Consider the following 57,671-nt stretch of genomic DNA (forward strand, 5'->3'; position numbering starts at 1 on the left):
CTGATCGAGAACGCCACCAAATATGCCGAGGGCGGGCACCGCATCACCGTGCGCGCTGCGCGCGAGGGTGGCGAGATCGCGCTGTCGGTCGCCGATGACGGGCCCGGTATCCCGGAGGCGCGCCGCGAGGAAGCGATGCGACGGTTCGGCCGGCTCGATCCGGCGCGGCACGTCGCGGGATCGGGGCTGGGGCTGTCGCTGGTCGAAGCGGTGGCGCGGCTGCACCAGGGGCGGTTCCTGCTGGAGGATGCGGCGCCTGGGTTGCGGGCTGTGATCAGGTTCTAAGTCCCTCTCTCGCAAAGCGGCAGAGGGAAAAGAAGCTACACCGCCAGCGCGTAGGTCATCACAAGGGCGACCAGCGTCATCAGCGACATCGCGGTGATGAAGGTCACGTCGGCGATGCGCTCCAGCGTGTGGAGGCGCTTGCCGGGGCCGTTGCGCAGGGCGAAGTACGACGTCAGGGTCGCGATCAGGAACAGCACCGCGTCCAGCGCCAGCATGTCGTCGGCCAGCGTGTTCGCCTTCCGCACCGCGATCACCACGCGCAGGATGCCGATCGCGGTGAGGCAGACGCCGACCATCGCCGCCGCGATCGGGCAGATCATCCGGCAGGCGCGCTCGTCCAGCGTGTACTGGCTGTGATGCGCCTGCGGTGGTCCCTTCACTCGGCGGGTACCGGTGCCCGCACTTTCGCCGGGGCCGGGGTCTCCGCCGGCGCCTGGGCATCGACGCGCCCGCTGCGCTCGAGCTTGCCCCAGCCGACCCAGGGCCCGCGCAGCGCATTGGCGACGGCACGAAGCACCACCCAGTACATCAGCTGGCGATAGACGAAGCGCTGGGCGAGCAGCAGCAGCCCGGGATAGCGCTTCTCGCGCTTCTCAAGGGCATAGGCCACCCAGCCGCACAGGAAGTCGATGCTGGTGAAGGCGATCCAGTAGATGCCCATCCGGATCACGTCGCTCTCGGTCTGCGCCCAGCCATGCTGGTAGACGCGCAGCGCGGTGCCGAGGATCGAGAGGACCAGCGCGAGGTCGATCAGCGGCGAGATCATCGCGAAGCCGATCTGGAACACCCAGGCCTGGGGCACGCCGACCAGCGCGAGGCCGCCGGGCTTGCGCGTGCGCATGATCTCGCGGTGCTTCCACAGGCACTGCAGCGTGCCGAATGCCCAGCGGAAGCGCTGCTTGGCGAGCGCGCCGAAGCTCTCGGGCGCCTCGGTCCAGGCGACCGCATCGATGTCGTAGCCGACGCGCCAGCCCATGCGCTGGATGGCGATGGTCAGGTCCTGGTCCTCGGCGAGCGTGTCGACCGGATAGCCACCGACCTCGTCGAGTGCCGCCTTGCGCCACGCGCCGACCGCGCCGGGCACCACCATGATCGCATCGAGGCTGGAGAGCGCGCGGCGTTCCAGATTCTGCGAGGTGACATATTCGACCGACTGCCAGCGGGTGACCAGGTTGACGCGGTTGCCGACCTTGGCGTTGCCGGCGATCGCGCCGATCTCCTCGTCCTCGAACCAGCGGGCGAGGCGGGCGATGGTCAGTGGCTCGAACTGGGTATCGGCATCGAGCGCGATAACGATGTCGCCCCTGGCGATCTCCAGCCCCTTGTTGAGCGCGCGCGCCTTGCCGCCATTCTCCAGCGTGAGCAGCTTGACCCGCGGCTCCTCGGCGAAGGCAGCGCTGACGATCGCGCTGGTGCCGTCCTTCGAGCCGTCATCGAGCACGATAACCTCGACATTGACCTGCTCGCTGTCGAGCACGCGGCGGATCGAGCCCTCGATCACCTTCGCCTCGTTATAGGCGGGGATCAGCACCGAGACGAAGCGCGTCGGGTCGATCTCCGGCGCCACCGGGCGGTTCTTGCGGCGGTTGCCGTTCACCGCGAGCGCGGCGAGGACGAGCGCGCGGGCGATGCCGAGCGCGATCGCGGCGAAGAACAGCCACTTCAGCGCGAAACCGATCATCGCGACGATCAGGAAGATGCCGACATCGGTGCGCACCGCGGCGAGATCGGCGCCCTGCACTTCGGGCATCACCTGGTCGCGGGTGAGGCCGGCGAGCTGCGAGACGGGGACGATCTGGTAGCCCTTGGCGCGGAGCCCGTCGATGATCTGCGGCAGCGCCGCCAGCGTCTGCGAGCGATCGCCGCCGCCGTCATGGAGCAGGATGATCTGGCCCGACTGGTCGTAATTGCCGGCCTCGACCTCGCTGAGTGTGGTGTTGACGATCGCATCGACGCCGGGGCGCTGCCAGTCGTTCGGATCGACGTGCAGGCCGACATTGGTGTAGCCCGCGCGCTGCGCGGTGAGCGCGGGGATGAGCTCGTCCGCCGTCGTCGGCTCGGCGTCGCCGAAATAGGGCGCGCGGAACAGGCGGATCGAGCGGCCGGTATAGGCCTCGAGCAGGCGCTGCGTCGCGTTGAGCTCGATGCGGGTGCCGCGGGCCGAGGCGAGCGCCAGGTTCGGGTGGGTGAAGGTGTGGCTGCCGATCTCGTTGCCTTCGTCGACGATGCGGCGGACGAGGAAGGGATCCGCCATCGCATTCTCGCCGATCAGGAAGAAGGTGGCGGTGGCGTGCTTCTGCTTGAGCACGTCGAGGATCTTCGGCGTCCAGTCGGCATCGGGGCCGTCGTCGAAGGTCAGCGCGACCTTGCCGGGCATGTAGCCGGTGCGGGTGACGACATAGGGCGTCGGGAGCGACTGGAAATGCTCGTCGACGATCAGGCCATTGGGATTCTGGACGATGGTGCGCGCGCCGGTGCTCGGCGTGCTGGTGATGCGCAGGATCTCGCCCGAGCCTTCGATATCGACGTCGCCGACCGCCTCGATCCCACGCAGGTCGGGGATCTTGCCCGAATGCGCGGCGCCCAGCGCCTTCCAGAAGTTCGAATCCTCGGCGCCGAGACGCCACAGCGCGACGCCGCCGACGCCCTTGATGTTGGCGGCGCGCAGCTGGTTCCACGCAGTGGTGGCGTCGGCCATCCACACGGTGTGGTTCACGCCGTTTTCTTCATAGGCGAAGGTCTGGTTGCCGCTGGTCCGGTCGAAAGTGACCGGCGCGTCGCTGTCATGCGCGATCAGCCAGGCTTCTTCGATCGACAGCGGCGAGGCAGTGCCGGTGGCGGTCCAGTTATAGCCATAGTTGGCGATGCCGACGATCAGCTTGTCGGCGGGGACCTGCTTGAGCGCGGCGTTCATCTGCTGGACGAACCAGGCCTGGCTGGCGATCGGGCCCGCCGCGGTGACCGGGGCATGCTCGTCATAGTCCATCAGGATCACGCGATCGGTGACCGCGGCATAGGCCTTCATGTTCCAGTCGTCGTCCTGCGCGGGCACGGTGACGGCGATGCTGAGCTTGGCCCCGAACTTGGCGTGCGCCTCGCGCAGCAGGGCGAGATAGTCGCGCTGCGAGGCGGTGGGCAGCTCCTCGAAGTCGAACACGGCGCCGTCGGCCTTGCGCGCGACCAGGGTGCGCTGGAGGTTGTCGAGGAAGGCGGCGCGGGCGGCGGGGTTGTGGAGCAGCGCGGCGGCGCCGGCGCTGTCCCAATTGTCGCCGGTGGCGTTCTGCACCATCGGCAGCACCTTGGGCCGGCGCGTAGCCGAGGCGATGATCGTGTCGAACTGGGGATCGGGGGTGACGGTGATCTGGTGCTGCGCGCCGGTGACGCTGTAGAGCGCCGGCACGACCCAATCGAGTTCGCCGACATGGCGGCGCAGCGAGGCGCGGCTGGCATCGTCCCAGGGCACGTAGAAACCGACGGCGAGCGGCGCGCTCGAGCCGTGCGCGGCGCCGCGCGGCAGCCAGGAGGCGAAGCTGTGGCGGATGCGGTTGGCCTGCTGCTTGAGCGAGCGCGGCTGGGGATGCTCCATCGCCATCGCGAGCGGGCCGGGATTGGGCACGCGCACCACGGTCATCGCAAAGGCGCCCACGGCGACCACGATCACCAGCAGCGACAGGAAGAAGGCGCGCATCGTCCAGCGGTTCCGTTTGCCGCTTGCGTCAAAGAAGATCGGACGTTCCATCGCCGTTGTGCCCTGCCAATGTCGAAAATGGTGCGACGCCCGGCCCGAGGAGTGCGGTGGGGCCGGACGCCGCTGGTTTGCCCGCCACGAACGCTGATAAGTGGCGTGCCTTGCCTATCTAGTCGCGCAAGCCCTTCGCGGACCTGCCTCCAAGATTAAATTCGTGTCATGTGCGTAGGCGCCCGGACATGAAACGACCGGCGCGCAAAGGGAGGAACGCGCCGGCCGCTCATGTACGCGGGTGCGGATAAAAGAGGGCAATCCGCACCCGCCTGGCGCCACCCGGAACAGGGTGTAATGGGCAGCGCCAAGCTCGTTATCTGTGTTGCGATGTTGCCACCGCAGGCTTGCTCGCGAGGCGGGCGTCCGCGGTCGACCAGGCCGCCGAACCGCATGCCAGCGTGGCAAGTGCCAGCAGGGTGACTGCAATGCGGGGATTGGCCATCTCCGGGTCTCCTGTTCTCGCGGTCCGCTTCGGCGACCGTGAGACTGGAATAGCCCCGGCAAGGTGTAGCGGCGCTGGCCGCCAGGTTACATTTTGGACACGCGCAGGCCCATCCAGCGCGAAAGGCCCGGGGCGATGCGAGTCGCTGCGGCCTCGAACGCCGCGGCGATCGCCAGGGTAATGCCGAACAGGGGCAGCAGCAGGCCGAGCAGCAGTGTGGCGCCGACCAGCGCCCAGCTGTGCTTGAGCGGATGCTTGGCGGCCGGGGCGCCGAGCTCGCCCTGGGGGCGCCGCCGCCACCACAGCACGATGCTGGAGAGCGCCAGCATAACCAGGCCGAGCAGGACGGTGAGGTTGACCAGCTGGTTGAGCAGCCCGAGCCAGGCGCCCTCGTGGATCGCGACGCCGTAACCGACCGCGCGGTCGATCCAGTGGCGCTCGGCAAAGCGCTGCGAACCGATCACCGCGCCATCGTCGCCGATTTCCACCGAGACGCGCAGCGTGCGGTCCTCGGCCTGCGACTGGACGAGCCAGCGGCCGCCCGGCTTGCTCGGCGGGCTGACTTCGGCGGGGGCGGCAAGGCCGAGCGTCGTCGCCTTCGCCACGACGCGGTCGAGCGCCGGGCCGGTGGGCTGGACGTGCGGCATCGTCATGCCGTGATGCTCGGCATGCTCGTCCAGCATGGCGCGGACGCCCTTGTCGAGATCGGCGCGGGCCGCTGCATCCGCGACCGAGCCGGCGGACCAGTCCTGCCGCAGCGGCGCGGTGCCGGTGGCGACGCGGACCTGCTTGAGATAGTCGCCCCAGTTCTTCGCCCAGGGCAGGCCCGAGGCGATCAGGAACACCGCGCCGAGCGACACCCACAGCCCGGTTACTGCGTGGAGATCGCGCCAGAAGACGCGCTTGCCTGCGCGCAGGCGCGGCCAGGCGATCCCGCCCAGGCCCTTGCCGGCGCGGCCGCGCGGCCACCAGAGGAACAGCCCGGTGAGGATCATCACGATCGTCCAGCAGGCAGCGATCTCGACCAGCGCCGAACCGGTATTGCCGGCGAGCAGCTCGCCGTGGAGGCGGAAGATGACGCGCATGAAGCGGTCTTCCTCGACCGCCTTGTTCAACACCGCGCCAGTCTGCGGATGCACCCAGACCCGTGTCTCCTGCGCGCCGCTGCCGACGAGGAGCTGGACGGCGTCGTCGGAGGCTTCGGGCAGGACATATTTGTGGAGCACCGACCCGGGCACCGCCGCCGTGCCCGCCGCGACGATCTTCTCGGGCGCGAGCATCGCCACGCCGGGCGCGGCGACATGGCTGTAAGGCGCGTAGAGCCAACCCTCGATCTGGGGCTTGAACAGATAGAGGCCGCCGGTCACCGAGAGCCACAGGATGAAGGGCAGGCAGAAGATTCCGGCATAGAAATGCCAGCGCCACACCGCGCGGAACCAGCGTTCCTGGCGCACGCTGGGCGTGGGTGGGGGCGCCTCGCTCACAGTGTCCACCCCGCTTCGAGCAGGAAGCTGCGCTGCGGATAGGGGTGATAGACCCAAGCGCGATCATTGGTGATATTGTCCACGCCTACGCTCAGCCGCAATTGATCGGTCATCTTCCAGTTCACCTTGGCATCGAGCGCGAACAGCTCGGACGTGTAGCCGAACGTATCGCCGCGCTGGAGGCCGAACAGATCGGTATTGGGCCGCGAGGCATAGCGCATGCCGAGCGAGGCGAGCAGGCGCGGCGTGAGCGTGTAGCGGAGATTGGCGTTGAGCCGCCAGCGCGGGATGCGCGGGAACTGCACGCCCTCGGCGGCCGGGGCGCTGTCGTTGCGGACGGTGCGCGAGTCGATCCAGGCGAGGTTCGCGTCGAGATCGAGCCCGCGCAGCCCGACATCGCGCGCCTCGGCGATCAGCTCGAAGCCGTATTGGCGCGTCACGTCGATATTCTTGAAGGTCGAAGTGGTGATGCCGTTCTGGTTGAAGCCGACGAACGAGAAGATCGTGTTGTCCACGCGCTGCCAGAAGGCGGAGCCGGTGAGCTTCAGCGTGCCGAAATCGTGCGCCACCACCAGGTTCGCGTCGCGCGAGCGCTCGGGCTTGAGGTCCGGATCGAAGCTGTTGGCGTTGAAGCTGCCATCGCCGTTGAGGCTGCCCTGGAACAGCTCGCCGACGGTGGGGAAGCGCGTCGCCTCGGCGAGGCTGAGCTGGGCGCTGGTCTGCCCGGCATGCCATTCGACCGAGAATTTCGGATCGAAGGCCGTGGCGCTACGGACGGCGTAGCGGTTGGTCACCGGTGTGCCGCCGGTGCCGATCCGGCCGAGCCCGCCGTCGAACGCGCGCCAGCTCTCGACGCGGGCGCCCAGCGTGAAGGCCAATGCTTCGGCGCGCAGCCGCGCCTCGCCCCAGCCGGCGAGCAGCCGGGTCTTGCCGAAGGTGCGCGTCGAAAAGGCACGGCCATCGTCGGCGCGCCAGTGCGGCACGCTGTAGTTGGTGAGGTCGGTCCGGTAGAGATTGCCGCTCGCGCCGGCGGCGAGGGTCAACGGACCCGTGCGGGCATCGAGCGAGATATCGCCGGTGACCCAGCCGGTCGGTCCCTGGCGGGCGAGCGTGCCGGCGCCGTCGCTGCCACCCGCCGCCCAGCTGCCCGAGGTGAACCCGTCAGAGCGGGCGACCTGATAGGTCGAGAGGTTGAGCTTCGCCGTGACGTCGGGCGCGATCGGTGCGGCGATCCTGCCGCCGGCGAGGAACTCGTCGCGCACCGTCCGCGACCATTTGGCGCCCGAGGCGGTCCAGGTCTGGCCGAGCGTGGTTACGCGCCCCTCGCACACCTTGTTGCCGGCAGCGTCGCGCAGATAGCAGTCGGGGGCGTATTGCGCATCGAGATTGTGCCAGTACGCGAACAGCAGCTCGCCGGTGACGCCCGAGGCGCCGTCATAGCCGATGCGCAGCTTGGCCTGGTCCTGCGTCGTTGCGGCGGGGCTCTGCGCGGCGAAGATCGGGTTGGCCGTGCTGCCCGGGGCGTTGGGGATTGCCTGGCCCGCGTCGACCACTGCGCCGGTGACTACCGTGCCCGGCGCGCCCGCTACCGGGGTGAGCCCGTACCAGCTCATCGGCTGGCCGTCGTTGCGGAAATGCCGGCCCGAGAGTCGTGCCGACCATGGGCCGTCCTTCTGGCGCCAGCCGAGACCGGCCTCGCCCGACCAGCCCCAATAAGTGGCCTGGGTGCCATATTGGTCGAACGGCTCGGCCAGGCCCTGGACGGTGGCGAAGGCCTCGGTCTTCTCGGGCGAGCGCGTCGTGATGTTGACGATGCCGCCCATCGAATTGCCCGAATAGCGCGCCGAATAGGGGCCGTAGACCACGTCGAACTGCTGCACTTCGCCGGGGCCGACCACGCCCCATTTGGGCGCGAACGCGAAGCTGTTGCCGAGGAAGTTCGACACGACGAACCCGTCGACCATCACCAGCGCGCGGGCGCTCTGCGTGGAATGGGTGCCGCGGAAGCCGGGGACGCCGTTGGAGTCGCCCGCATAGCGTTTGCGCACGAAGAAATCGGGCGCGTATTTCATCAGGTCCTCGACATTCTGGGCGTTGATCCCCGCGAACTGCGCGTCGCCCAGGCTCACCGAGAGCCCGCGCGGATCGATGCTGATCGGCGCATCCTTCTGGCCGATCACGAGGATGGACGGGTCATCGCCCTCCTGCGCCAGGGCAGGGGCGGAAATGCACAGCAGCGGCAGCGCACAAAGGTGTGCGCGACGAGATCGGGACATGGGAATTCACCTGAACGAGGAAGGACGCGGGTTCAGGCGTGGGAAGGTGGTCCTTGCGAAGGCGGCCGGGCAAAGGCGCGGCGCGGGAGCGCGGGCGTGGCGGCGGGCGCGAAGCCGAGCGCGAGCAGGAAGGCGATCGCCGCGAGCAGCAGCGCCGGATTGGCGCCGCCGGCTGCAGCATGCGCGAGCGAGGAGAAGGCGCAGCCGCCGTCCTGCTTGCTGGCCGGAGCCTTGTGGCCGGGGTCCATCGGCACGTCGATGGTCATCGTCGCGGGGCCGTTGCCGTCGCAGATCGCCATGGTGAGCGTCCGGGCGCCGGTGTCGGCGAGCATGTATCCGGCAGGCACGAGCGACTTCACCGCCAGCGCCGCGGCGATCAGCCACAGCGCGAGCCAGCGATGCTCCCGGAAGAAGGCGCGCCAGATTGCCATGGTTGCGGGCTAGCCGAACGGGGCGGGCGGGTCACGTCCGTTGTTGCCCGAAGCGGATGGGCATTTTGTCCAACGCCCCAACGGATGCGGAAGACCGGCGCTTTTCCGGGCCTCTATTCAGGCGTAAGGGCCGCGCATGACCGACACCCAGCCCATCCTCGTGCTCACCACTGGCGGCACGATCGACAAGCAATATTTCGACTCCTCGAGCCAGTACACGATCGTCGGCACGATGGTGACGCGGCTGCTCGAGATCGGCCGGGTGCTGCATCCCTTCCAGGTCGAGGAAGTGATGCGCAAGGACAGCCTCGACATGGACGATGCCGATCGTGCGACGATCGCCGCGCGCGCCGCGGCGTCTCCTGCCAGCCGTATCGTCATCACCCACGGCACCGACACGATGACCGAGACCGCCAGGGCGCTCGGCCACATCGCCGGCAAGACGATCGTATTGGTCGGCGCGCTCGCCCCGGCGCGCTTTGCCGAGAGCGATGCGACCTTCAACCTCGGCATGGCCTTCGCCACCGTCCAGGTCGCGCAGCCGGGCGTCTACATCACGATGAACGGCACCGTGTTCGAAGCGGGCAAGGTGGTGAAGGACCGCGCGGCCGGCAGGTTCGTGGAGATCTGATCTTCAAGGAGGCGGACCGCTGTTGCAGCGCTCGTTTCCGAGCAACGGCCCGCCTCCGTCTCCCCGCCGTTGCCGGCGGGGAAAGCCGGGTTACAGGATGCCGGGCAGGTTCAGCCCTTTCTCCCGTGCGCAATCCAAAGCCATGACGTAGCCGGCATCGGCATGCCGCATCACGCCCGTTGCGGGGTCGTTCCAAAGCACGCGCGCAAGACGCTTGGCGGCCTCGGGGGTTCCATCGGCGACGATCACCATGCCGGCGTGCTGCGAATAGCCCATGCCGACGCCGCCGCCGTGGTGGAGCGAGACCCAGGTCGCGCCGCTCGCGGTGTTGAGCAGCGCGTTGAGCAGGGGCCAGTCGGACACGGCGTCCGATCCGTCGCGCATCGCCTCGGTCTCGCGATTGGGGCTGGCGACCGAGCCGCTGTCGAGATGGTCGCGGCCGATGACGATCGGCGCCTTGAGCTCGCCCGAGGCGACCATCTCGTTGAAGGCGAGGCCGAGCCGGTGGCGGTCGCCGAGGCCCACCCAGCAGATCCGCGCCGGCAGACCCTGGAAGCGGATGCGCTCGGCGGCCATGTCGAGCCAGTTGTGGAGATGGGCGTTGTCGGGGAGGAGCTCCTTCACCTTGGCGTCGGTGCGGGCGATGTCCTCGGGATCGCCCGAAAGCGCCGCCCAGCGGAACGGGCCGATCCCGCGGCAGAAGAGCGGGCGGATATAGGCGGGGACGAAGCCGGGGAAGTCGAAGGCGTTGGTCACGCCCGCATCGAGCGCGACCTGGCGGATGTTGTTGCCGTAGTCGACCGTCGGCACGCCCGCTGCCTGGAAGTCGAGCATCGCCCGGACGTGGACGGCTATCGAGGCCTTGGCGGCGCTTGCCACGCTCTCGGGATCGCGTTCGCGCCTGTCGATCCATTCGGCGACGGTCCAGCCGGCGGGAAGGTAGCCGTTGACCGGATCGTGCGCGCTGGTCTGGTCGGTGAGCAGATCGGGGCGGATGCCGCGCGCGAACATCTCGGGCAGCAGCTCCGCCGCATTGCCGAGCAGGCCGACCGAGACGGGCTTGTCGGCGCCCTGCACGATCGCCAGCGCCTCGTCGATCGTCGTGGCGCTGTGGTCGAGATAGCCGGTGCGCAGGCGCATCTCGATCCGGCTCGGCTGGCACTCGATGGCGAGGCAGGAGGCACCCGCCATCACCGCTGCGAGCGGCTGCGCCCCGCCCATGCCGCCCAGGCCGGCGGTGAGCAGCCAGCGGCCCTTCAGGTCGCCGCCATAATGCTGGCGGCCCATCTCGGCGAAGGTCTCGTAGGTGCCCTGCACGATGCCCTGGGTGCCGATATAGATCCACGAGCCGGCGGTCATCTGGCCGTACATCGCCAGCCCCTTGCGATCCAATTCGTTGAAATGCTCCCAGGTCGCCCAGTGCGGCACCAGGTTGGAGTTGGCGAGGAGGACGCGCGGCGCATTCTCGTGCGTGCGGAACACGCCCACCGGCTTGCCCGACTGGATCAGCAGCGTCTCGTCGGCTTCGAGCTTTTGGAGGGCTTCGACGATCTTGTCATAGCTCTCCCAGTCGCGCGCCGCCCGGCCGATGCCGCCATAGACGACCAGTTCCTCGGGCCGCTCGGCGACGTCGGGGTGTAGGTTGTTCATCAACATGCGCAGCGGCGCTTCGGTGAGCCAGCTCTTGGCGCTGAGCGTGGTGCCGGTGGCGGGCTTGATGATGCGGCTGTTGTCGAGACGAGTCATTCCGGGGCTCCGGCGAAATTCAGGCAGGCGGTGAGGACGTTGGTGAGCGCGGTGCGCATCGGGGCGGCGCGGGATTCGTCGTAGGAGGTGGGCCAATGCACCTCGTCGAAGACGGCGGGCTCGTCGATATAGCCGCGGCAGGCGAGCTCCATCTGGATCGCGTGCATGCCCTGCTCGGGCCGACCATAGTGGCGGGTGGTCCAGCCGCCGCGGAAGCGTCCGTCGGTGACCTGGCTCCAGGGCGTGGCGGCGCAGGCGGCCTCGACCGCGGCGGCGAGGGCCCGCGCGCAGGTGCTACCGCCACTGGTGCCGATGTTGAACTGGGGCAGTTCGCCGTCGAACAGCCGAGGGACGTGGCTGCGGATCGAATGGGCGTCGTAGAGGACGATCCTGGGGTGGATCGCGCGGAGACGGGCGATCTCGGTTTCGATCGCCCCGTGGTAGGGATCGAACCAGTTCGCGCGGCGGCGGACGATCTCGTCCGCATCCGGGTTCTGCAGCGCTTCGCCGTCGAAGGTCGTGGTCGGGCAGAGCTCGGTGGTCGCCTGGCCGGGATAGAGCGACGCGCCAGAAGGATCGCGGTTCACGTCGATCACGCTACGCGAGATGCGAGTACGGATCGTCGTCGCGCCGAGGTCACGGGCGAAGGCGTAGAGCCGGTCGATCCACCAATCGGCGTCCTTGGTCGCGAGCCAGGGCGAAGCAAAGCCCTCGACACCCGCCAGGTCGGTGCCGGTGTGCGGGAAGGCGACGATCAGCGGCGCCACGCCCCGGTGGATCTCCAGCCAGTTCATGCGACCCCCGGCAGCGCGATGCCCGCCGCCTCCGCCACCGCGCCGGCGCGCACGATTGCCGTGGCGGCTTCGATATCGGGGTGGAAATGCCGGTCATGGTCGAGCGTCGGCACCTCCCGGCGCAGGCGGGCGCGGACGCGTTCGAGGGCGTCGGAGGAAGTGAGGCCGGTGTGGAAATCGCAACCCTGCGCGGCGGCGAGCAGCTCGATGCCGATCACGCCGGCGCAGTTCGCCGCCATGTCGAGCAGGCGCCGTGCGCCGTGCGCGGCCATCGAGACATGGTCTTCCTGGTTCGCAGAGGTCGGGATCGAATCGACGCTGGCGGGCGTGGCGCGCTGCTTGTTCTCGGAGACGAGCGCGGCGGCGGTGACCTGGGGGATCATGAAGCCCGAGTTGAGGCCCGGCTGGGGCGTGAGGAAGGCGGGCAGGTTGGAAAGCGCGGGGTCGACCAGCATCGCGACGCGGCGCTCGGCGATCGAGCCGATCTCGCAGAGGGCGAGGGCGATCATGTCCGCCGCGAAGGCGACCGGCTCGGCGTGGAAATTTCCGCCGGACAGTGCTTCGTCGGTCTCGGGGAAGATCAGCGGGTTGTCGCTTACGCCATTGGCCTCGGTCTCCAGCGTCGTCGCGGCCTGGCGCAGCAAGTCGAGCACCGCGCCCATCACCTGGGGCTGGCAGCGCAGGCAATAGGGGTCCTGGACGCGCGGATCGTCGTCGCGGTGCGAGGCGCGGATCGCCGAGCCCTGCATGAGCGTGCGCAGCGTCTCGCCGACTGCGATCTGGCCGGGGTGGCGGCGCAGCTGGTGGATGCGCGGGTCGAAGGGCGCATCGGTGCCCTTGGCCGCCTCGGTCGAGAGCGCGCCGGTGACCAGCGCGGCCTGGAACAAAGTCTCGGCCTCGAACAGCCCGGCGAGCGCGTTGGCGGTGGAGAATTGGGTGCCGTTGAGGAGAGCGAGGCCTTCCTTGGGGCCGAGCGTCACCGGGGCGAGCCCCGCCTCGGCTAGCGCCTGCTCGGCGGGCAGCACGCGGCCTTCCATTTCGATCGAGCCGACGCCGATCATCGTCGCGGCCATGTGCGCGAGCGGGGCGAGATCGCCGCTCGCGCCGACCGAACCCTGGCTCGGCACCACCGGGGTGAGGCCCTTTGCCATCATCGCCTCGAGCAGTTCGACGGTCGCCGGCTGCACGCCTGAGGCGCCCTGCGCCAGGCTTGCCAGCTTGAGCGCCACCATCAGCCGGACGACGGGGGCGGGCGAGGGCACGCCGATGCCGGCGGCGTGGCTGAGGACGATGTTGCGCTGGAGCGTTGCCAGGTCCTCGGCCTCGATCTTTACCGAGGCGAGCTTCCCGAAGCCGGTGTTGATCCCATAGACCGGCGCGCCATGCGCGAGGATGCGCGCGACGGCGGCGGCGCTCTCGGCGATGCGCGGGGCGGCGGCGGGATCGAGCCGGGGCACCGCGCCGCGCCAGATCGCGCGCCACTCGGCCAGCGGCACGGCGCCGGGGATCAGCAGGATGTCGGTCATTGGCCCTTCCAGATGCGGGTGTGGAGCGGGTTCAGCCCCATGCGGTAGACAAGCTCGGCCGGCCGCTCGACGTTCCAGATCGCGAGGTCGCAGCTCTTGCCGGGTTCGATCGTGCCGATTTCATGCTGGAGCCCCAGCGCCCGCGCCGCCTCGCGCGTCACGCCGGCCAGGCATTCCTCGACGGTGAGGCGGAACAGCGTCGCGCCCATGTTCATCACGAGCAGCAGGCTGGTGAGCGGCGAGGTGCCGGGGTTGCAATCGGTCGCGAGCGCGATCGGGACGCCGGCATCGCGGAGCGCCTGGATTGGCGGGAGTTTGGTCTCGCGGACGAAGTAATAGGCGCCGGGGAGGAGCGTGGCGACGGTGCCGGCCGCCGCCATCGCGGCGATGCCCGCGTCGTCGAGATATTCGAGATGATCGGCAGAGAGCGCGCCGTGGGATGCGGCCAGCGCCGCGCCGTGCTGGTTCGAGAGCTGCTCCGCGTGGAGCTTCACGCGCAGGCCCTGCGCCTTTGCGGCCTCGAAGACCCGCGCGGTTTCCTCCGCCGTGAACCCGATCCCTTCGCAGAACGCGTCCACTGCGTCGGCAAGGTCGCCGAGCGCCGGGATCATCGTCTCGCAGACGAGGTCGACATAGCCAGCGCGGTTGTCGGCATATTCGGGCGGCAGGGCGTGCGCGCCGAGGAAGGTCGTGGCGATCCGCACCGGGCGCGCCTGGCCCAGCGCTCTGGCCGCGCGGAGCATCTTCAACTCGTCGTCCAGCGACAGGCCATAGCCGGACTTCACTTCGACCGTGGTCGCGCCCTCGGCGATCAGCGCATCGAGGCGGGGGAGCGCGCTCGCCACCAGCTCGGCCTCGCTGGCGGCGCGGGTGGCGCGCATCGTCGAGACGATCCCGCCGCCGGCGCGGGCTATCTCCTCATAGCTCGCGCCCTGGAGGCGGAGCTCGAACTCCTGCGCACGGTCGCCGCCATGGACCAGATGCGTGTGGCAATCGATCAGCCCGGGAGTGATCCAGCGGCCTTCGCAATCGATCGTCTCGGAGCCGGTTGGGGCTTCGCTGGCGGGGCCGACCCAGGCGATCCGCCCGTCCTTCACCGCCACCGCACCGCGCTCGACGATGCCGAGGCCTGGCCCCGCCATCGTGGCGATCCGCGCGTTAATCCAGAGTCGATCCATCTCCCCATCCTTGCCCGTGCTTTGTGTTATGTCTAGACATAATGAAAGGAGGCACTGATGGATCTCTGGTTCGAAAATGCGCTGCTACCCGCCGGCTGGGCCGAGCGCGTCACCGTGCGCATCGCAGCTGGGCGTATTGTCGAGGTGCTGCCGGGCACCGATTGCACGCCCGGCGCCGAGCGCCACCGCGTCGCGATCCCCGGCCTCGGCAATGTCCATAGCCATGGCTTCCAGCGCGGCATGGCGGGACTGAGCGAGCGGCGCGGGCGGCCCGATGACGATTTCTGGAGCTGGCGCGAGATCATGTACCGGTTCCTCGACCGGCTCACCCCCGAGGACATCGCCGCGATCACCGCGCTCGCCTATGCCGAGATGCTAGAGACCGGCTATACTCGCGTCGGCGAATTCCATTATCTTCACAATGACATCGATGGCGGCCGCTATGCCGATCCGGCCGAGACCGCCGGTGCGATCGTCGCCGCGGCCGAGCAGACGGGCATCGGCCTCACCCTGCTCCCGGTCTTCTACGCGCACAGCGATTTCGGCGGGCGCCTGCCCAAGCCGGGCCAGCGCCGCTTCCTCTCCGACCTCGACGGCTTTGCCGCACTGGTCGAGGCGAGCCGCGCCAAGCTGCCCGCCGACGCGGTGCTCGGGGTGGCGCCGCACTCGCTGCGCGCGGTTACGCCCGAGGAGCTGGCGGCGGTCACTGCGCTGACCGACGGCCCGATCCACATCCATGCCGCCGAGCAGGTCAAGGAAGTCGAGGCCTGCGAGCAGTGGAGCGGTGCGCGGCCAGTCGAATGGCTGCTCCATAATGCCGAAGTCGATGCCCGCTGGACGCTGATCCACGCCACGCATCTGACCGATGCGGAAACCGACCGGCTGGCAGGCTCGGGCGCGGTCGCTGGCCTGTGCCCGGTCACCGAGGCCAATCTCGGCGACGGCATCTTCCCGGCCGAGCGCTACCTCGCGGCGGGCGGCTGGATCGCCACCGGCACCGACTCCAACATCCAGATCGACGCCGCCGCCGAGCTGCGCGCGCTCGAATATTCGCAGCGCCTGTCGCAGCGCCGCCGCGCGATCCTGGCGCCCGAGGGCGCTTCGGTGGGCGAAACGCTGTTCGACGCCGCGCTGGCCGGGGCAGGGCAGGCGCTCGGCGTCGAAACCGGGTTTGCGCCCGGCGCTCCGGCCGATATCGTGAGCCTGAACATGGACCATCCGAGCTTCGCCGGCGCGATCGCCGACACCCTTCTCGATCGCTGGATCTTCGCCGGCCGCGCCGGCACGATCGACTGCGTCTGGCGCGCGGGCACGCTGCGAGTCGTTCGCGGCGAACATGTCGCACGCTCGGTTATTGCTAATCATTATCACAAAATCCTGGGGCGCCTGCTCGGGTGACGCTGCAGGAACGCATCCGCTCGGACATCGAGGAGCGCATCCGTTCGGGCGAACTGCGCCCGGGCGACCGCATTCCGTTCGAACATGAGCTGGTCGCGCACTATGGCTGCGCACGCGCGACGGTGAGCAAGGCGCTGGAGCGGCTGGCGCATGCGGGGCTGATCGAGCGGCGGCGCAAGGCCGGCTCGTTCGTCGCGCACCCGCAGGTCCATGCCGCGGTGCTTGAAGTGCCCGACCTCGCCCAGCTGATCGCGGCGCGGGGCGAGGCCTATGGCTGGGAGCTCGACACCTGCCGCGTGGTCAATCGCGACGCCGATGCCGAAATCTCGGGGATCGCGCTCCCCGCGCTGCTGATCGAGGGCGTGCATTTCGCCGGCGGCCAGCCCTTCGCCGCCGAGCGCCGGCTGATCGCGCTCGATACCGTGCCGGTGCCGCGCGCCGACACATTCGAGACCGAGGCGCCGGGCTCGTGGCTGCTCCACCACGTCCCCTGGACCGACGCGCGCCACCGCATCCGCGCAGTCGCCGCCGGCCGCGCGCTGGTGGCGCGGCTCAAGCTGGATCCGCATACCGCCTGTCTGCAGGTCGAGCGCTGGACCTGGCGCACGGGGAGGGCGGTGACCTTCGTGCGGCAGACCTTCCCGGGCGATCGCTACGATCTCGTCGCCGAGTTCACGCCGCGAGGATGAATAGAGCCGTCATCCCCGCGAAAGCGGGGACCCATCTCCTGTACTCCCCTGCATCACTACAGCCGTTGTATTTCCTGGCTTCTCCCGGAGATGGGCCCCCGCTTTCGCGGGGGTGACGAGGGTCGGGGCAATTGCACCGAAGCGGGGCCTTCCTCTTTCCGCAAACCCGGCTACTCTAGCGCCATGAACCTGCGGCATATCGAGATCTTCCACGCGGTCTACGTCAACGGCTCCGTCAGCGGCGCCGCGCGGGCGCTCAACGTGTCGCAGCCTTCGGTCTCGAAGATGCTGCGCCACGCCGAGAGCCTGCTCGGCTTCCAGCTCTTCCACCGCACCAACGGCCGGCTGGTGCCCACCGAGGACGCGCACACGCTGTTCACCGAAGTCTCGGAGATCCAGGACCGCGTCTACGCGCTGCGCGAGGCCGGGCGGAACCTGAAGCGCGGCGCGGGCGGCATGCTCAAGATCTCGGCGCTGCCCAGCCTGGCGCTCAATGCGCTGCCCACCGCGGTCTCGCGCTTCATGCGCGGGCATGATGGCGTGCGCTTCGACCTGCAGACTGTCCACCACGACGACCTGCTCAGGAAGCTCTACGAGCGCGAGACCGATGTCGCGATCGCCTATGAGGTGCCGCACGCCGCCCCGATCGGCCATCGCTGGCTGGGCGAGGGCGAACTGGTGGTGCTCTATCGCGAGGAGGACATGCCCGACGCGCCGCCGCGCATCGAGCTGGAGCGGTTGCGCGGGCGCCCGTTCATCAGCCTCGCCAATTCGGGACCGATCGGCCAGCTGTTCAGCCAGGAGCTCGCCCGGCTCGAGCTCGACCTCGACGAAGTGATCTCCGCGCGCACCTTCTACATCGCCACCGCGCTGGTTGCCCAAGGCGTCGGCATGACGGTGGTCGACAGCTTCACGGCGCAGGCCTCGCTCGTTCCCGGGCTGTCGATGCGGCCGCTGAAGCCGCAGCTCACCTTCGACGTCCATGCGATGTTCCTGCTCAACCGGCCGCCGACGGCGCTGGCGACCGATTTCCTCAAGACGCTCGCCAAGGTCATCGACGCCTAGCCATAACGGCTGGCTATGCCGAGACGCCTACTCGCTATGCGCGGTGCCGGATGCGGGGCGATAGCGTTATTTCACAATGATACCGTCGCCTTATCTCCTTTACCTCGGCCACAGCGCCGATTTCGTGGGCATCAAGACCTCGCGCGGACTCGCCGAATTCCGGCGGGACGATTGCGTGGGCGAATTCCGTCACGATGACTGCCCGCTCACGCTCGATCTGCCGCGCATGACGATCGAACAAGGCGCTGCGGCGGGGGCGAAGACGCTCGTGCTCGGCATCGCCAATTCGGGCGGCACGATGGGCGGCGACCTGGTCAAGGACGCGGTCGCGGCGCTCAACGCGGGGATGAACATCGCCGCCGGCCTGCACCAGCGGCTGCGCGACGTGCCCGAACTCGCGGCGCTGGCGAAGGAAAAGGGCCTGCAGCTGTTCGACGTGCGCGATCCGCCGGCGGACCTGCGTGTCGGCAACGGCTATCCGCGCGCCGGGCACCGCCTGCTCACCGTTGGCACCGATTGCTCGGTCGGCAAGATGTACACCACGATCGCGCTGGCCGAGGCGCTGAAGGCGCGCGGCGAAAAGGCCGATTTCCGTGCCACCGGGCAGACCGGCATCCTGATCGCCGGCGCCGGCGTGCCGATCGACGCCGTGGTCGCCGATTTCATCTCGGGCGGGATCGAGATGCTCACCCCGCAGCGTACCGACGGCGGCTGGGACCTGATCGAGGGACAGGGCTCGCTGTTCCATCCGAGCTTCGCCGGGGTCTCGACAGGCCTGCTCCACGGCGCCCAGCCCGAGGCGATCGTGCTGTGCCATGATCCGAGCCGCAGCCACATGCGCGGCATTCCCGGGCGCAAGCTGCCGGGGCTGAAGGAGTGCCTGGAGGCGAACCTGCAGGTCGCGCGCCTTACCAGCCCCGATGTCCGCGCCGTCGGCATCTGCCTCAACACCTCGCGGATGGAGCCGGACCAAGCCCGCGCGCTGTGCCGTGAAATCGAGGCCGAGCTTGGCCTTCCCTGCACCGATCCGATCGCCTTCGGGGTCGAGGCGATCATCGACGAGTTGCTATGCACCGAACCCTCACGGCCCGCCACGATCGCTTCGCACTGACCAAGCCCTTCCGCATCTCCCGCGGGGTGAAGACCGAGGCCGATGTGGTCACGGTATCGATCCGGGCGGGGGCGCTGGAGGGGAAGGGCGAAGGCGTTCCCTATGCCCGCTACAGCGAAAGCGTCGAAAGCGCGCTGGCCGAGATCGAGCGGGTGCGCCCGGCGATCGAGGCGGGGGCCGGGCGCGAGCAACTGCTGGCGCTGCTGTCAGCGGGTGCCGCGCGCAACGCCGTCGATTGCGCGCTGTGGGATCTCGAGGCGCGCGAGGCGGGCAGGAGCGTCGCCGAACTGCTCGGTGCGCCCGAGCCGGTGCCGCTCGCCAGCGCGCTGACCATCGTGATCGACACGCCGATGATGATGGGGGCTGCAGCGCGCCGCATCGCCAGCGCGCCGCTGCTCAAGGTCAAGGTCGACGGCCGGCTGCCCGATGCGCAGATCCGGGCGGTGCGCACCGCCGCGCCGAACGCCAGGCTGATCGTCGATCCGAACGAGAGCTGGGACGCCCGGCTGGTCGAGGCGATGCAGCCCTTGCTCGCCGAGCTGAAGGTCGACCTGCTCGAGCAGCCGGTCTCCGCCGAGATCGATGCGTGCCTGGAAGGATTCACGCACCTGGTGCCGATCGCCGCCGATGAATCGATCCACACCACCGCGGAGCTCGACGTCGTCTCGCGCCGCTACGAGGTGGTGAACATCAAGCTCGACAAGGCCGGGGGGCTTACCGAGGCGCTCAAGCTTGCGCAGGCGACCCGTGCGCGGGGGCTCGGGCTGATGACCGGCTGCATGGTCAGCTCGTCGCTTTCGATCGCCGCGGCGCTGCACATCGCGCGCATGTCCGACTTCGCCGACCTTGACGGCCCGATCTGGCTCGCCAAGGATCGTCCGGGCGGGGTCGAGGACCGGGACGGCACGCTCTATCCGCCCGTCAAAGGATTTTGGGGAACGCCATGAAGGTCGCGCTGCTGCTCGGGATTGCCGCCGTCTCGCTGGGCGCCGCCGCGCCCTCCTACCCGCAGAGTGTCGACCTGCTGATCCGCGGAGGCACGATCTATACCGGTTCGGACGCGCCGTTCGTCGGCGATGTCGCGATCACGGGCGATCACATCGTCTCGGTCAGCAAGCACGCCAATGTCAGCGCCGCGCGCATCATCGACGCCACGGGCATGATCGTCGCGCCCGGCTTCATCGATCCGCACACGCACATGGGTGGCGACCTCGCATCGGCAGACCCGGCCAAGCGGCTGGTCCCTGCCTTCCTGATGCAGGGCGTCACCACCGCGTTCATCGGCAATGACGGCGGCGGCAGCCCCGACGTCGCCAAGACGCTGGGCAGCGCCGCTACCCGGCCGGTGGGGATCAACTACGCCACCTATGTCGGCTTCGGTGCGGTGCGCGAGAAGGTGGTGGGCGAGGACAATCGCGCGCCGACGCCCGAGGAAATGGCGAAGATGAAGGGGCTGGTCGCCGGCGCGATGTGCCAGGGCGCGATCGGCCTCTCCACCGGACTGTTCTACGCGCCGCAGAGCTTCGCCAAGACCGAGGAAGTGATCGAGCTCGCCAAGGAAGCCGGCAAGCGCGGCGGCACCTATGACAGCCATATCCGCGACGAGAGCAGCTATACCGTCGGCCTGGTGGCGGCGATCGACGAGGCGATCCGCATCGGCCGCGAGGGCGGGCTGCCGGCGCATATCAGCCATATCAAGGCGCTCGGCGTCGACGTGCAGGGCCAGGCGCCCAAGATCATCGCGATGATCGAGGCAGCGCGGGCGCGCGGCGAGAAGGTGACCGCCAACCAATATCCCTGGTCGGCATCGGGCACGAGCCTGGTCGCCTCGCTCGTCCCGCTCTGGGCGCAGGACGGCGGCCGCCCGGCGCTGCTCAAACGCTTCGACGATCCAGCGCTCACCCAGAAGATGCATGAGGGCATGGTCGAGAACCTGCGCAAGCGCGGGGGAGCGGACAAGCTGCTGATCGTCGAGGGCAAGTACAGGAACCGCTATCTCGACGCCGTCGCCAAGGAGATGAACCTGGCGCCGGTCGATGCCGCGATCGCGGTGATCCGCATCGGCGATCCCGGCACGGTCTCGTTCAACCAGAGCGAGGCAGACATCGCCGCCTTCATGCAGCAACCCTGGGTGATGACCGGATCGGACGCCTCGGGCGGCCATCCGCGCGTCTATGGCACTTTCGCGCGCAAGTACGACAAGTACGTCAAGACCGACCATGTCATCACGCTGCGCCAGTTCATCGAGCGCAGCTCGGCGCTGACCGCGGATACCTTCGGGCTCGCCGGGCGCGGGCATCTGCGCAGCGGCGCGTTCGCCGATGTCGTGGTGTTCGATCCGAAGACCTACGCCTCGCGCGCCACCTATGAGGCGCCGACCGAATATGCCGCCGGCGTGCAGACGGTGGTGGTCAACGGCGTGGTCGCGGTCGACAAGGGCGCGATGACCGGCAAGGCCGGTGGCCGCGCGCTGCCGCACAAGCCGACCCCTGGCAGCTGCAAGTGAGCTGGTGGTTCGGCACTGCGCTGTGGAAGCGCGTGCTTGTCTTCCTCGTGCTGGGCGTGGTCTTCGCGCTGGTCGCGCCGGGGCAGGCGCACTGGGTGCAGTTCATCGGCGACCTGTTCGTCCGCGCGATCCGCATGCTGGTCGCTCCGATCGTGCTGGTGACGATCGCATCAGGCATCACCACACTCGCCGATCCCAAGCGGCTCGGCAGCCTGGGCGGGCGGACGATCGGCATGTTCGCGCTGACCACCTTCATCGCGGTGTCGGTGGGCATGCTGGTCGCGACGCTGGTCCAGCCGGGCGTCGGCGCGCCGCTCGGCACCGCGCAGGCGCATGCGCTGGGAACGCCGGTCACGCCCTATGAACAGCTGATCAACATCATCCCCACCAACATCTTCGATGCGCTGGCCAAGGGCGACATGCTCGCGCTGATCTTCACCTCGATCCTGATCGGCTGCGGCACGGTGGTGGCGGGGGAAGCGGGGAAGCCGTTCGCGACGCTGCTGCAATCCACCTCCGCGGTGCTGCTGCGCGTCGTCGGGCTGGTGATGGAAGTGACGCCGTTCGGCGTGTTCGCGCTGATCGCCAACGCGGTCGCGGCGAACGGCGCGGCGGTGTTCGTCCATGTCGGCTGGCTGGCGGTGGCGGTGGTGCTCGGCTCGCTGATCCAGATGCTGGTGGTGCACAGCCTGTTGCTGCGCTTCGTCGCTCGGCTGCCGCTGCTGCCCTTCTTCCGCGGGATCATCGATGCGCTGGCGGTGGCCTTCTCGACTGCTTCCAGTGGTGCGACGCTGCCAGTGGCGATGCGCGTCTCCGAGCAGAATCTCGGCATCGGCCGGCCGGTCTTCTCGACGGTGCTGCCGCTCGGCGCGAGCATCGGCAAGGACGGCACCGCGATGTATGTCGGGCTGCTGAGCATGTTCGCGCTGCAGGCGTTCGGCGTGCATTTGACGCCAACCGTCTATGCCACGGTGCTGCTCACCGGGGCGCTGGCGGCGTTCGGGACGGCGCCGGTGCCCTCGGCATCCTTGTTCATGCTGGCGGCGGTGCTGAGCGCGGTGGGCGTCTCGCCAGAGCAGACGGCGCTGGTGGTCGGCTTCGTGCTGCCGTTCGATCGCCTGCTCGACATGACCCGGACGGTGCCGAGTGCGTCGGCGAACCTGACCGTGGCGACGCTGGTGGGTCGCTGGGAAGGCGAGCTGGACGAGGATGTCTACCGCGCGGCGGACATGGCCTGAGCCACGAGAGACCGGGTTTCACACTTTCCGTCATCCCCGCCATGCGCCGGGATGACAAAGTAAGTTAGTCTGCGAGGGAAACCTCTTTCCCAGCCACCCACACCCGCTTCACGTCGTACAGGTCGCGGAACACCAGGTCCGGCGTCCCGCCGGTCAGCGTCAGGTCCGCGCGCATGCCCTTGCGGATCGTGCCTTCGGTCTTGTGCCGGCCCATGATGTCGGCGCTCACCCGCGTGCCCGCCTCGATCGCCTCCGCAGGCGTGAAGCCGAGCTGGGTCAGCCAGCGCATCTCGCGCAGCGCGCCGAAGCCGGGATAGACGCCCTCGATCCCCGTGTCGGTGCCCACGCCCACGCGGATCCGCGCGACCTGCAGGCGGCGGATGTTCTCGCGCATGATGTCCCAGCGCCTGCTGTCATAGGGCGCCACGGCCTCGCCCTTGGCGAGCCGTTCCGCCTCGCGGGCCTGTGCCTCGGGGGAGAGCAGGGCGATCTCCTCGGGCGCGAGCACGCGCGTCTCGAGCGGCTCATAGGTCGCCAGCGTCGCGACATAGGCCATGTGGTGCTTCTTCATCAGGCCGATCAGCTCGTCATCGACCAGCGCATCGCCGACGCCGTGCGCGAGCGCGTCGACGCCGGCGCGTGCGGCGAGCTTGGCGCCCTCGAGCGTCACCGTGTGCGTCATCACCTTGATGCCCGCCTTGTGCGCATCGGCGACGATCGCGGCGAGCGTCGGCTCGTCCATGCTCGGCTTGTCGGGTCGGTTGGGATCGCCGTAGCGCCAGCCATCGGCGAACACCTTGATCATGTCCGGCTTGAACGCCAGGGCCTTGGCCATCGCGGCATGCGCCTCTTCGGGCGTGGTGACCTGATAGGTGATCGCCTGGGTGAACTTGCTCTCGGTGCCGTGCCCGCCCGGCACGCCGAGCCGGATCGCCAGGGTTAGGCGCGGGGTATCGGCCTGGAACGCGCGGATGCCCGCCATCATCTCGCCCGAGACAGAGAATTCGTTGATGCTGGTCACGCCGGCGCGGAGATAGGGCAAATAGAAGCGATGCAGCGCCGCGGCGTCGGCGAACGCCTCGCGCGGGGTGTGGATGTGGAGATCGTGGAGGCCGGGGATCAGCGTGAGCCCGGTCGCATCCACCACCGCTGTGCCTTCGGGCACACGCAGCTTCTTGCCGATCCGCGCGATCCTGCCGTCCGCGATCAGCACATCCTCGATCTTCGCCCTGGCGCCCGTCCCGTCGAACACGCGCGCGCCGTGGATCAGCGTCGGGCGCTCCTGCGCCTCGGCCGTTCCCGCTCCGGCCAATGCCGCCACTGCCATCAGAACCCTCATTTCAGTTTCTCATCGAAGAACGCGGTGGTGCGGCGATAGGCCGCGAGCCAATCGGCGGTGCGCAGGAATTCATGACGCTCATTGGGGAATACCAGCTCCTCGAAGGGGATGCGCCGTGCCGAAAGCGCGCGGGCGAGCAGCAGCGACTGGTTGAAGTCGACGTTCTTGTCGTCGTCGCCGTGGACCAGCAGCACCGGCGAGCGCCAGCTGTCGATCGATCCCATCGGCGAGGACTCCCATTGCTTCTGCCGCGCCGCGAGCTGCTGGTCGGGCGAGAGACTGCCCTCGAGCGGCTTGAGCAGGGTGTGGACGCCGTGGAAGTCGGCGCCCGCCTTGAACAACGCGCTGTCGCGAGCGAGCGCGAGTGCGGTCAAATACCCGCCCCAGCTGCCGCCCCAGATGCCGATCTTATCGGAGGCGACGTCCTTCTGCGCCGCCAGCCAGCGCCCGCCGGCGAGGACGTCGCGATATTCGGCGGCGCCGTCGCGCGCGATGCCCGGCGCCTCGCGGAATGCCTGGCCGTAGCCGGTGCCGCTGCGATAATTGACCGAGAGCACCGTATAGCCGTGCGCGGCCAGCGCCTGGTTCATGACATAGGCGTTGGAATAATATTGCGAGGGGTGGAAGCCGAGCAGCATCTGTCGCTTGGGCCCGCCATGGACGAAGACCAGTGCCGGGCGCGGCCCCTTGCCACGCCCGCGGAACAGTTGGGCATGGACGATCACGCCGTCCTCGGCCTGGTACGTCACTGCCTCGGGCGCGATCGCGTTCTTGAGCTCGGCGACTTCGCCCAGCGGCGCCAGGCCCCTGGCAAGCACGGGATGCGCCGGATGGCCGGCATCGGTGGCGATGCCCGCGAGCAGCCCGCCGGCGAACACCGGCAGGCTCTCGCTGCCCTTGCCGGCGGTCACGCGCTTCGCCGCGCCGCCGCTTGCCGAGACCTGCCAGAAATGGCGCCGGTCGGTCTCGTCGGCATTGGCGGCGAAGGTCAGGACGTCGTCGGCGCCGAGCACGAAGGTCTCGACTTCAAAATTGCCTGGCGTCAGCTCCCGGGGCGCACCGCCCTTGGCCGCGTCGATCGCATAGACATGCAGGAAGCCACTGCGCTCCCAGGGGAAGAGCAGCTGCCCACTTTTGCTCCACCAGAGATTGTGCTGGCGCGTGCCGGCATAGCGGCTGCCCATTCCCTGCGGCGCGGTCCAGAGCGTGCGCGCCTTGCCCGTCGCGGTGTCGGCGACGCGGATCGACCAATAGGGGCCGGAATCCGCCGTCGCGCCGGCGGGCGGGTCACGGAACTGGAGATAGGCGATCTGCGTGCCGTCCGGCGAAAGCGCGGGCTCCACCGAGAAGCCGAGCGCTGGCTCCATATAGGTCAGCTTCGGGGCATCGACATCGAGCAGCGCGACGAAGGCGTGATCGTCGCGATTGTCGACGAAATAGAGCCGCTTGCCGTCCGGTGTCCATTTGAGGTCGCTGACTTCGCCCGAAACCTGGGCGATCCGCGCGGGCTTGCCGCCCTGCCACAGCCAGATCTCGCCGCGACGGGTGAACGCGATGCGGCTGCCATCGGGCGAGAAAACGGGCAGGTGTCCGTCGCCGATCGGCGTGGGATCGACGCCGGTTGTTGCATTGGCGACGAACACCTGCTGCCCCGGCGGATACGCTGCCGAGGCCGTATTGGGTGCGCGCCCGTCCGGGAACTCCTCGTCCCCGCCGCGCACGAATGCCAGGCGCTGCCCGTCGGGGCTCAGCGCGAGATCGTAGAGCAGCATGCCGTCGTCCTCGGCATAGCGCGTGCGCTGCCAGGCCGGCTGGCCCGCATCGGCTACCCAGAGGTTGCGTGCGCCCGCCCGGTTCTCCACCCAGGCAAAGCGCGGCACGTCGCGGGCGCCGGCCATCTGGCTCGCGACCGGCAGGGCGAGGCCCGCCGCCAGGTCGTCGGTTTGCGCCAACGCAGGCGGGGCGAAAGCCAGCGCCAGCGCGCCGCATAGCTTCAGGGCAGTTCTCACGATCATGGCGCGAACGTGCAGGGGGGAAGTGTCCGGAACAATGCCAACATGCGCTGCGGTTATGCCCGGGCGACTCCTCAGAATGATCACCGCTTTGCAGCTCTGGCGGCGATGGCTAGGCTTTACGTCATGAAGCAGCTTGCCCTGATCGCCGCCCTCATGCTCGCCACCCCCGCCGCCGGGCAGACGCTCGACCAGCGCATCGCCGCCCGGCTGGCCGAGGCGCCGACCGGCACGCGCTTCGGGCTCGTGGTGGCGGATCCGGACGGCGAGGAGATCGTCGCGATCAATCCGGACGGGCGCTTCATCCCGGCCTCGAACACCAAGATCTACACCACCGCTACCGCCTTCGCGACGCTGTCGGGCATCAACGGTCCGGACACCACCGGCGGCGCTTCGGTGCGGCTGGACGGCGACGATGTAGTACTTGTCGGCGGCGGCGATCCCCGCCTGTCCAGCGCCGACGACTGCACGGTCGATTGCCTCGCCATGCTGGCAGATGCGATCGCCGCCAGGACGAAGCGCGTGCGCGACGTGATCGGCGACGACAGCTATTTCCCCGATCAGCGCTGGAGCCCGGGGATGAGCTGGAACAACATCCCCACCTCTTCCGGCACCGGCATCTCCGCGCTGACGCTCGATGACAACGAGCTCAAGCTGACCGTCACGCCCGGCGCGGTGGATACGCCCGCCAAGGTCGAGGTGATGGCCTATCTCACCGTCGACAATCAGGCGCGAACCGTGCCCGGCGACAAGATCGCGCTGGGCTGGGATCGCGATCCCAACGGCAAGCTGCTGCGCGTCACGGGGACGATCGGCGTAGAAGCCAAGCCGCGCGTGTGGAGCCTCGGCGTCGACGATCCGGCGGAATATGCCGCCTGGCGCCTCAAGGTGCTGCTCGAGGCGCGCGGGGTGAAGGTGAAGGGTGCGGTGCGCGTGCACCACCGCCCGCTCGCGCCGGAGGACGATCCCCAATATCGCAAGGACCATCCGGCGGACCTGGTCTTCACCGCCAGCCGCACGCCGCTCGCGCAGCTCACGCCCGCGCCGGTCGCGGAGGACATCAAGCACATCAACAAGGTCAGCCAGAACCTCCATGCCGAGCTGACGCTGCGCCGCATCGCCAAGCTGCAGGGCGGCAGCGGCTCGATCGCCGATGGCGTCGCGCAGGTCGAGAAGATGCTTGCTGCCGCCGGGCTGCCGCGCACCGCCTGGGATTTCTCCGACGGCTCGGGCATGTCGAGCTACAACCGGGTGAGCCCGCGTGGATCGGTGCTGCTGCTGCGCTGGATCGCTGCGCAGCCTTGGGGCGCGCAGTTCCGCGACACGCTGCCGATCGGCGGGGTGGACGGCACGCTGCGGGGCCGCTTCAAGGGCACGCCGCTCGAGGGCAAGGTCTTCGCCAAGACCGGCACGCTCAACCAGACCAACGCGGTGGCGGGCTATTTCACCGCGGCGAGCGGCAAGACGCTCACCTTCGCCTTCTACGCTAACGACGTGCCCGGCGATGTCAGCGCGACGAAGTACATGGACGATGTGCTGAATCTGGTGGCGGCTGGGAATTGAGGAATTCGTCACCTGGCGAAAGCCGGGGCCTCAGGCAGCATTGCGCCGCCGCATGAGATCCCGGCTTGCGCCGGGATGACGATTACTTGTTCTTCGCCGCCCAGTCCTCCGCCTGCTTCAGCACGCGCAGCACGTTGCCGCTCCAGATCTTCTCGATGTCCGCGTCCGAATAGCCTTCGCGGCGCAGCCGGGCGGTGATCTTGGGGATGGACGTGATGTCCTCCATCCCGCGCACGCCGCCGCCGCCGTCCCAGTCGGCGCCGATGCCGACATGGTCGACGCCCATTACCGCGATGCAGTGGAGCAGGCTCTTCATGAAAAGCTCGAAATCGGCGCCCTGATAGGGGTTGGTCGCATCGGCCTTGGCCTTGTCGGCGATCAGCTTGCGCTGCTCGGCATCGGAGAGCGCATGCCAATTGTCCTGCCGGTCCGAGATCTTGTTGCGCGCCTCGTCATGGTCGCCTGCGACGAGGTAGACGCTGTTGACCTGCAGCACGCCGCCCGCCCTGGCGAGCTTGCGCATCCGCTCGTCGTCGAGGTTGCGCGGGTGGTCGAAGATCGCCCGCGGACCCGAGTGCGAGGCGATGATCGGCACCTTGGAGAGTGCCAGCGCCTGGTCGAAAACATCGTCCGACGAGTGGCTGACGTCGATCACCATCCCCAGCCGGTTCATCTCGGCGACCCATTGCTTGCCCAGCGGCGAAAGCCCGTGCCACTGCGGCTTGTCGGTCGCGCTGTCGCCGAACTGGTTGTTCTTGAAGTGGATCGGCCCGGCCAGCCGCACGCCCTGGTCGTAATACCATTTGAGCAGGGTCAGGTCGGTTCCCAGCGGATAGCTGTTCTCGATCGACTGGAAGACGATGCGCTTGCCCGCCTTGGCGATGCGATAGGAATCCTCGGGCGTGGTCGCGAATTCCATCTTGCTCGCGTTCGCCGCCACCACGCGCTGGATCCACATCTCGCGGGTGAGCGCGCCGTCGCGGGCTTTGGCATAGCCCTCGGGGGTCAGCGGCCCCTGCGCGGTGTAGACGACGAAGAACCCGCCATCGAGCCCGCCGGCTTCCATCCGCGGCAGGTCGATCTGGCTCTTGTCGAAGTCGCGGTCGTGCCACTCGTCGAACTTCCAGCCGGGATGCTCGAACAGCTCGGGCGTATCGAGATGCGTGTCGAGCACCAGCATCTGGTCGTGCGCCAGCCGGTCGGCGGGGGAGGGCGTATCGCTGTCCGGCCCGGCAGGGGCGGCAAGGGCGAGGGCAAGCGCGAGCAGCGAGATCATGCAGGACTCCAGGCGTTGATGACGGCATCCCCCGTCGCGGGGCGCAGCGTGAAGATGCCGCTGTCGAAATGGCGCGTCGGGTGGACGCGGTTGGTGAGCAGCGTCCAGGCGAGCCCGCGCTCGAAATCGATCCACAGGCCGGTGCCGGTGAAGCCGGTGTGCCCGATGGTCTCGTCCGAGCAGGCCTGGCCGCCCGACCAGCCGTCGAACTTGCGCTCCCAGCCACAGGTGCGGTGGCCATATTGCGGAGTGCGGATCGCATCGGTGAACGCGTCGGGATATTTGCCGGTCAGCACGTCCTCGGCGAAGTCGAGCACGCCCGCCACCGTGCCGAACAGCCCGGCATGGCCGGTCTGCCCGCCCAGTGCCGCGCAATTCTCGTCATGCACCTCGCCCTTGAGCACGCGGCCCCGCCACATGCAGCGCTCGGTTGCCACCGCCGGCCCCGGCGGCGGGCCATAGCTCAGCCCCAGCCCGAGCGGCCATTCGCCCAGCGGCTTGCCGGTGATCCGCTCGATCGCGATACCGAGCAGGATGAAGTTGATGTCCGAATAGACCGGCTCGGCGATGTGCTTCCATTCGCGCTGGAGCACGAAGGCGCGCAGCCGCTGCGGATCGTCGCCATAGGTGTAGATCGGCTCGACCGCGGGGAACAGCGTACGGTGCGCCAGGCAGTCGCGGAACGTCAGCGTGCGCTCATAGGCGCCGGCCAGGTCATATTGGCGCAGGTCCGGGATCGCGCTGGTCAGCGGCGCGTCGAGGTCCAGCTTACCCTCCTCGGCCAGGCAGAGGATCATCGTCGTCGTGGCGATCACCTTGGAGACCGAGGCGAGGTCGAACCAGTGGTCCAGCGTCATCGCCTCGGGCTCGGGCACCAGCGCGGCCATGCCGGCGTGGCGCACCCAGCGCCGCCGGTCGGCGCGCACCACGCCCAGCACCGCGCCGGGAATCCTGCCCGCCTCGATCGCAGCGGCGGCAGGGGCGAAGGCCTTGCGGATCATGCCGCCACCGCCTCTCCGTCGGGCCGGGGGCTGGCGCGCAGCAGGAAGGGCAGGAACACCAGCGCCCCAAGGCTCATCGCGCCCGCCATGATGAAGAAGCCGTCATAGCCGATCGATTTCTGGAACACGCCCGAAAGCCCGGCGAGCAGCCTGGGAATGAGGAAGGCGAGACCGGAGAGCAGCGCATATTGCGTGCCCGGGAAGCGCGGGTTCACCAGCATCGAGAGATAGACGACGAACACCGCGCCTTCGAAGCCGTGCCCGAACTGGTCGAGCGCCATCGACAGGTAGAGGTCGAAATCGCCCGCGGTCACCTGCACGCCGAACAGGGCGAACCACACTGGCCCGCCCGGCGCCTGGTGCGCGAGCCAGGCGAAGATCCAGTTCGACAGCGCGGACATGATCGCACCGATCACCAGCGCCCAGCCCATCGGCGCCTTGGCCGCCAGCCAGCCGCCCAGCGCCACGCCGAGCATGCTCGAGAACAGCGCCACCGCGCCGTCCGCCACGGCGATTGCCTCCAGGCTATAGCCCAGCGAATTGAACAGCGGGTGCGAGAGGGTGAGCGCCATCACGTCGCCCATTCTATACACCGATACGAACAGCAGGATCGGGATAACCACCAGTCCGAAGCGCCAGGCGACATTGAGATAGGGGGCCAGCGGCGAGCTGGTCAGAAGCCGGTGGTTGGGCGGCAGCTGCTTGATCCACGGCACCGCCACGCCCAGCGCGACGAAGGGCAGCAGCGCGATGCCGAACACGTAATAGCTTACCACGCTCGGGTTGCTCATCCCGATCGAGCCGACTGCGGTGAGCAGCACCCAGCCGACCGCCGCGGCGATTGCCAGGCTCGCGGCCAGCACGACTGCGCTGGCGAGCACGCCGGTGGCGAGCGCAGTGCCGCGCCCGCCGCCATGTTCGGCATCGGGGCGCATGCAGGCGAGTATCGGGAAGGGCAGGAACGCGGCCGCGGCGATCACCAGATAGGCCGTCGTCCAGTCGCTCTTCGCCGCGATGTAGATCGCGCCGCTGCCGGCGGCGACCATCGCGCTGCGATAGCCCCACAGGTTCGCCGCGACCATCGGGCCCTGCTGCTCCTGCGTCGGCGCCAGCTCGATCCGCCAGCCGTCCGCCGCCACTTCGAGCGTCGTCGTCCAGAAGGCGAGCAGCACGGCGAACAGCGCGGTGATCGCCAGGTTCGCGTCGGACGAGGTGAACGCCATCGCCACGGTCGACAGGAAGATGCCGAGCTGGGAAAGCATGATCCAGCCACGCCGCTTGCCCCAGAAGCGGCCGAAGCCGGGGACGTCGTACTTGTCGAGCAGCGGCGCCCAGGCGAACTTGAAGGTCGGCAGCAGCGCCACCCAGGCGAAGAAGCCCACCGTCACGATGTCGACGCCGTGCTTGGCCAGGCGCAGCAACAGCACCGCGTTGAACATGTAGAAGGGCAGCCCGGCGGCGAAGCCCAGCAGCAGGTAGAGCGCCAGCCGGCCAAAGCCCGGGCGGACCGCCTGTGCGGCGGGACTCGGTGCGTCAGTCAAGCGACACCGGGCGGTTGGAATCGTGCATCTGGGGTCCCCTGATCCTGGTTTCCCTAAGGCTCTGACGGGGCGCGGACGCAGTCAATGGCGATACTGAAGCGCTTGTGTTGCAGCGGTGTCACGCTTTGTCACGCAATCGTCCCATTTGATGCCATCGGGTTATGGCTGGGGGAACAGAAACTATGGCGCGCCGCAACATTCTTGGTACCTAATGCTCTCTCACCGCGCGGGAATTGCGGTTTCAGGGGGTAATACGAAATGATCGAAGCGAGGGCGTTCAGAAGGATTCTCGTCTCGGGTGTTGCGTTCGCGGCCATGGCAAGCGCCATGCCGGCTTGGGCGCAGAGCACCGACAAGGATACTACGCAGGAAGCCGCGACGCCGACCGGCGCCGTTCCCACCACCAGCGCGGACGAGACCGACGGCAAGCAGAGCAAGGGCAACGAGATCATCGTTACCGGCTCGCGCATCAAGCAGGATCCGAACAATTCGGCGCTGCCGCTGCAGATCATCACGCAGCAGGAAATCAGCCGCAACGGCATTTCTAGCCCCGAGCAGCTGATGATGTTCCTGACGTCGAGCAGCACCGGCGCGGACAACCTCGCTTCGAACTCGGACGTTGTCACCGGCGCCGCGCGCGGCACCAACGGCCTGTCCGCCGCGAACCTGCGCGGCCAGGGGTCGGGCGGCACGCTTGTGCTGCTCAACGGCCGCCGCGTCGCCGCGCACGGCCTTTCGGGCTCGGCCGTCGACGTCAACCAGATCCCGTTCGCGGCGATCGAGCGCGTCGAAGTGCTGAAGGACGGCGCCTCGGCGATCTACGGCACCGACGCGGTCGGCGGCGTGATCAACTTCATCACCAAGAAGGACTTCCAGGGCCTCAGCCTCTCGGGCTTCAACGACATAACCCAGGAAGGCGGCGGCAACATCTACCGCATCGGCGGCGTCGCGGGCTATGGCGACCTCGACGAGGACGGCTTCAACGTGATGGCCGCCGTGTCGTACCAGTGGAACAAGATCCTGCGCGGCTCGGACCGTGACTTCGTCAACGGCAACCAGCCCAACCGCGGCCTGTCGGTCGACACGCGCGGCACGCCGATCGCGACCGCGTTCAACATCGGCGCCAATGCCTTCCAGAACCCGAACGGCACGCTGCTCGGGCCGTCGGCGCTGTTCCCGACGCTGACGATCACCGGCCCGAACGGCGCAAACTTGGTCGGCGGCGGCATCAATCCGCTCGACGTGCCGGGCGGCGCCGGCTGCGACTCGGTCGATGGCGGCATGGCCTATGACGAGCAGCTGTGGAACACGCCGGGCGCGATCTACGCCTGCTCGTGGGACACGGGCCGCGCCGCGGTGATCCAGCAGCCGATCCAGACGCTGACCTATTACGCCAAGGCGACCTGGCGCGTTGCGGGCGATCACCAGATCGCATTCGAGCTTACCGGGTCCGACGCGGACTCGGCCAAGAGCTTCTCGAACGCGCAGCTCTCGGCGAACACCACCAACCTCAACATCGCCTATCCGCGCAACGCTATCACCGCGCCGACCTATGACGCGGTGGTCAATTCGCTGCGCGCCGCGATCACCAACCCCACCGAACTGGCGAATTTCAACGCCCGCGCGGCGGCCAACCTGCCGATCTCCTATCGCTGGCGCTGCATTCCCTGCGGCCCGCGCGAATATCGCACCAACACGCAGACCTATCGCGCGGCGCTGTCTGCCGAGGGTCCGCTGTGGACCGGTTGGGACTATCGCGCCGGCGCATCCTATGCGCGCAGCGAGAGCTCCTCGATCCTCGGCAGCGGCTATTATTATCGCGGCACCAACACCAACGGCAGCTACGACGTGAATGCGCCGCAGGTTGCCGGCGCGCCCGCCGGCTATCGCGGCCTGGTCGGCGTGATGAACTCGGGTCTGATCAATCCGTTCAGCATCACCCAGACCGACGCCGGCCTCGCCGCGCTCCAGTCGGTGTCGGCCTATGGCGCGACGCTCTATGGCGGCCGCTACGAAGTGAAGCAGGCGGATGCCTCGATCTCGGGCCCGCTGTTCGGCATCTGGGGCGGCGACGTCCAGCTTGCAGCAGGCGTCGACTATCGCCGCGAGACCTATGAGTTCAACGGTTCGGCGGCAGCTGCCGCGGCGGCGCCGGTGATCTTCCTGGCGGCGTTCGACAACGTCAACGCACTCACGCAGAAGCACCGCGACGTGAAGGCAGCCTATGCCGAGCTTCTGGTGCCGCTGTTCAAGGGCTTCGAGCTGACGCTCGCTGGCCGTATCGACGACTATACGGGCTTCGGAAGCACCAAGAACCCGAAGATCTCGTTCAAGTACCGCCCGATCGACCAGATCATGTTCCGCGGTTCGTACAACACCAGCTTCCGCGTCCCGACCTTCAACCAGATCTACAACGGCATCACCGAATCGCCCTATGCGGGTTCGGACATCGCCGATCCGGTTGCCTGCCCGGGCGGCGTGCCGACCAGTGCCTTTGGCAGCGGCCAGCCGTGCGCGCAGATCCGCCCGAACGTCTGGACCGGCGGTACGCCGGGCCTGCGTCCGGAAACGGCGAAGCAGTTCAACGTCGGCGTCGTGCTCCAGCCGGTCAAGAACGTCACCCTCTCGGTCGACTGGTGGTCGATCGCGGTCGACAACACGATCCAGTCGCTCACGCTGCGCCAGCTCGTGGACAATGCCTCGCTGTTCCAGGATCGCTTCGTGCGGGATGGCGCCGGCATCGTGCAGGTTATCGACGATCGCTGGATCAACGCCGGTTCGCGCCGCACCCAGGGCATGGAATTCACTGCCCGCGTCTCGCAGGAAGCCCTTGGCGGCCGCTTCTCCGGCGGTCTCGACGGCTCGCTGCTGCTCAAGAAGCGCGAGAAGCTCACGCCCACCTCGGCCTATGGCCCGAGCCTGATCGGCGTGTTCAGCTATGCCGGCGATCTCGGCATCAAGTGGAAGCATAATGCGTTCGTCAGCTGGTCGAACGACGACTGGGCGTTCTCGTTCAGCCAGATCTTCCGCGAGGGCTTCAAGAACGGCGCGCTGCCGGGCATCGCGGCGGGCACGGTCACGCGTCCGGACTACAATGTCCGCACCGACGACTATATCATCTACAACGCCTCGATCAGCTATGTCGGCCTCGCGCCCGGCTACAAGCTGACCCTGGGCGTCAAGAACCTCTTCAACACCGATCCGCCCTTCACCATCACCTATGACGGCAACAGCGGCGCCGGCAGCTCGTGGGATCCGCGCGTTGCCGATCCGCGCGGCCGCTCGTTCACGATCGCGGCGGAAGTGAAGTTCTGATGCGCCTGCTCTCCACCCTGCACGCAGGGGTGGGGACGGGTTGGGAAAGGCCGGGGCGCGATGCCCCGGCCTTTTCTTTTTGCCCAATGTGCCGAAGGTAGACCGATGCTCGCCCTGCTCCTCGCCGCCGCCATCCCGCAGCCGGTCGCCGCGGTGCGCATCGCCTTCGACCGCAAGGGCGAGACTGCGATCACCCTCTCCGGCCTCGCCGATCTTGCGGCAAAGCGCCCGGTGACCGCGGACGATCCGGTGCGCATCGCATCGATCTCCAAGCTGGTGACGGCGATCGGCGTGCTGCGGCTGGTCGAGCAGGGCCGGCTCGATCTCGATGCGGACGTGTCGCGCTATCTCGGCTGGAAGCTGCGCAACCCGGCCTTCCCCGACAGGCCGATCACGCTGCGCCTGCTGCTCTCGCACCGTTCGAGCCTTACCGACCGGGTCGACTATGTCCTGCCGCTCGACGCCGACATGCGCGCGGTGCTCCAGGATCCCAAGGCCTGGGACGCCGCGCATGCGCCCGGCAGCTGGTGGGCCTATACCAACTTCAACTTCCCGGTGGTTGCCGCGGTGATGGAGCGCGCCACCGGCGAGCGCTTCGACCGGCTGATGGACCGGCTCGTGCTCAAGCCGATGCAGCTCGATGCCTGTTACAACTGGGCGAGCTGCAAGCCGGAGACCGCTGCCCGCGCCGTCGTCCAGTATCGCAAGAACGTCGCCACCAAGGACGACAACCACGGCGGCGCCCCTGCCTGCCCGGTCACGCCGGCAACGGACGGCAGCTGCGATCTCTCGCTGTGGCGCGCGGGCGCGAACGGCGCGGTCTTCGCGCCCCAGGGCGGCTTGCGCATCTCGGCGCGCGGGCTGGCGCGGATCGGGCGGATGTTCCTGGGCAACGGTACGCTCGACGGTGTCCGCATCCTGCGCCCCGCCTCGGTCAAGCTGATGGAGACGCCGCTCTGGACCTTTGACGGCAAGAATGGCGATGTCGGCGGCGACATCTCGGTGCAGACGCCGAGCGGCGGCATGACCTGCAGCTATGGTCTCGCCGTCGTCTTCCAGGCGACGCCGGTGAAGGGGTGCCGCGACGATCCGTTCGGCGACGGCAAGCGCCGCTTCGGCCATTCGGGCGACGCTTATGGCCTCAAGGCGGGGCTGTGGATCGACACGGCGAGCGGCACCGGCGTCGTCTATTTCGCCACCGACGTTCCCGATGTACCCGGCGCGCGATCGGCCTATACGGCGACCGAAGAGAAACTCGCCCGCGGAGACTGATCGCTTGCGCCACGACGCCAATCTGACGACGGATCGCCCCACCTTCGTCACTCATCTCGAATGCTCGATGACCGGCGAGCGCTACGAAGCCGACCAGCTGCACGGCCTGTCGCGCGTCGGCCGCCCGCTGCTGGTGCGCTACGACCTGGCAGGCGCGAAGGCCGCACTGCCCCGTGACGAACTCGCCCGCCGGCCCGCGGACCTGTGGAAATATCGCGAGCTGCTGCCCGTCCGGCGGACGGAGAACATCGTCAGCCTCGGCGAGATCGCCACGCCGATCATCCCGCTCGACGCGGTGGCGCGCGCGGCCGGCGCGCAGCATCTCTGGGTGAAGGACGAGGGGCGGCTGCCCACCGGCTCGTTCAAGGCGCGCGGCCTCGTCATGGCGATCGCCATGGCCAAGGAGCTTGGCGTAAGGACGATCGCGATGCCGACCAACGGCAATGCCGGCGCCGCCGCGGCGGCCTATGCCAGCCGGGTCGGCATCGAGAGCGTGATCTTCTGCCCCGCCGACACGCCCGAAGTGAACGTCCGCGAGATCGCCGCGCAGGGCGCGCGCGTCTACCGGGTCAACGGCTATATCGACGATTGCGGCAAGCTGGTGGGGCAGGGCGCGAAGGAGCGCGGCTGGTTCGACCTCTCCACCCTCAAGGAGCCGTACCGGATCGAGGGCAAGAAGACGATGGGCCTGGAGCTCGCCGAGCAGCTCGACTGGCAGCTGCCCGACGTGATCTTCTATCCCACCGGTGGCGGCACCGGGCTGATCGGCATGTGGAAGGCGTTCGCCGAGATGGAGGCGCTCGGCTGGATCGGCAGCAAGCGCCCGCGGATGATCGCCGTGCAGGCCGAAGGCTGCGCGCCGATGGTCCGCGCGTTCGAGGCTGGCGAGCGCCACGCCACCCGCTGGGAGAATGCACACACGATCGCGATGGGCATCCGCGTGCCCCAGGCGGTGGGCGACTTCCTGATCCTCGATGCGGTGCGCGAGAGCGGTGGCGTGGCGATGGCAGTGAGCGACGACGCCATCGCCCAGGCAGTCGATGACGCGGCGCGCAAGGACGGGCTGTTGCTCTGTCCCGAAGGCGGCGCGACGCTCGCGGCCTGGCGCAAGGCGCTGGCCGAGGGGCTGGTCTCGCCGGACGAGAAAGTGGTGCTGTTCAACTGCGCGACGGGGCTGAAATACCCGCTGGCCGACCAGTCGCGCACGCTCGACAAGGACGGGCCGGTGGATTTCAGCGCGCTTTAAATCCCCTCCCCAGCTCGCTGGGGGAAGAATTATCGCGCCGTCATGCTCCGGAACGTCACCGACCAGCGCGGCGCATCCATCGGCGCGATGCTGTGTTCCCAGGCGTGCCGCGCCTCGCCGGAGAGATGATAGGCGCCGCGCGGCTCGAGCGGCAGCTCGGCGCGCTCGAACTTGCCGTCCGCGCGCCGCTTGCGCAGCCGCAGCACCGCGGGAGTGCCCAGCGAGATGCCGACGACATGCTCGAACACCGGGCGGTCGCGATGCCAGCCGATGCCGGCGCCCGGATCGTAGCGAATCACCAGCGCCTGGACGAGCGCCTCGGCCGCCAGCCCGGCGAAGATCGCCGCGCGTGCTCGCAGCGGCAGCAGCCAGTCGGGGATCGGCTCGGCCTCGGCAAAGCTCGAATCGGTGAAGTCGTAGCGCCAGCCAAAGCTGCGCGTCAGCCGCTTGCCGAGCCATTGCTGAAATCGGAACGGCTCGATGTCCGCCCTATTGATCGCTTCGATCAGCGCGGCTTCTTCGTCGGGCGAGACGATATTCTTGGCCTGTTCGATCCCGGCGGGCATGGGGCGGTCGAAAAGCGAAGGAAACAACGTTGTCACGGCGGCGATATGGGAAGCCGCATAATTTTATACCAGAAGCGAATATCTGAACTTTCGGATTAAATTCCGTCGCGTTTCCCGCGAGATAGCGGTTGCAACCAGCGGTCCCGCACCCTAGCTGTCCCCCCGTGAAAAACGAAATGATTGCCGTAGTTGATCGCGCCTCTGCGTTTCTGAAGGCGCTGTCGGGTCGAAGCCGTTTTCTGCTGTTGTGCCACCTTCTCGATGGCGAGAAGTCGGTGGGTGAGCTCGCGCGTCTCACCGGCGCGCGCGATACCGCCGTGTCGCAGCAGCTTGCCCTGCTCCGCCGCGAAGGGATGGTCGCCGCGCGCCGCGACGGCCAGATGATCTTCTATTCGCTGGCGAGCGACGAGGCACGGGCGATGCTCGTCGCCATGCATGGCCTGTTCTGCCGCCAGGACGCCGATCAGGAAGCCGTCGCGGCGTAAAGCCGCTCGACATCCTCCTTGCGGGCCAGTTCGGTCGCCGGCGTCATCAGCGTCGCCGCGCCCGCGGCAATGCCATAGCGCAGCGCATCCTCGATCCCCTTGCCCTCCGCCGAGGCGAGGGTGATCGCCGCGACCATCGAATCGCCGGCACCCACCGTGCCCTTGGCCTCGACCGGGATCGCGGGCACGCGCAGCTCCTTGCCCGCGCCGACGAGCAGCGCGCCGCGCTCGGCGAGCGAGATAACCACCAGCTCGGCAAAGCCGCGCGCCTGCAGCGTCCGGGCCGCCGCCATCTCGTCGTCCTCGCTGGCGATGTCGCGCCCGACCAAGTCGGCGACTTCGCGCAGGCTCGGCTTGATCAGCCAGGCACCCGCGCCCTCGCAGGCGGCGAGGGCCGGGCCCGACGTGTCGATCACCAGCTTCACCCCGGCCTCGCGACAGCGCGCGCCGATCCGCTTGAGGATCGCCGGATCGCAGCCGGGCGGCAGGCTGCCGCTGACCACGATGTGCGATACATCGGCCAGTCCGAACAGCGCATCGAGCAGCGCCGCCTGCTCGTCCTCCCGCAGCTCGGGCCCGGGGAGTACGAAGCGATACTGGTCGCCGGGCCGGCCCTCATCGACGGTGAAGCTCTCGCGGGTGGTTCCGGCGATCGGCACCGCCAGGATCGGCACCTTCTCGTCTTCGAGCAGCTTGACGATCACGGCGCCCACCGGCCCGCCGCTCGGGAACACCGCGGTCGCCTTGCCGCCCAGATGCGTGATCACGCGCGCGACGTTGATCCCGCCGCCGCCCGGATCGAAGCGCGGGGCGGTGCAGCGAAGCTTGTGCTGGGGCCGCACCTTTTCGGTGCAGGTGGTCACGTCGAGCGCCGGATTGAGCGTCAGCGTCGCGATCGCCATCAGCGCGTCCGGTCGAGCGCGGCGCGGGCGGCGGCGACGATCAGTTCCTGCGGGCGGTTGGCGCGGATGCGGTGCCAGTGGATTTCGCCCACCGGCCGCTTCGATTGCTCGCGCACCACCTTCTCGGTCGCGTCCGAGGCGTCGTTCTCGCGCGCATTCACCCGCGCGATCCGGTCACGCTCGGGGGCTTCCAGCCAGATTCCGGTAAAGGCCGCGCGGTAGCGATCGGCCAGCGCCTCCACCACGTCGCGCTCGCTGCGCGCCATGAACACCGCGTCGAGGATCACGCTGTTGCCGCAAGCCAGGTGATCGTCGGCGGATTCGAACAGCGCTTCATAGGTCTCGTCGTCATTGCGACGGGTATAATGCCTGGGTGGCAGCCGGGTTTCCGGGCTCACCCCGGCCAGCCGCTTGCGGAACACGTCGGAGCGCAGCACGCGCGCGCCGGGCAGTCGCCCGATCCGCCCGCCGAGCAGTCGCGCCAGCGTCGACTTGCCGGTGCCGGAAAGTCCGCCGATCACCACCAGCCGCGGCCGGGCAGGGGCGAGCAGGCTGTCGGCCAGCTCGGCTTCGCCATCTGCGCGCAGCGAGAGGTAGAGCGGTAGCAGCGCCCAGCCGGTCGCGCCCTGCGGGGCGATGTCGAGATAGCGGTTGGCGAGCGTGTTCGCCTCGCCCGCCATGCCTGCGCGCATCACCTCCAGCACAGGCCGGGCGAGATCGTAGAGCACGTCCATCGGCTCGCCCGCCACCGCGCGGATGCGCCCGGCGGCGATGCGGCGGGCGATCGAGTCCTGGTGCCTGGCAAGCTCCTCGCGCTGCGCCTCGGTGGTGGCCGCGAGCGTGAGCGACTTGCGAAAGACCGCGCCGTCGCCCTTGGGCGCGGCGGCGTGGAGCGCGGCGATATGGTCGGCAAGCGCATGCAGCTGGACCCTATCGAGATCGCCGGTCAGCAGCGCCTCGAAGCTCGGTTCCTGGCTTGCGGCCACCGCCGCCATCGTTCCACTCCCGTTACAGGTCCGTCGAATCAGCCCCTAGCACGAGTTTTCTGAACGATCTTGGACAAGATCGACCTATCGCGCCGGAGCACCCGCAAAGGCATCATGGATCACTCCATAGAGTGCCTTGGGCTGGTATTCGTCATTATAGGGCGTGGCGCGCTGGTGGGTCTTGTCCTTGCGCGGCTTGTAGCCGTTGAGCCAGGTGAAGCGGTCGCTCATGCCCCAGGCGAGCACGTCCCGAAGCTGGGGATAGGAGAACATGATCTCCAGATAGGCTGCGGCATAATTGGCGACGATCCCGTCGCGGACCTTCGTGTCGGTCGGCAGCAGATGGTCGTCGACGTCGAATTCGGTGACCGCGAGCTTATAGCCCATCGCCACTGCGCTATCGAGGAAGCTGCGCCAGGGCTTTTCCTGCTTGTTCACCAGCGCGCCCACCGTGCCGCCATCGGTCAGCCCGATATGCGATTGCACGCCCAGCGTGTCGCACGGCGTGCCGCGCTTGCGGAAGCCCTCGAGCAGCTTGAGCACGCCCGTGCGGTGGCCGTCATTGCCCGGCTCCCAGCTCATATAGTCATTGTACGTCAGCTCCACGCCCGGGGCATGCTCGCGCGCGGTATGATAGGCGAAGTCGAGCATCGCCTCGGTGCCGCCGAACGCCTTCGAGAGCGACGAAGTGCGTAACGCGCCGCTGCCTTCCTCCACCGTCTCGTTGACCACATCGAAGCTGGTGATCCGGCTCGCGTAGAGCTTGCAGAGCGTGCGGATGTGGGTGCCGAGGATGCGCTCGGCTTCCTTGGCCGGGCTGGCGCCAAAGTCATAGTCGTTCAGCCATTTCGGGAAATATTGCGTCTTGTGCCACAGCAGGGTGTGGCCGCGCATCGCCATGCCGTTCGCTTCGGCAAAATCGAGCATGTCGGAGAAATGGTCGAGGTTGAAGGTCTTGGCGTCGGGCCGGATCGCCTGCCACTTGAACTCGTTCTCGGGTACCAGGATGCCGCAGTCGCGCTTGAGCAGTTCGGCGTATTTTGGGTTGGCGAACGAGCCCCGGTCGGCGCCCGGCGGTCCCCAGGAAAAGCACGAGCCGAAGCGCATGCCCTTCGTCTTGGCGACCGCGTTAAGGCCCTCGGCGGCCTGGGCGATTGCGGGGAAGGGCAGGGCCAGCGCGGCACCTGCGCCCAGCAGCCCCCGGCGTGTCAGTTCGATCATCGCAAGCCTCTCCCGCTCACCAGTTGAACAGCGTTCCATCCTCGAGCCGCGCGACGGGAAGATAGGCCCGCTTATATTCATATTGCGCGGCCAGTTCCTCGTCGATCTCCACGCCCAGTCCTGGCTTGTCGCCCGGATGCATCATGCCGTCCTTGTAGGTATAGGCATGCGGGAAGACCGCGTCGGTCTTGGCAGTGTGCGGCATCAGCTCCTGGATGCCGAAATTGGGCACCGACAGGCCGAAGTGCAGCGCCGCGGCCATGCACACCGGCGACAGGTCGGTCGCGCCGTGGCAGCCGGTGCGCACCTGATAGAGGTCCGCGAACGCCGCGATCCGGCGCATATGCGTGATGCCGCCGGCATGGACGATCGTCGCGCGGATATAGTCGATCAGCTGCTCCTCGATCAGCTGCTTGGCATCCCAGATCGAATTGAAGATCTCGCCCACCGCGATCGGCGTCGTCGTCTTCTCGCGAATCTGCCGGAAGCCGGCCTGGTTCTCGGCCGGGGTCGGGTCTTCCATCCAGAACAGCCGATAGGGCTCCAGCTCCTTGCCCAGCCGCGCCGCCTCGATCGGAGTCAGCCGGTGGTGGACGTCGTGGAGCAGGTGCACGTCCCAGCCGAGCACTTCGCGCGCCTTCTCGAACAGCGGCGCCACCGAGCGCAGATATTTTTCGGTCGACCACAGGCTCTCGGTCGGCAGCTTGCCGTCGGCCGGCTCGTAGCGCTGGCCCGGCTTGGCGACGCCGTAGGTGGATTTCAGCCCCGGCACGCCCGCCTGCAGCCGCACCGCCTTGTAGCCCTGCTCGACATGGCGCACGGCCTCCGCGATCGTCTCCTCGATCGTCGCGCCGTTCGCGTGGCCATAGACCATGCAGCCGTCGCGGCTCGCGCCGCCGAGCAGCTGGTAGAGCGGCAGCCCCGCCACCTTCGCCTTGATGTCCCACAGCGCCATGTCGACCGCGGCGATCGCGCACATCGTCACCGGGCCGCGCCGCCAATAGGCGCCCTTGTAGAGATACTGCCAGATGTCCTCGATCCGGTGCGCGTCGCGGCCGATCAGGCAGGGAATGACGTGGTCCTGGAGATAGCTCGCCACCGCCAGCTCGCGCCCGTTGAGCGTCGCGTCGCCGATGCCGGTCACGCCGTCCGACGTCTCGATCTTGAGCGTGACGAAGTTGCGGTCGGGGCAGGTGACGATCACGCGCGCGGAAACGATCTCGGCCATGTCGTCTGTGCTTCCCCATCCCGTTCCGGCGCATCGTCCTCGCGCGCCTATGTGCTTGGTAGCGCTACCATTGTTGCGCTGCTACAAGCTTGTCAACGGCGGCGTTTGACTGCCAGGCGACGGGAAGAGCGATGCTGCGGAAATTGCTGGCAATTTTGTCTGCGTTAATGTGTTTCGGCCTTGCGAATCATGCGCTTGCCGAGGACGGCTACGACCTGTGGCTGCGCTATCAGCCGCTCGAGTCTGCCGCCCGGGCGCGTTATGCGCCGCGCATCGCCGCCCTCGTCGCGCCCGGCGAAAGCGCGACGATCCGGGCCGCCGTCGACGAGCTCGATCGCGGCTATCGGGGCATGTTCGGCCAGCCGCTCGCGCGGCGCCAGGTGGTGCAGGACGGCGCCGTGCTGGTCGCCCGCGCCGGCGCGCCGCTGCTCGCCGGCCTGGAGCTTCCGTTCGCGAAGCTCGGCAACGGAGGCTATCTGATCCGCAGCGCCACGCTGCACGGCAAGCGCGTCACGATCATTGCCGGCAACACCGATCAGGGCGCGCTCTACGGCGTGTTCCGCTTCCTCAAGCTGATCCAGACCGGCCAGCCGATCGACGCGCTCGACATCGCCGATGCGCCCAAGCTCCAGGTCCGCGTGCTCAACCATTGGGACAATCTCAACGGCCATGTCGAGCGCGGCTATGCCGGGCTGTCGATCTGGGACTGGCAGAAGCTGCCGCGCTTCAACGATCCGCGCTACACCGATTATGCCCGCGCCAACGCGGCGATCGGGATCAACGGCACGGTGCTGACCAATGTCAACGCCAATGCCGATATCCTGCGACCCGATTACTTGGAGAAGGTGAAGGCGCTGGCCGCGGTGTTCCGGCCCTATGGCATCAGGGTCTATCTCACCGCGCGCTTCTCTGCCCCGATCGAGCTGGGCGGGCTCAAGACCGCCGACCCGCTCGATCCGCAGGTCCGGGCCTGGTGGAAGTCCAAGATCGACGAGATCTACACGGTCATCCCCGATTTCGGCGGCCTGCTGGTCAAGGCCAACTCGGAGGGCCAGCCCGGCCCGGCCGACTATCACCGCACCCATGCCGAGGGCGCCAACATGCTGGCCGATGCGCTCGCGCCACATCACGGCATCGTGATGTGGCGCGCCTTCGTCTATGCCGCGGAGAATGCCGAGGACAGGCACAAGCAGGCCTATACCGAGTTCCAGCCGCTCGACGGCAAGTTCCGCGACAATGTCCTCGTCCAGGTCAAGAACGGCGCGATCGACTTCCAGCCGCGCGAGCCCTTCCATCCGCTGTTCGGCGCGATGCCGCATACGCCGCTGATGATGGAATTCCAGATCACCAAGGAATATCTCGGCTTCGCGACGCACCTCGCCTATCTCGGCACGATGTGGGAGGAGGCGCTGTCCGCCGATACCCACCGCCCGGGCAGCGTCGCCAAGGTCCTCGAGACGCAGGTCGAGCCCGGCGCCGTCACCGGCATGGCCGGCGTCGCCAATATCGGCAACGACCGCAACTGGTCGGGCTCGCAGTTCGACCAGGCGAACTGGTACGCCTTCGGCCGCTTCGCCTGGGATCCCGAGGCGAAGGCCGACGCCGTCGCGCGCGACTGGGCGCGGATGACCTGGGGCAATGATCCCGCGGTCGTCGGGCCCGTGCTCCGCATGATGATGGGCTCGCGCGAGGCGGTGGTCGATTACATGACTCCGCTCGGCCTCGGCCACCAGATGGCAACCGGGCATCATTATGGCCCCGGCCCGTGGATCGCGGACCTCAAGCGCCCCGAATGGAACCCGGTCTATTACGCCAGGGCCGCGCCCGACGGGATCGGCTTCGACCGGACCAGGACCGGCAGCGATGCGCTGTCGCAATATGCCCCCGAGGTGGCGAAGGCCTGGGGCAGCCTCGACACGGTGCCCGACAGCTTGCTGCTCTGGTTCCACCACGTGCCATGGGACTATCGCATGAAATCCGGGCGCACGCTGTGGGACGCGCTGGTGATCCACTATGATACCGGCGTCGATCACGTCCGGGCGATGCAGGCGGATTGGGCGGGGCTGCGCGGCAAGGTGGATGCGCAGCGCTGGGCCGAGGTCCGCGACTTCCTGGCAATCCAGCTCGACGAGGCGATCTGGTGGCGCGACGCCTCGATCGCCTATTTCCAGTCGATCGCGAAGCGCCCGCTGCCCGCCGGGCACAAGCCGCCCGCGCATGACCTCGACTATTACAAGGCGATCACCACGCCCTATGCGCCGGGGCAGGCTGGGTAGTCGAAGGGGCCGCTCGTTACGGCCGCCCCAGCCCCCGCATCAGATACTGCTTGATATATTGCCGCAGCTGCGGCGTCGGCTCGCCCAGCACGCTGCGATGCTCGGGCGCCATGTGGCCGGCGGGGTCGCCGTGGCGCTGGAAAACGAAGGTGTCGAAGAATGCCGCCCAGGCCTCGCGCCGTTCGGGCGGCAAATGGCTGATCGTCAGCACCGCGTGCACCAGCGCATCGAAGCGCGCATCCTGGTCGGGCGAGTCCGCCCACCAGAAATTGACCAGCACGTTGAACGGCGACAGCGCCTCTACCTGGTGCCACCACAAGGCCGGGATGAAGATCGCGTCGCCCGGCTCGAGCTCGGCGGTCAGCGACGCGTCCAGCGCTTCGGCGAAGCGGGGAAATCGGAGCGGGTCGGGCGCGGCCATGTCGACCATGCTCAGCGGCTGCCCGGCTACCGTGTGGTCGAGCGGGCCGATATAGAGATTGGGCGTCTGCGCGGGCGGGAACAGCGTGAAGCGGCGGCGCCCAGCGGCGACGCAGGCGATATTGTCCGACGCGTCGAAATGGGTGGAGATGCTGCTCGCATTGCCCACCCAGATCCTGGGTTCGGCGCCCATCCCGAACAGCGCGGGCAGCTGGTTGGCGCCGGCAAAGCCCGGCAGTGCCTGCGCCGTCTCCACTGCGCCGGCATAGACCGCGGGCACTTCGTCCTTGCCGCGCAGCCCGAGCACATAGCGCAGCAGATCGGCGAAGCGCCCCTTGCGCCGCTCGAAGTTGAAGCCGCGCATGTCGTCCGAATAGAAGAAGCGCCCGTTGATCGCGGGCGGCCCGACAAAGGCTTCCGCGCTCGCGCCCCGGTCGAAGCCGAGCAGATAGTCGCATGCCGCCTCGTCGGACGTCGCAGCGGCCTGGGTCAGCGGCCAGTCGCGCACCAGCCCGCGCAGCACGGTCGGCGCATAGCCGCGCACCAGCTCGCGCAGCATCGCGGCATCCATCCCGCCTTCAATTTCTCGGATCGGCGCTTGCGGCATGGTTTCTCGCTATCCCGGAAATGCTAGGGTGATATCCGGCTGGTTGGTGTCCGGGGCATGTCCGTGTTGTCGCATGATTTTTCGCTCAATTCGCGCCCCGTCGCGCAGCTCTCGCACCTTGGCAGGGAGGGGGAGCCGCTGCTCTGCCTCGATGGGCTGATGCAGCATCCCCAGGCGCTGGTCGACTATGCCGCGAACGAGACGCAGTTCGCCCCCGTGCATGGCCCCGGCGGTGGCTATCCCGGCATCCGCGCGCCGGCGCCGCTCGATTTCGTCGGCGCGGTGGTCCGCGCGCTCGATCCGATCGTGCGCGACGCCTTCGGCCTTGGCGCGGTGCGGCTCGGCCGGGCCGAGTGCAACCTCTCGCTGGTCACGCTCGCGGCCGACGCCCTCGCGCCGTCGCAGCGGGTGCCGCACATCGATACCAGTGATCCGCTGCACTTCGCCTTCCTGCATTTCCTGTGCGGGCCGGAGCAGGGTGGCACCGCCTTTTATCGCCACCGCGCCACCGGGTTCGAGGCGATCACTCCCGATCGCGAGGCGCGCTACCATGCCGCTCGCGCTGCCGAGCCCGAGCCGGCGCCCGGCTATATCGCCGGGGACACGCCAGAGTTCGAGCAGATCGGCGCCGCCGACGCCGCGTTCGACCGGCTGCTGGTCTATCGCAGCCGCCAGCTCCATTCCGGGCTGGTGCCGGCCACGCTCGATCCGGATCCGCGCCGCGGCCGGCTCACCGCCAACATCTTCCTCAGCTACTGCCCGGCCTGACTCTATCAGCCAAAAAAATCGGCGCCGCCGACGGCCAAAAAAATAGGCGCCGCCGACGGGGAGTCGGCAGCGCCAGGCAGGGTGTAACCGGGAATTAGAAGTTGAAGCGGGCGATCGCGGCGAAGCGGCGATCGTTCATGTACCAGCCGCGCGGCACTTCGATGATGCCGCCACCGATCTTCGAGATCACCGCGGTGGTGCGGGTGACTTCGTTGGTCAGGTTCGAGCCCTGCATGCCGATCTTGATCTGCGGCGTCACCGCAAAGAAGATCGAGGCATCGAGCTGGCCGGTCGCCTTGTTGATAATCGGATCGTACGGCGTGATCACGTCGCGCACGGTGAGCAGGAAGTCCGAGCGCCACGAGTAGCTGGCACGCAGCGAGATCGGGCCATAGTCGAAGAACGGGGTGATGTTCACCTGGTGCTTCGAAAGCCCCTGCAGCGGCAGCAGCGCCGTGTTCACCTGGGGCTGGTTGCCCGCGGCGACGTCCGGATCGGTCGGCGAAAGCGTCGACTGCGGCACGCCCGAGCTGTCGACATAGGTGTAGTTCGCCTGCAGGCCCAGGCCCTTGAGCGGCCCCGGCAGGAAGTCGAAGGTCTGCTGGTAGCTGACTTCGACGCCTTTGATCTTGCCCTTGACCGACGAGTTCTGCGGGGTGGTGATGACTTCCGAATAGGTCTGGCCGTTATTGGTCAGATCCATGCGACGGGTGTCGTTGATCACCACGTCGGTCAGCACCTTGTAGAAGGCCGAGACGGTCAGCGAGCCGACCCGCGAGAAATACCACTCGGCCGTCAGGTCGTAATTGTCGGCCTTGGTCGGCAGCAGATACGGGTTGCCGGCGGTGGTGACGCCCTGGAAGCGGAAGCTGTTCGGGATCAGCTGGCCCGTCGCGTCGACATTCTGCACCACCGACAGGTTGGCCTGGAGGTAGTTGCGGATATAGCCGGTCTGCGGCGGCGAGACGCCCTTGAAATAGGCGGCGCGGAACTGCAGCCCGCCACCGGCCTCGAGCTTGAAATTCACGCTCGGCAGCCAGTAGCTATAGTCGGTCGAGACGTTCGACGGGATCAGCGCCCCGTTGACGAACGCGCGCGCCGCGGCCTGCTGTGCCGGGCTGAACGAGCAGAAGGGCGACACCGTCGCGGGCGGCGTCACCGGCGTGGCGCAGGTCGCGTCGGTCGGGAAGGCCGTGGTGTTGGTGAACGAGGTATAGCCGTCCGAATCGCGCTTGGTCTTGGTGTAGCGCACGCCGACATTGCCGGTCAGGCGCAGCCCGCCCAGATGCGTGTCGATCTTCGCCATCAAATAGGCGGCGTAGTTGCGCTCGCGGATCGGGTTGATCTCGTCGGGCAGGAACGGCGTGCCGGCAATCACGCCGCAGCGATTAGCCAGTGCGTTCCAGCCATTGTTGTAGGTCTTGCCGTTGCTGACGCCGTTGACGAGGCAGTTCTGGTTGGTGCCCTGCCATTCCTGCGCGATCGAATTCGCATAGGCGATCATTCCGGCATAGTCGGTCGCGGTGTTGCCCGAATAATAGAGGCGACCCTGGCCGCCGAGCGGATTGCTCACCTGGCCGCGGAAGAAGTCGTTGAAATAATAGGCGGAGTTGGCGTTGGGCACGGTGCCGTCGGTGCGCACCGTGTTGTTGCCGTTGACCGGCATGTCGAGCCAGACCGGGCCGTTATTGCCCCATTGCTCGGAGAGCACGCCCCAATTGTAGCGCGTGTAGCGCGAGACCTGATCGCGGTCGGCATAGCGCACGCCGCCCTGGATCGACTTCAGGAAGCTGCCCTCGGGCAGCTTGTAGTCGAGGTCGAGGCGGAAGGCGTCCGAATTGCCGTCGCTCTGCTCGATGTGATCCATCGCCGCGCGCGGGAAGCTGTTGTACGGATCGGTGAAGCTGGTGTGGTTCGCCCCGAAATAGGTCGGGTTCATCGATCCGCCCGGCGCCTGCGCCGCGTTGCAGTCATAGCTCGTGCCCGGCGGGTTCTGCGAATTGGCGGCGGGGCCGTTGCAGACCTGCGGCGCGATGAACGACACGCTCGGGAAGTCCGATCCGTGCAGCGCGATCGATGCGTTCTGGTAGGTCGAGTTCCAGATCGTGTTGTCGAGCACGTTGGTGGTCGACTTCACATGCTGGTAGTCGAACACCACGCCAAGCCGCTCGCTGGCGTTCCACTTCAGGTTGAAGCCGTAATCGTCGGTGACGAGCTTTTCGTCATGGTCGCGGCGAATGTTGTTCGATTGCAGGCCGAGCATCGGCGTGCGTGCCGCGCCGGTGTTCTGGTCGCCGCGCCAGCCGGTCGGGCCGGTGATGGTGCCGTCCTCGAACATGCCGTCGCTGGCGAAGTCGAGCGTGGTGCCCGGCACGCGGCGCGAGTCACCGTTGGACGAGACGTTGTCGGTCGCGATCTCGATCGTGCGCTCGGTCCAGGCCTGGCGCGCGTCGGAGCGCAGGAACTGGGCGACCGCTTCGACCGAGCCGTCGTTGCTGCGATACTGGAGCGCGGCGGCATAGCCGTAGCGCTCGCGGTTGAATTCCTGGCGGCCCATCACCGCGCCGCGCGGGAAATAGACCTGCCTGGCGATCGTCGCGCCGGTGCCGTTGTCGACGACGTCGCCGTCCGAATAGAGGTTGCGGATGCGGAAGCTCGAGACCTGGAAACGGTCCGACTGGCTCTTCAGCTGCGAATAGGAGAAGTTGGCGAGCGCGCCGAATTCGCCGATGCCGGTCTCCCAGCGATCGCTGACCATGATCGATCCGGTCGGCGTCCACTTCTTCTCGAAGTCGCCGTAATTCGCCTCGAGCGAGCCCGCGACCACCAGGCCCTTCTTGTTGTCGAAGGGCTTGCGGGTGCGCAGGTTCACCGTGCCGCCGATGCCGCCTTCGATGCGGTCGGCCGAGGGCGACTTGAACACGTCGACGCCGCCCATCATTTCCGAAGGCACGTCGGCGAAGCTCAGCGAGCGGCCGTTATTGGCGGTGAAGGCCTCGCGGCCGTTGAATTCCGAGCGGACATAGCTGAGGCCGCGGATCACGACGCCCGAACCCTCGACCGAGAAGTGGTCGGGGTCGACGCCGGCGGCGAAGCGGTTGATCGACACGCCCGGGATGCGCTGCAGCGTCTCGGTGACCGAGCGGTCGGGCAGGGCGCCGATGTCCTCGGCGGTGACCGAGTCGACGATCACGTCGGCATTCTTCTTGAGCGACTGGGCGCTCTGCAGCGACTGGCGATAGCCCTGGACGACGATCGTGTCCTCGGGGGTGGACTGCGCGGGATCGCTGGCCGTGGTGTTGCCGGACTGCGTGTCCTGGGCCCAGGCCGGCGCTGCGATGGAAAGGCAGGCGAGCGCCGCCGCCGAAACGCCTGCGCGCAGGGCTCCGGTGCGGAACCTGCTGGTCCCGCCGGCTTCCCGAATACCGATGTGATGAATCGAATCGAGCTTTCGCATCGAGCTGTCCCCTCCCGTGTTAGCGCTACCATATGACGGCGCGTTTCTTATTTGTGTCATACCTAAAGTAGGAGTTGTCAAAAGATCAAGCCATCTTGTTCGGCTCGCGGCAAACCCCCGGATTTGTGGCGGTTTTGCAACTATTTCGCTGCATTGCGGCACGTTTCTCGCAGCTGCGAAGGGGGCATTTCGCCCTCGAATCGCCTTGCGCCGCGATTGACGGTTTCGCGACGGGAGCGCTAACATTCGTGCCGGAGAGGGGCATCGCAAGAATGCTGATTGGGCGCATACTCGTGGTCGGCGGGGGCACTGCCGGGTGGATGGCCGCCGCCGCGCTCGCGCATAAGTTCGCCGGCACGGCGCTGGCGATCACCTTGGTCGAATCGGCCGAGATCGGCACGGTCGGCGTCGGCGAGGCGACGATTCCGCACATCCGCCATTTCAACGCGACGCTCGGCATCGACGAGGCGGAGTTCCTCGCCGCGACCATGGGCACCTACAAGCTCGGCATCGAATTCGTCGACTGGGGCCGGATCGGCGATTCCTATATCCATCCCTTCGCCGAGTTCGGCGACGCGATCGACGGCGTGCCCTTCCATCAGCAATGGCTGGCGCAGATGGGCACAGCTGGGGCATTCGAGGACTATTCGCTGCCGATCCAGGCCGCGCGCCAGGGCCGCTTCCGCCACCCCGAGGGCGGGCCGTACAATTATGCCTATCAATTCGATGCCGGCCTCTACGCGAAATATCTCCGCAGCTATGCCGAAACGCGCGGAGTCACGCGCCGCGAGGGCAAGGTCGTCGACGTCGCGCTCGACGGCGAGAGTGGCTTCCTCCGCGCGGTCACGCTGGAAAGCGGCGAGACGATCGAGGCCGACCTGTTCGTCGACTGCTCGGGTTTTCGCGGGCTGATCATCGAGCAGGCGCTGGGCACCGGCTATGAGGAATGGAGCCACTGGCTGCCGTGCGACCGCGCCATCGCCATTCCCTGCACCAATAGCGGCCCGATCGCGCCGCTCACCCGCGCTACGGCAAAGCAAGCGGGCTGGTGCTGGCGCATCCCGCTGCAGCACCGCACCGGCAACGGCCATGTCTATGCCAGCGGCTGCCTCGGCGACGACGAGGCGCTGGAGATATTGCTCGCCGAACTCCCGGCCGCGCCGATCGCCGCCCCCAACCGGCTCCGCTTCGTCACCGGCAAGCGCAAGCGGCAATGGGTGGGCAACACGGTCGCGATCGGGCTGTCGTCGGGCTTTCTCGAGCCGCTCGAATCCACCTCGATCCACCTGATCCAGGTCGCGATCGGGCGGCTGCTCGATCTCTTCCCCACCGGCGCCTGGGACCCGCTCGACGCCGAGGAGTTCAACCGGTCGATGGCGCTCGAATATACGCGCGTCCGCGATTTCCTGATCCTCCATTATCACTGCCAGCAGCGCGACGATTCCGAATTCTGGCGCCACTGCCGCGCGATGACGCTGCCGGACTCGCTCGCCTACAAGCTGGAGCTGTTCCGCGAGCGCGGCGTCGTCGTCCAGTATCGCGAGGGCACGTTCCAGGAGCCGAGCTGGCTCGCCGTCTATCTCGGCCAGCACGTCATCCCCCGCCACGTCGATCCGCGCGCGGGCGGGGAGGGCGTCGCCGCCGCGATGGCCGCGATGCGCGCCGGGATCGCCGCTGCGGCTGACGCAATGCCGATGCACGAAGCGGCGCTGGGGATGCCGGCATGATCCGCAGCATCGGCATCGTCGGTGCAGGAGTCGCCGGCTGGATGGCGGCGCTGGCGCTCGGCCGCGCGCTGCCCCAGGCCGATGTCACAGTGATCGAGACCGAGGGCCCCGATTGGAGCCTCGGCCCGTTCGGCCCTGCCGAAGCCAGCCTGCCCGATTTCGCCGCCTGGCTCGCCGATCACGACGTGGACGAGGCTGCGCTGCTCCGCGCGGCACGCGGCAGCTTCTCGCTCGGCACCGTCTGCTCGGGTTGGGCAGGCCCCGAGGCGGACTGGTTCCTGCCCTTCGGCACGATCGGCGCGCCGCTCGGCTCCACGCCTTTCCACCAGCTCGCCGCGCGCCTGCGCCAGGCCGACCATCCGCTGCGCCTCGCCGATTTCTCGCTCGCCGCGGTCGCCGCCGCCGCGGGCCGGTTCGAGCGACCGAGCCCGGATCCGCGCTCGGTCCTGTCGAGCTTCGGCTATGGCCTCCACCTCGACCGCGCCGGTCTCCCCCAGGTGCTGCGCGCCGCCACCGGGCTCGCCCCCGCCGGTATCTTCCGCCGCGCCGAGGCGAACGGCGAGATCACCGCGGTAGAGCTGCACGACGGCAGCCGCGTCACCGCCGATCTCTGGCTCGATTGCTCCGGCCCCGCCGCACTGCTCGCCGGCCAGTTCGATGGCGGGTGGGACGACTGGTCCGCCTGGCTCCCCTGCGACCGCGCGCTCGAGAGCTTCGCCCCGGCCGGGGGCATTCCGCCGCCCTATGCGCATGCCGGCGCGTTCGAGGGCGGCTGGCAGCGCACCGTGCCGCTGGTCGGCGGGCAGGGCGGGGCATTGCTCTATGCCGCCGCGCACCTCCCCGAGCAGCCCGGCGCAGTCCCGATCGCACAGGGCCGGCGTGCCCGGGCCTGGGTCGGCAACGTCGTCGCGCTCGGCGCCGCCGCGGCGCTGGTCGAGCCGATCCATGGCTGGAATTTGGCGCTGCTCCAGGATGCGCTCAGCCGGCTGGTCGGCCTGCTCCCCGCCGCGCCCCACGGCCGCGAGCCCGCCGAATATAACCGCCTGGCCGCCGAGGCGGCCGACCGCGTCCGCGACTTCGCCATCCTCCACTACAAGGCCAACGGCCGCACCGGCGAGGCGCTATGGGACCAGGCCCGCGCCGCGCCCGTCCCCGAGCCGCTCCAGCACAAGCTCGACCTGTTCGCGAGCCGTGGCCGCGTGCCGCTCCTCGACGAGGAATTGTTCGGGGCCGCGGACTGGATCGCGGTGCTCGACGGCCAGGGCATCCGCCCGCGCCGCCACGATGCGCTCGCCGATGCGATCCCGGAAGAGGCGCTCACCCAGCACTTCAGCCGCATCCGCGCGGTCATCCTCGACGCGGTCCGCGCGATGCCCCATCACGGCGCCACGCTCCGCGCCGAAGGACTGATGCCATGAATGCCGCCCCACCGATCCGCAGCGTCGTCATTGTCGGCGGCGGCACTGCCGGCTGGATGGCCGCCGCGGCGCTTGCGCGGCTGGTCGCCGCCGACGTCGGCGTCACTCTGGTCGAGTCCGATGCGATCGGCACGGTCGGCGTCGGCGAGGCGACGATCCCGCCGATCCGCACCTTCAACGCGATGCTCGGCATCGACGAGCGCGACTTCCTCGCCGCCACGCAAGGGACGATCAAGCTCGGCATCGAGTTCGTCGACTGGAATGCGCCCGGCCACGCCTATCTCCACCCGTTCGGCGAGCTCGGCTTCGATATCGAGGGGGTGCGCTTCCACCAGATCTGGCACCGGCTCCATGCCGCTGGCCAGGCCGGGCCGCTCGACGCCTATTGCATGTCCGCCGTCGCCGCGCGGCTGAACCGCTTCCTGCCTTCGAACAACGACCCGAATTCGGCGCTGTCGCGGCTGGTCTATGCCTATCATTTCGATGCCGGCCTCTATGCCCGCTTCCTGCGCAGCTACGCCGAGGCGCGCGGCGTGCGCCGGGTCGAGGGGCGCATCGTCGATACGGCGCTGCGCGGCACCGACGGGCATGTCGAGGCGGTGGTGCTGGAGGGCGGTGCCCGGGTCGAGGGCGAGCTGTTCCTCGACTGCTCGGGGTTCGGCGGCCTGCTGATCGAGGGCGCGCTCCACGCCGGCTATGAGGACTGGACGCACTGGCTGCCCTGCGACCGCGCCGTCGCCGTGCCCTCGGCCAATGCCGGGCCGCTCAACCCCTATACCCGCGCCACCGCGCGTCCGGCCGGCTGGCAATGGCGCATCCCGCTCCAGCACCGCACCGGCAATGGCTATGTCTATTCGAGCGCGCATCTCTCGGACGACGAGGCCGCCGCGACGCTGCTCGCCAATCTCGACGGCGAGGCGCTCGCCGATCCGCGTCCGCTGCGCTTCGTCACCGGCCGGCGCAAGCAGGCCTGGGTGCGCAACGTCGTCGCGATCGGGCTGTCCTCGGGCTTCATCGAGCCGCTGGAATCGACCAGCATCCACCTGATCCAGTCTGGCATCACCCGGCTGCTCGCACTGTTCCCCGACAGCGGCTTCGGCGATGTCGAGCGCGACGCGTACAATGCGCTTAGCCGCAGCCAGTTCGAGCGGGTGCGCGACTTCGTCATCGTCCATTACCACGCCAATGCCCGGCCCGAGCCCTTCTGGCGCGACCTGCGCGCGATGGCGCTGCCCGATGGCCTCGCCGAGCGCATCGCGCTGTTCCGCAACCGGGGACGCGTCTTCCGCCACGAGGACGAGCTGTTCGCCGAGGCGAGCTGGATCGCGGTGCTGCGCGGGCAGGGGATCGAACCCGCCGGCTGGGACCCGCTCGTCGAGGCGCTCGACCTGCCGCGCGTCGGCCAGATGGTCGAGCGCATTGGCGCCACGTTCCGCCGTGCGGCGGAAGCAATGCCCGATCACGGCGCCTGGCTCGCCCAGCACGCGCCTGCAAGGAACCTCGCATGACCGACAGACGTATCCGCAACATCCTCATCGTCGGCGGCGGCACCGCCGGCTGGATGACAGCCGCCACGCTCTCGCGCATCCTCGGGCGCGAATATACCAACATCACTTTGGTCGAGTCCGACGAGATCGGGATCATCGGCGTCGGCGAGGCGACCATCCCGCAGATGGCGACCTTCAACCGCATGCTCGGGCTCGACGAGGATGAGTTCATCCGCGAGACCAAGGGCAGCTTCAAGCTGGGCATCCAGTTCGTCAACTGGGGCCGGATCGGCCACCGCTATTTCCACCCCTTCGGCCGCTATGGGCTCGACATGAAGGGCTTGTCTTTCCACGCTTATTACCTTCGCCTGCGCCAGCTGGGCGAGGCGCCCGACATCGACCAATGGTCGCTCCAGGCGATGGCGGCGCGCGACAACAAGTTCATGCGCTCGATCGATGCGGGCAACTCGCCGCTCAGTGACATCGCCTATGCCTATCACTTCGATGCCGGGCTCTATGCCAGGTTCCTGCGCGGCTATGCCGAGGAGCGGGGCGTCACCCGGCGCGAGGGCAAGATCGTCGATGTGAAGCTGCGCGGGGCGGACGGGTTCGTCGAGTCCGTCACCATGCAGGACGGGTCCGAGATCGAGGCGGACCTGTTCATCGACTGTTCGGGCTTCAGGGGGCTGATCATCGAGCAGGCGCTGAAGGCGGGCTATACGGACTGGTCCGAATACTTGCCCTGCAATCGCGCGATCGCGGTGCCCTGCGCCAGCGTGGACGCATGGACGCCCTATACGCGCTCGACGGCGCATTCGGCCGGCTGGCAATGGCGCATCCCGCTCCAGCACCGCATCGGAAATGGTCATGTCTTTTCATCGGATTACATGTCCGACGACGAGGCGACGGCGATCCTGATGGCCAATCTCGACGGCGAGCCGCTGGCCGATCCGCGCACGGTTCCGTTCAAGACCGGCCACCGCGACCGGATGTGGGTTAAGAACTGCGTCGCGCTGGGCCTGTCGGGCGGCTTCCTCGAGCCGCTCGAATCGACCTCGATTTGGCTGATCCAGTCGGGCGTGGCGCGGCTGCTGACGATGTTCCCGGACCGCGATTTCAACCAGGCCGATATCGATCGCTACAACCGCACGATGCTGACCGACTACGAGGACATCCGCGACTTCCTCGTCCTCCATTATCACGCCACCCAGCGCGACGATTCGCCGTTCTGGAACTACTGCCGGACGATGCCTATCCCCGATCGCCTCGCCGAGAAGATGGCGGTGTTCCGCAGCCACGGCCGCGCCTTCCGCGAGAATGAGGAGCTGTTCAACGACACCAGCTGGTTCGCGGTGATGCTCGGCCAGCTGATGGAGCCGGCGTCGCACGATCCGGTGGCGGACGTGATGCCGCTCGCCGAGACGCGTGAGCGGCTCGCCCATATCCGCGAGGCCATCGCCAACAGCGCCGCCTACATGCCCCGCCACCGCGACTTCATCCGGGACCATTGCGCAGCATGAGAAACCTCTTCGCCGCCATCGCCGCACTGCTCCTCGCCGCGCCCGCCGCCGCCCAGCCGGTCGCGACCTTCCCCTGGTTCAGCTATAGCGGCAGGGACGCCTCGGACGACGTGCCGGCCAAGCCCGGCGACTATCGCAACCCGATCCTCAAGGGCTTCTACCCGGATCCCAGCGTCACCCGGGTCGGCGACGATTTCTACCTGGTCCATTCGACCTTCAGCTGGTTTCCCGGCATCCCTGTCTTCCACAGCCGCGATCTCGTCCACTGGACCCAGATCGGCAACGCGATCGACCGCCCGAACCAACTCGACTTCAAGCAGCTCGGCCTGTCGCGCGGCGTGTTCGCGCCGTCGATCCAGGCGAAGGACGGGCTGTTCTACATCCTCAACACCTGCGTCGATTGCGGCGGCAATTTCCTGATCACCGCCAGGAACCCCGCCGGCCCGTGGAGCGACCCCGTCTGGCTGCCCGATCTCGAGGGCGGCATCGATCCCTCGCTGTTCTTCGACGACGACGGCCGCAGCTGGATGGTCAACAACGGCGCGCCCGAGGGCAAGCCGCTGTACGAAGGCCACCGCGCGATCTGGGTGCAGGAGTTCGACCGCAAAACGCTGAAGACCTTCGGCCCGCGCACGGTGCTGGTCAACGGCGGCATCGACCTGTCGAAGAAGCCGATCTGGATCGAGGGGCCGCACATCTTCAGGAAGGACGGCTGGTATTATCTGAGCTGTGCCGAGGGCGGCACCGCCGAGGGGCACAGCCAGGTTATCCTGCGGTCCAAGAGCGTCACCGGCCCCTATGTCGCCTGGGAAGGCAACCCGATCCTTACCCAGCGCGATCTGCCGCGCGACCGAGCGAACCCGATCACCTCCGCCGGCCACGCCCAGCTCGTCACCACGCCCGACGGCAAATGGTGGGCGACCTTCCTCGCCGTGCGGCCCTATGCCGGTGATTTCTACACCACCGGCCGCGAGACCTTCCTGCTGCCGGTGAGCTGGCGGGAGGGCTGGCCGCGCATCCTGCCCCCTGCCACGCCGATCCCCTGGACGCATGCCCGTCCGGCGCTGCCGCAGGGCACCGCGCCGGTCCCGACCGCCGGCGGCTTCTCGGTGCACGACGATTTCGGCCGGGCCAAGCTGCCGCCCTATTGGATGATGCTGCGCAACCCGCGAAGCGCCTGGTACAGGACCGGCGCCACCGGCCTCGCGCTCACCGCGCGCGCCGTCGGCCTGGGCGACAATGGCAATCCTAGCTTCCTCGCCCGCCGCCAGCAGCACATGAACGCCGTGGCCGAGACGGTGCTGCAGTTCGCGCCGGAGAAGGACGGCGACCGCGCCGGCCTGGTCGCGCTGCAGAACGACGATTACTGGTTCTTCCTCGGTGTGAAGCGCGTCGGCGGGCGCGACATGCTGGTCCTCGACCAGCGCGACGGGCCGAGCAGCCCCAGGCTCGGCAAGACGCTGTCATTGATCGCGCGGCCCGCCGCCACGGCGCTG

General features: G+C 68.2%; 42 protein-coding genes (2 of these 42 cut by a window edge). 21 read left to right on the forward strand and 21 right to left on the reverse strand.

All coding sequences use genetic code 11. The features are described from left to right. Positions 1-285 carry the final stretch of a HAMP domain-containing sensor histidine kinase gene (locus tag ABLE38_RS12990; protein WP_348974648.1) on the forward strand. Its footprint begins 1,077 nt before the window's first position, so 285 of the gene's 1,362 nt are visible here — the last part of the coding sequence; its start codon lies beyond the left edge, outside the window; its stop codon occupies positions 283-285. A 35-nt stretch (positions 286-320) separates the two neighbouring features. Here the strand turns inward: ABLE38_RS12990 and ABLE38_RS12995 are convergent, their stop codons facing one another. The 5 genes from ABLE38_RS12995 to ABLE38_RS13015 form a co-directional block, all read right to left on the reverse strand. Beyond that, on the reverse strand, positions 321-665 hold the full coding sequence (locus ABLE38_RS12995) for a hypothetical protein (protein WP_348974649.1): 345 nt from the start codon (positions 663-665) through the stop codon (positions 321-323). Next, the gene (locus tag ABLE38_RS13000) at positions 662-4,024 is read right to left on the reverse strand and encodes a glycosyltransferase (protein WP_348974650.1); all 3,363 of its coding nucleotides are present in this window, start codon (positions 4,022-4,024) and stop codon (positions 662-664) included. Before ABLE38_RS13000 ends, ABLE38_RS12995 begins: the two co-directional genes overlap by 4 nt. 531 nt (positions 4,025-4,555) lie before the next feature. Then, positions 4,556-5,953, reverse strand: coding sequence for a PepSY domain-containing protein (locus tag ABLE38_RS13005; RefSeq protein WP_348974651.1), 1,398 nt, complete (start codon positions 5,951-5,953; stop codon positions 4,556-4,558). After that, positions 5,950-8,229 (reverse strand): TonB-dependent receptor, encoded by a 2,280-nt coding sequence (locus tag ABLE38_RS13010; protein ID WP_348974652.1) that lies wholly within the window; start codon positions 8,227-8,229, stop codon positions 5,950-5,952. Before ABLE38_RS13010 ends, ABLE38_RS13005 begins: the two co-directional genes overlap by 4 nt. Before the next feature lie 32 nt (positions 8,230-8,261). Further along, on the reverse strand, positions 8,262-8,660 hold the full coding sequence (locus tag ABLE38_RS13015) for a DUF2946 family protein (protein WP_348974653.1): 399 nt from the start codon (positions 8,658-8,660) through the stop codon (positions 8,262-8,264). Between the two features lie 136 nt (positions 8,661-8,796). Between ABLE38_RS13015 and ABLE38_RS13020 the strand changes: the two genes are divergently transcribed. Next, positions 8,797-9,291 carry an asparaginase domain-containing protein gene (locus ABLE38_RS13020; RefSeq protein WP_348974654.1) on the forward strand — a complete coding sequence of 165 codons (495 nt, stop codon included), beginning with the start codon at positions 8,797-8,799 and terminating at the stop codon, positions 9,289-9,291. A gap of 90 nt (positions 9,292-9,381) precedes the next feature. On the opposite strand, the gene hutU is transcribed toward ABLE38_RS13020, so the two are convergent. From hutU to hutI, 4 genes are read right to left on the reverse strand one after another with little or no spacing between them, the layout of a single operon-like run. Continuing rightward, on the reverse strand, positions 9,382-11,037 hold the full coding sequence (gene hutU, locus ABLE38_RS13025; protein WP_348974655.1) for a urocanate hydratase: 1,656 nt from the start codon (positions 11,035-11,037) through the stop codon (positions 9,382-9,384). Then, positions 11,034-11,831: an N-formylglutamate deformylase gene (hutG, locus tag ABLE38_RS13030; RefSeq protein ID WP_348974656.1), complete on the reverse strand. Its 798-nt coding sequence runs from the start codon at positions 11,829-11,831 to the stop codon at positions 11,034-11,036. The genes hutU and hutG overlap by 4 nt, the downstream gene beginning before the upstream one ends. Continuing rightward, the gene (gene hutH / locus ABLE38_RS13035; protein WP_348974657.1) at positions 11,828-13,357 is read right to left on the reverse strand and encodes a histidine ammonia-lyase; all 1,530 of its coding nucleotides are present in this window, start codon (positions 13,355-13,357) and stop codon (positions 11,828-11,830) included. The genes hutG and hutH overlap by 4 nt, the downstream gene beginning before the upstream one ends. Further along, positions 13,354-14,535, reverse strand: a complete 1,182-nt coding sequence (gene hutI / locus ABLE38_RS13040) for an imidazolonepropionase (RefSeq protein ID WP_348974658.1) — start codon at positions 14,533-14,535, stop codon at positions 13,354-13,356. Before hutI ends, hutH begins: the two co-directional genes overlap by 4 nt. 57 nt (positions 14,536-14,592) lie before the next feature. Between hutI and ABLE38_RS13045 the strand changes: the two genes are divergently transcribed. The 7 genes from ABLE38_RS13045 (at position 14,593) to ABLE38_RS13075 (ending at position 22,542) form a co-directional block, all read left to right on the forward strand. Then, entirely contained in the window at positions 14,593-15,933 is a 1,341-nt protein-coding gene (locus ABLE38_RS13045) for a formimidoylglutamate deiminase (RefSeq protein WP_348974659.1), read from the forward strand. After that, complete coding sequence (locus ABLE38_RS13050) at positions 15,930-16,622, forward strand: UTRA domain-containing protein (protein WP_348974660.1); 693 nt, start codon at positions 15,930-15,932, stop codon at positions 16,620-16,622. Before ABLE38_RS13045 ends, ABLE38_RS13050 begins: the two co-directional genes overlap by 4 nt. A 183-nt stretch (positions 16,623-16,805) precedes the next feature. Beyond that, a complete protein-coding gene (locus ABLE38_RS13055) occupies positions 16,806-17,687 on the forward strand; it encodes a LysR family transcriptional regulator (RefSeq protein WP_348974661.1) in 882 nt (293 codons plus the stop codon). A 76-nt stretch (positions 17,688-17,763) separates the two neighbouring features. Then, positions 17,764-18,798, forward strand: a complete 1,035-nt coding sequence (dgcN, locus tag ABLE38_RS13060; protein WP_348974662.1) for an N-acetyltransferase DgcN — start codon at positions 17,764-17,766, stop codon at positions 18,796-18,798. Further along, a complete protein-coding gene (dgcA, locus tag ABLE38_RS13065) occupies positions 18,756-19,745 on the forward strand; it encodes an N-acetyl-D-Glu racemase DgcA (RefSeq protein ID WP_348974663.1) in 990 nt (329 codons plus the stop codon). Before dgcN ends, dgcA begins: the two co-directional genes overlap by 43 nt. Then, positions 19,742-21,304 (forward strand): amidohydrolase family protein, encoded by a 1,563-nt coding sequence (locus tag ABLE38_RS13070; RefSeq protein ID WP_348974664.1) that lies wholly within the window; start codon positions 19,742-19,744, stop codon positions 21,302-21,304. The genes dgcA and ABLE38_RS13070 overlap by 4 nt, the downstream gene beginning before the upstream one ends. Beyond that, positions 21,301-22,542, forward strand: coding sequence for a dicarboxylate/amino acid:cation symporter (locus tag ABLE38_RS13075; protein WP_348974665.1), 1,242 nt, complete (start codon positions 21,301-21,303; stop codon positions 22,540-22,542). Before ABLE38_RS13070 ends, ABLE38_RS13075 begins: the two co-directional genes overlap by 4 nt. A gap of 64 nt (positions 22,543-22,606) precedes the next feature. Here the strand turns inward: ABLE38_RS13075 and ABLE38_RS13080 are convergent, their stop codons facing one another. Further along, positions 22,607-23,881, reverse strand: coding sequence for an amidohydrolase family protein (locus ABLE38_RS13080; protein WP_348974666.1), 1,275 nt, complete (start codon positions 23,879-23,881; stop codon positions 22,607-22,609). Next, a complete protein-coding gene (locus ABLE38_RS13085) occupies positions 23,878-25,890 on the reverse strand; it encodes a prolyl oligopeptidase family serine peptidase (RefSeq protein WP_348974667.1) in 2,013 nt (670 codons plus the stop codon). Before ABLE38_RS13085 ends, ABLE38_RS13080 begins: the two co-directional genes overlap by 4 nt. Before the next feature lie 129 nt (positions 25,891-26,019). Here ABLE38_RS13085 and dacB point away from each other — a divergent pair, with 129 nt between their 5' ends. Next, positions 26,020-27,456, forward strand: a complete 1,437-nt coding sequence (gene dacB / locus ABLE38_RS13090; RefSeq protein ID WP_348974668.1) for a D-alanyl-D-alanine carboxypeptidase/D-alanyl-D-alanine-endopeptidase — start codon at positions 26,020-26,022, stop codon at positions 27,454-27,456. Between the two features lie 82 nt (positions 27,457-27,538). On the opposite strand, the gene ABLE38_RS13095 is transcribed toward dacB, so the two are convergent. The 3 genes from ABLE38_RS13095 to ABLE38_RS13105 are packed head-to-tail and all read right to left on the reverse strand — an operon-like array spanning position 27,539 to position 31,274. Next, positions 27,539-28,732, reverse strand: coding sequence for a dipeptidase (locus ABLE38_RS13095; protein ID WP_348974669.1), 1,194 nt, complete (start codon positions 28,730-28,732; stop codon positions 27,539-27,541). Continuing rightward, positions 28,729-29,733 carry a serine hydrolase gene (locus ABLE38_RS13100; RefSeq protein ID WP_348974670.1) on the reverse strand — a complete coding sequence of 335 codons (1,005 nt, stop codon included), beginning with the start codon at positions 29,731-29,733 and terminating at the stop codon, positions 28,729-28,731. The genes ABLE38_RS13095 and ABLE38_RS13100 overlap by 4 nt, the downstream gene beginning before the upstream one ends. Beyond that, positions 29,730-31,274 (reverse strand): permease, encoded by a 1,545-nt coding sequence (locus tag ABLE38_RS13105; protein ID WP_348974671.1) that lies wholly within the window; start codon positions 31,272-31,274, stop codon positions 29,730-29,732. The genes ABLE38_RS13100 and ABLE38_RS13105 overlap by 4 nt, the downstream gene beginning before the upstream one ends. Positions 31,275-31,589: 315 nt before the next feature. On the opposite strand from ABLE38_RS13105, the gene ABLE38_RS13110 reads away from it, so the two are divergent. The 3 genes from ABLE38_RS13110 to ABLE38_RS13120 all read left to right on the forward strand — a co-directional run bounded on the left by ABLE38_RS13110 (position 31,590) and on the right by ABLE38_RS13120 (position 37,107). Continuing rightward, complete coding sequence (locus ABLE38_RS13110; protein ID WP_348974672.1) at positions 31,590-34,589, forward strand: TonB-dependent receptor; 3,000 nt, start codon at positions 31,590-31,592, stop codon at positions 34,587-34,589. Positions 34,590-34,694: 105 nt separating this feature from the next. Next, positions 34,695-35,861 carry a serine hydrolase domain-containing protein gene (locus tag ABLE38_RS13115; RefSeq protein ID WP_348974673.1) on the forward strand — a complete coding sequence of 389 codons (1,167 nt, stop codon included), beginning with the start codon at positions 34,695-34,697 and terminating at the stop codon, positions 35,859-35,861. Positions 35,862-35,865: 4 nt separating this feature from the next. Continuing rightward, the gene (locus tag ABLE38_RS13120; protein ID WP_348974674.1) at positions 35,866-37,107 is read left to right on the forward strand and encodes a threonine synthase; all 1,242 of its coding nucleotides are present in this window, start codon (positions 35,866-35,868) and stop codon (positions 37,105-37,107) included. A gap of 29 nt (positions 37,108-37,136) precedes the next feature. Here the strand turns inward: ABLE38_RS13120 and ABLE38_RS13125 are convergent, their stop codons facing one another. Next, a complete protein-coding gene (locus ABLE38_RS13125) occupies positions 37,137-37,673 on the reverse strand; it encodes an alpha-ketoglutarate-dependent dioxygenase AlkB (RefSeq protein ID WP_348974675.1) in 537 nt (178 codons plus the stop codon). A 164-nt stretch (positions 37,674-37,837) separates the two neighbouring features. Between ABLE38_RS13125 and ABLE38_RS13130 the strand changes: the two genes are divergently transcribed. Next, complete coding sequence (locus ABLE38_RS13130; RefSeq protein ID WP_348974676.1) at positions 37,838-38,158, forward strand: metalloregulator ArsR/SmtB family transcription factor; 321 nt, start codon at positions 37,838-37,840, stop codon at positions 38,156-38,158. On the opposite strand, the gene ABLE38_RS13135 is transcribed toward ABLE38_RS13130, so the two are convergent. From ABLE38_RS13135 to manD, 4 genes are all read right to left on the reverse strand, one after another. Further along, positions 38,137-39,060 (reverse strand): 1-phosphofructokinase family hexose kinase, encoded by a 924-nt coding sequence (locus ABLE38_RS13135; protein WP_348974677.1) that lies wholly within the window; start codon positions 39,058-39,060, stop codon positions 38,137-38,139. The genes ABLE38_RS13130 and ABLE38_RS13135 overlap by 22 nt on opposite strands. Next, positions 39,060-40,055: an AAA family ATPase gene (locus ABLE38_RS13140; RefSeq protein WP_348974678.1), complete on the reverse strand. Its 996-nt coding sequence runs from the start codon at positions 40,053-40,055 to the stop codon at positions 39,060-39,062. The genes ABLE38_RS13135 and ABLE38_RS13140 overlap by 1 nt, the downstream gene beginning before the upstream one ends. 75 nt (positions 40,056-40,130) lie before the next feature. Beyond that, positions 40,131-41,267, reverse strand: coding sequence for an endo-1,4-beta-xylanase (locus ABLE38_RS13145; RefSeq protein ID WP_348974679.1), 1,137 nt, complete (start codon positions 41,265-41,267; stop codon positions 40,131-40,133). Positions 41,268-41,283: 16 nt separating this feature from the next. Further along, entirely contained in the window at positions 41,284-42,495 is a 1,212-nt protein-coding gene (gene manD, locus ABLE38_RS13150; protein WP_348974680.1) for a D-mannonate dehydratase ManD, read from the reverse strand. Between the two features lie 167 nt (positions 42,496-42,662). On the opposite strand from manD, the gene ABLE38_RS13155 reads away from it, so the two are divergent. Continuing rightward, a complete protein-coding gene (locus ABLE38_RS13155; protein ID WP_348974681.1) occupies positions 42,663-44,771 on the forward strand; it encodes an alpha-glucuronidase family glycosyl hydrolase in 2,109 nt (702 codons plus the stop codon). Positions 44,772-44,787: 16 nt separating this feature from the next. Here the strand turns inward: ABLE38_RS13155 and ABLE38_RS13160 are convergent, their stop codons facing one another. Beyond that, entirely contained in the window at positions 44,788-45,798 is a 1,011-nt protein-coding gene (locus ABLE38_RS13160) for a cupin-like domain-containing protein (protein ID WP_348974682.1), read from the reverse strand. A 57-nt stretch (positions 45,799-45,855) separates the two neighbouring features. Here ABLE38_RS13160 and ABLE38_RS13165 point away from each other — a divergent pair, with 57 nt between their 5' ends. Continuing rightward, on the forward strand, positions 45,856-46,566 hold the full coding sequence (locus tag ABLE38_RS13165; RefSeq protein ID WP_348974683.1) for a DUF6445 family protein: 711 nt from the start codon (positions 45,856-45,858) through the stop codon (positions 46,564-46,566). A gap of 94 nt (positions 46,567-46,660) precedes the next feature. Here the strand turns inward: ABLE38_RS13165 and ABLE38_RS13170 are convergent, their stop codons facing one another. Next, positions 46,661-50,023 (reverse strand): TonB-dependent receptor, encoded by a 3,363-nt coding sequence (locus tag ABLE38_RS13170; RefSeq protein ID WP_348974684.1) that lies wholly within the window; start codon positions 50,021-50,023, stop codon positions 46,661-46,663. 272 nt (positions 50,024-50,295) lie between these two features. On the opposite strand from ABLE38_RS13170, the gene ABLE38_RS13175 reads away from it, so the two are divergent. The 5 genes in view from ABLE38_RS13175 to ABLE38_RS13195 are tightly spaced (each overlapping or abutting the next) and all read left to right on the forward strand, a layout consistent with a single transcriptional unit that may run on beyond the window. After that, positions 50,296-51,750: a tryptophan halogenase family protein gene (locus tag ABLE38_RS13175; protein WP_348974685.1), complete on the forward strand. Its 1,455-nt coding sequence runs from the start codon at positions 50,296-50,298 to the stop codon at positions 51,748-51,750. After that, the gene (locus ABLE38_RS13180) at positions 51,747-53,168 is read left to right on the forward strand and encodes a tryptophan halogenase family protein (RefSeq protein ID WP_348974686.1); all 1,422 of its coding nucleotides are present in this window, start codon (positions 51,747-51,749) and stop codon (positions 53,166-53,168) included. The genes ABLE38_RS13175 and ABLE38_RS13180 overlap by 4 nt, the downstream gene beginning before the upstream one ends. Further along, positions 53,165-54,676, forward strand: a complete 1,512-nt coding sequence (locus tag ABLE38_RS13185) for a tryptophan halogenase family protein (protein ID WP_348974687.1) — start codon at positions 53,165-53,167, stop codon at positions 54,674-54,676. Before ABLE38_RS13180 ends, ABLE38_RS13185 begins: the two co-directional genes overlap by 4 nt. After that, positions 54,673-56,175, forward strand: coding sequence for a tryptophan halogenase family protein (locus tag ABLE38_RS13190; protein ID WP_348974688.1), 1,503 nt, complete (start codon positions 54,673-54,675; stop codon positions 56,173-56,175). Before ABLE38_RS13185 ends, ABLE38_RS13190 begins: the two co-directional genes overlap by 4 nt. Then, positions 56,172-57,671: the 5' portion of a glycoside hydrolase family 43 protein gene (locus ABLE38_RS13195; protein ID WP_348974689.1), read on the forward strand. The gene runs 174 nt beyond the window's last position; 1,500 of the gene's 1,674 nt are visible here — the first part of the coding sequence; it begins with the start codon at positions 56,172-56,174; its stop codon lies off the right edge, out of view. The genes ABLE38_RS13190 and ABLE38_RS13195 overlap by 4 nt, the downstream gene beginning before the upstream one ends.

The sequence above is a fragment of the Sphingomonas sp. KR3-1 genome (assembly GCF_040049295.1).
GTDB lineage: Bacteria > Pseudomonadota > Alphaproteobacteria > Sphingomonadales > Sphingomonadaceae > Sphingomonas.

Coding starts and splice junctions, on each gene's coding strand:
- ABLE38_RS13000 (WP_348974650.1), bottom strand. CDS start 4,024: ATGGAACGTCCGATCTTCTTTGACGCAAGCGGCAAACGGAACCGCTGG.
- ABLE38_RS13010 (WP_348974652.1), bottom strand. CDS start 8,229: ATGTCCCGATCTCGTCGCGCACACCTTTGTGCGCTGCCGCTGCTGTGC.
- ABLE38_RS13015 (WP_348974653.1), bottom strand. CDS start 8,660: ATGGCAATCTGGCGCGCCTTCTTCCGGGAGCATCGCTGGCTCGCGCTG.
- ABLE38_RS13020 (WP_348974654.1), top strand. CDS start 8,797: ATGACCGACACCCAGCCCATCCTCGTGCTCACCACTGGCGGCACGATC.
- hutU (WP_348974655.1), bottom strand. CDS start 11,037: ATGACTCGTCTCGACAACAGCCGCATCATCAAGCCCGCCACCGGCACC.
- hutG (WP_348974656.1), bottom strand. CDS start 11,831: ATGAACTGGCTGGAGATCCACCGGGGCGTGGCGCCGCTGATCGTCGCC.
- hutH (WP_348974657.1), bottom strand. CDS start 13,357: ATGACCGACATCCTGCTGATCCCCGGCGCCGTGCCGCTGGCCGAGTGG.
- hutI (WP_348974658.1), bottom strand. CDS start 14,535: ATGGATCGACTCTGGATTAACGCGCGGATCGCCACGATGGCGGGGCCA.
- ABLE38_RS13045 (WP_348974659.1), top strand. CDS start 14,593: ATGGATCTCTGGTTCGAAAATGCGCTGCTACCCGCCGGCTGGGCCGAG.
- ABLE38_RS13055 (WP_348974661.1), top strand. CDS start 16,806: ATGAACCTGCGGCATATCGAGATCTTCCACGCGGTCTACGTCAACGGC.
- dgcN (WP_348974662.1), top strand. CDS start 17,764: ATGATACCGTCGCCTTATCTCCTTTACCTCGGCCACAGCGCCGATTTC.
- dgcA (WP_348974663.1), top strand. CDS start 18,756: ATGCACCGAACCCTCACGGCCCGCCACGATCGCTTCGCACTGACCAAG.
- ABLE38_RS13070 (WP_348974664.1), top strand. CDS start 19,742: ATGAAGGTCGCGCTGCTGCTCGGGATTGCCGCCGTCTCGCTGGGCGCC.
- ABLE38_RS13080 (WP_348974666.1), bottom strand. CDS start 23,881: ATGAGGGTTCTGATGGCAGTGGCGGCATTGGCCGGAGCGGGAACGGCC.
- dacB (WP_348974668.1), top strand. CDS start 26,020: ATGAAGCAGCTTGCCCTGATCGCCGCCCTCATGCTCGCCACCCCCGCC.
- ABLE38_RS13095 (WP_348974669.1), bottom strand. CDS start 28,732: ATGATCTCGCTGCTCGCGCTTGCCCTCGCCCTTGCCGCCCCTGCCGGG.
- ABLE38_RS13100 (WP_348974670.1), bottom strand. CDS start 29,733: ATGATCCGCAAGGCCTTCGCCCCTGCCGCCGCTGCGATCGAGGCGGGC.
- ABLE38_RS13110 (WP_348974672.1), top strand. CDS start 31,590: ATGGCAAGCGCCATGCCGGCTTGGGCGCAGAGCACCGACAAGGATACT.
- ABLE38_RS13115 (WP_348974673.1), top strand. CDS start 34,695: ATGCTCGCCCTGCTCCTCGCCGCCGCCATCCCGCAGCCGGTCGCCGCG.
- ABLE38_RS13125 (WP_348974675.1), bottom strand. CDS start 37,673: ATGCCCGCCGGGATCGAACAGGCCAAGAATATCGTCTCGCCCGACGAA.
- ABLE38_RS13135 (WP_348974677.1), bottom strand. CDS start 39,060: ATGGCGATCGCGACGCTGACGCTCAATCCGGCGCTCGACGTGACCACC.
- ABLE38_RS13140 (WP_348974678.1), bottom strand. CDS start 40,055: ATGGCGGCGGTGGCCGCAAGCCAGGAACCGAGCTTCGAGGCGCTGCTG.
- ABLE38_RS13145 (WP_348974679.1), bottom strand. CDS start 41,267: ATGATCGAACTGACACGCCGGGGGCTGCTGGGCGCAGGTGCCGCGCTG.
- manD (WP_348974680.1), bottom strand. CDS start 42,495: ATGGCCGAGATCGTTTCCGCGCGCGTGATCGTCACCTGCCCCGACCGC.
- ABLE38_RS13155 (WP_348974681.1), top strand. CDS start 42,663: ATGTGTTTCGGCCTTGCGAATCATGCGCTTGCCGAGGACGGCTACGAC.
- ABLE38_RS13160 (WP_348974682.1), bottom strand. CDS start 45,798: ATGCCGCAAGCGCCGATCCGAGAAATTGAAGGCGGGATGGATGCCGCG.
- ABLE38_RS13165 (WP_348974683.1), top strand. CDS start 45,856: ATGTCCGTGTTGTCGCATGATTTTTCGCTCAATTCGCGCCCCGTCGCG.
- ABLE38_RS13170 (WP_348974684.1), bottom strand. CDS start 50,023: ATGCGAAAGCTCGATTCGATTCATCACATCGGTATTCGGGAAGCCGGC.
- ABLE38_RS13175 (WP_348974685.1), top strand. CDS start 50,296: ATGCTGATTGGGCGCATACTCGTGGTCGGCGGGGGCACTGCCGGGTGG.
- ABLE38_RS13180 (WP_348974686.1), top strand. CDS start 51,747: ATGATCCGCAGCATCGGCATCGTCGGTGCAGGAGTCGCCGGCTGGATG.
- ABLE38_RS13185 (WP_348974687.1), top strand. CDS start 53,165: ATGAATGCCGCCCCACCGATCCGCAGCGTCGTCATTGTCGGCGGCGGC.
- ABLE38_RS13190 (WP_348974688.1), top strand. CDS start 54,673: ATGACCGACAGACGTATCCGCAACATCCTCATCGTCGGCGGCGGCACC.